The following is a 55,555-nucleotide window of genomic DNA, read 5'->3' on the forward strand; positions in this document are numbered from 1 at the left end:
TCTGTGTTTTAAGAGCGCAGGGAGATTCGCACGGCTTTGCCCGGTGTCGCACACACAGTTTGTGCGACAAAAAGACGCGGCCCCTCGTTGCCGAGGGGCCGCGTCTCGTGGTTCGGGCCTTACTCGCCGGGTGTGGACTTCGCGATCTGCATCAGGAACTCCACGTTCGTCCGGGTCTGCTTGAGCCGGTCGAGCAGCAGGTCGAGCGCCGCCCCCGAGTCGAGCGAGTGCAGCACCTTGCGCAGCTTGTGGATGATCGCCAGCTCTTCCTTGCCGAGCAGGATCTCTTCCTTGCGCGTGCCGGACGGGTCGATGTCGATGGCCGGGAAGACCCGCTTGTCGGCGATCTTGCGGTCGAGCTTGAGCTCGGCGTTACCCGTGCCCTTGAACTCCTCGAAGATCACCGTGTCCATCATCGAGCCGGTCTCGACCAGCGCGGTGGCGAGAATGGTGAGCGAGCCACCGTTCTCGATGTTGCGCGCCGCGCCCAGGAACCGCTTCGGCGGGTAGAGCGCCGTCGAATCGATACCACCCGACATGATGCGGCCGGAGGCCGGCGCGGCCAGGTTGTACGACCGGCCGAGCCGGGTCACCGAGTCGAGCAGGACGACCACGTCGTGGCCGAGCTCGACCAGTCGCTTGGCCCGCTCGATGGCGAGTTCGGCGACCGTGGTGTGGTCCTGCGGCGGGCGGTCGAACGTGGCCGCGACGACCTCGCCCTTGACCGAGCGCTGCATGTCGGTGACCTCTTCGGGCCGCTCGTCGACCAGCACGACCATCAGGTGGCACTCGGGGTTGTTCTCGGTGATCGCGTTGGCGATCGCCTGCAGAACCATCGTCTTACCGGCCTTGGGCGGCGAGACGATGAGCGCCCGCTGGCCCTTGCCGATCGGCATGACCAGGTCGATGACGCGCGTGGTCAGGATGTGCGGCTCGGTCTCGAGACGCAGCCTTTCCTGCGGGTAGAGCGGGGTCAGCTTGTAGAACTCGGGGCGGCGCCGGGCCTCCTCGGGCTCCATGCCGTTGATGGTGTCGAGCCGCACCAGCGGGTTGTACTTGTCACGCCGCTGGTCGCCGCCGCCACCCTCGCGGGGCGCGGCCCGCACGGCGCCGGTGACCGCGTCGCCGCGGCGCAGCCCGTGCTTCTTGACCTGCGACATCGACACGTACACGTCGTTCGGGCCGGACAGGTAGCCGGTCGTGCGGACGAACGCGTAGTTGTCGAGGACGTCCAGGATGCCGGCCACGGGGACGAGCACGTCGTCCTCGCTGACGTGCGGCTCACGGCCGCCGCCGTCGCGCTGGCCGCCGCCGCCCTCGTTGCCGTCGCGGTCGCGACCGCGGCGACGGTCGCGGAACCGGCTGCGGCGGCTGCGACGACCGCCCTCGCCGTCGTCACCGTCGTCGTCGTCGCGGTTCTGGTCGTTGCGGTCGTTGCGACCCTGGTCGTTCCGGCTGTCGTTGCGCGGCCGGTCGTCCCGCTGGCGATCGTTGCGCTGGCGGTCGTTGCGGTCGCGGTTGCGCTCGCCCCGGTCCGGACGCTCGGTGCGCTCGGGCCGCTGGTCGGTCCGCTCGGCCGTCTCGGCCTCGACGGCGGGAGCGGCCTGCTCGCGCGGCTCACGGGCCTCCCGCGGCTCACGGTCGCGGTCGCGGCCCCGGCTGCGGCGGCTGCCGGCCTCGGCGGCCGGAGCCTGCTCGGCCGGCGCGACGGCGGCCGGCGCGGCCTCGATCGGACCGGTCGGCGCGTCGGCCGGAGCGGCCTGGACGACCGGCGGCTCGGCCTTGGCCGAAGCGACCACGGGGGCCGTGGCGACAACCGGCGCGGGCGCGGCGGCCTCGGCGGGAGCCGCCGCCTGCTTGGCGGCCTGGCTGCTGCGCGGACGCGGCGCGCTCTCGGCGGGGGCTCCGCCGCCCTGACGCTCGGTGATCGCGGTGATCAGTTCGCCCTTGCGCATCCGGGCGGTGCCGGAGATGCCGAGGGACGCGGCGAGGCTTTGCAACTCGGGCAGCAGCATCGCGGACAGCCCGGTGCCGCCCCGGCGGCGCTTCGTGGCGGTCGCGGTGGGACCGGCGCCGGCGTCAGCGACGTCAGAAACACCCGACGTCACGTCGGTGGTGTCGCTCAATGGATTCCTTCCGTCGGAAAAAGCCCGAGATACCCGGTTCTGCAGCCTGATGGCCGGGTGTCGCGGTACCCGCCTCGCATGAGCAATGCGGGAGTTTGCAAGCACGGCAGCTCGACGGTGTCCCTGCTCGTCAAAGGTTTGACGAGTAGGTCTCGGCGAGTGCAGCGACCTTCTCGGTTGCTGCTCGGCGTGTGCCTTTGAGGAGGTGAGACGGCCAGAAGGCCATAAGAGTCTCGGGGGTGCGCGCCGAACCGCAGAGATCGCTTAGCGGCTGTGTGCTTGGTCTTGAGCGTAGTCAACTCGTGCGACCTGCGGCAACAGGGCCCCGCTAGGCGAGTTCCACCATACTCCCTTTGACAAGAGCACCGGCGCCATCCACGCCCAACGACTCGGCGCGCCATGCTGTTCCCGGGTGGAAATCGGCCGGGACCTCGGTCAACGCGAGCACCGAGGGGCCCGCCCCACTGACCACAGCGGCCACACCGACCGAGCGCAGGGACGCCACGAGCGACGCCGTGCCCGGCATGGCCTCGGCCCGGTAGCCCTGGTGCAGGCGATCCTCGGTGGCCGGCAGGAGCAGGCTGGGATCGCTGGTCAGAGCATGGGTGAGCAGGGCGGCGCGACCCGAGTTGAAGGACGCGTCGACGTGCGGGACGGCCGACGGCAGGGCCGCGCGGGCCGACGCCGTGTAGCCGCGCTCGGCCGGAATGAAGACTGTCGGATGCACGCCCCTGGCCGCCGCGAGTTTCACGGCCCGCGCCCCCGGACCTTCCGTCCAGGCGATGGTGAAGCCGCCGAGCAGACAGGGCGCGACGTTGTCGGGGTGGCCCTCGAGCCGGGCCGCGATGCGCAGCGCGTCCTCGTGGCCGAGGTCGTTGGCGACCAGGCCGCGGGCCAGTTGCACGCCGCCGACGATCGCGGCCGAGGACGACCCGAGCCCGCGCGCCTGCGGGATGCGGTTGACGCACTCGACGGCCAGGCCGGGTGGGCGCTCGCCGATCTCGTCGAAGGTGGCCAGCATGGCCCGCAGCACCAGGTGCGACTCGTCGCCGGGGAGCTCGCCCGCGCCCTCACCGGTCACCGTGACCGTGAAGCCGCCCGGGGTGACCCGGGCCGTGAGGTCGTCGTAGAGCGTCAGCGCGAGACCCAGGGCGTCGAACCCGGGACCGAGGTTGGCGCTGGTGGCCGGCGTGCGCACGGACACCGGCTCGGTGGCGAAGATCGGGGCCATCGCCACAGACTAGAGCTTGATCACGAAGGCTGGACCGTCGCGTCGGAGGCCAGCCGGCGGGTCGCGACGCGCCAGACGATCGCGTAGGTAAGCGTCACCAGGCCGCAGCCGGCCAGAATGACCCACTCGTCGACGACGTCGACCACCGCCGTCGCGCCCAGCTGGCTGATCGCGATGGCCAGAGTGGCCAGCATGAGGTCGGTCGAGAAGACCCGCCCGCGCAGCCGGTCGGGCACCTCGCCCTGCAGCGCGTAGTTCGAGAGCACCCAGTTGGCCCCGCCGGCCAGGTGGGCCACGAAGACCAGCACCAGCACCAGCGGGAACCAGGGGGCCACGGCGACACCGAGGTAGCCGACGCCGTACAGGGCCATCGAGAGGGCCAGACCCGGGAACAGCCACGACTTGCGGCGGATCACCGGTCCCAGGACGAACGGGCCGGCCAGCGCGCCCGCGCCGCGCACCGCGAAGAGCAGCCCGGCCCCGAGCACGCCGGCGCCGTGCAGGCCGGCGATGAGCGGGAAGACGGTGAGCACGCCGTTGCCCAGCCCGGCCGCCATCTTCACGGTCACCAGGGCGCGGATACGCGGGTTGGCCCGCAGATAGCCGAACGACTCGCGCAGCGCGTGCCCGGTGCGGGGCGGCGGCGTTCCGGCCTCGCGTCCGGTCTGCAGCGGGCGGCGGATGGTGGCGGTCAGCGCGGCCCCGAGCAGCAGCAGGGCGGCGGTGACGCCGAAACAGACGTACGGGCCGAAGGCCGCGCCGACCACACCGCCGAGCGAGGCGCCGACGATCGTCATCGTGCCCCAGGCCGAACCCGAGACGGTGTTGGCCGCGGCCAGGTCCGGCGGGTCGACGACGTTGGGCAACGCGGCCGAGGCGGCCGGCGAGTAGAAGGCCTTGGCCACCGCCATCGCGCCGATGGCGACCAGGGCCAGAGGCGCGGTCGCGGCCGACTGGACGGTGAACAGCAGCAGCACCGCGACGAAGGCGGCGAGGTTGGCCGTGATCAGAATTTTGCGCCGGTCGAACCGGTCGGCCACCGTGCCGGTGTAAGGCAGCAGCAGCGCGTTGATGCCGGTGTCGGCGGCCAGCACCAGCCCGCCCCAGACGCCGCTGCCGGTGAGCTCGGGCAGCAGCACGAGCAGGGGAATCATCACAAACCAGTCGGCCCCGAAGACGACCAGCTCGGCCGCGAAGAGCCGGCGGAAGTCGCGGTTGCCGGTAACGACCGAGAACGCTGTTGCCACGTACACGCACGTTACTGCCCGGTCCCGGGCGACCGGTGGCGGCCGGTCGCCCGGGAGGTCCGGGCCCTACTCCTGGGCCGGCTTCGGACCCTTGGGCATCTTCAACACCTCGAACTGGTCGGTGTAGCCGCGCAGGGCGCCGCTGGGCTGCGGCTCCGGCTCGTCCGCGGCATCGGGCTCCACCGGCTCGGGCGCGGGCGCGCCACCCTTCTTGGCCAGGCGCTTCCGGCGGCGCTTCTCCTTGCTGTTCTCGACCATGGTGTAGAGCGTCGGCACCAGCACCAGGGTGAGCAGCGTCGAGCTGACCAGACCGCCGATGACCACAATGGCCAGTGGCTGCGAGATGAACCCGCCCTCGCCGGTCAGACCCAGTGCCATCGGGATCAGCGCGAAGATGGTCGCGATGGCGGTCATCAGGATCGGCCGCAGACGGTGCCGGCCGCCCTCGATCACCGCCTCCTGCACACCCATGCCGGCCGCACGGTAGTGGTTGATGAGGTCCATGAGCACGATGGCATTTGTCACCACGATGCCTACGAGCATCAACACACCGATCAGGGCCGGCACGCCCAGCGGGGTCCCGGTGATCAGCAGCAGGCCGATCGCGCCGGTCGCCGCGAACGGGATCGAGACCAGCAGGATGACCGGCTGGATGAGGCTGCGGAACGTCGCCACCATGATGATGAAGACGATCGCGATGGCCGCGAGCACGGCCAGCCCCAGCTGCTGGAACGCCTCGGCCTGGTCGGCGCTGGCACCGCCGATGGTGGCCGTGGCGCCGGCCGGCAGGGTCAGCCCGTCGAGCTTCTTCTGCAGGTCGCGGGTCGCCGCACCGAGGTCGGAACCGGAGTTCGTGCCGGTCACGGTGGCCGTACGTTCGCCGTCGACCCGGGTGACCTCCTCGGGCCCGTTGACCTCCTTGACCTCGGCCACCGTGCTCAGCGGCACGGGACCGCGGGCGGTGGTGAGGGGCAGTGCCCGCAGCGCGGCCGGGTCGGCCGGAGCCGAGCCGAACGAGATCACGACGTCCTGGCTGGAGCCGTCGACCGTGATCCGGCCGGCCGGAGCCGAGCGGAACGCACCCGCGACATTCTGCGCGATGGCCGCCTCGGTCAGGCCGGCCCGGGCGGCGGCCTCGCGCTTCACGACCACGTCGAGACGCGGGACGCTGGCCGCCAGCGAGCTGGTCACCTCGAGCAGGCCCTGATCGGTCATCGCCTTCTGCACCTGCTCCGAGGTGGTGCGGAGCGAATCGGCGTCGGCCGACTTGACCTGAACCGAAAGCTCGCTGCCGCCACCGAGACCGGAGGCGTCGGCGCCGATGCTGACCTCGCCGATGCCGTTCATGGCGGCGAACTTGTCCCGCAGCTCATCGGTGATCTTGCCCGCGTCGGCGTCCTCGTCGAGGCCCACGTTGAAGCTGGCGGTGCTGGCGCCCCCGCCGCCGACGAACGGGTTGAAGTCCCCGCCGCTGCCCAGCGACACCTGGTAGGTCTTGACCCCGGCCGTGTCGGCCAGCACTCCCTCGACCTGCTTGGCCGCGGTGTTGGTGGCCTCCAGGTTGGTGCCGACCGGCAGCTCCTGGGTGATGGACAGCGAGTCCTGACCCGAGTCGTCGAGGAAGTTCGTCTCGAGCCGGGTCGAGAGGCCGAGCGTGCCGATCAGCACGACCAGGCCGATGGCCAGCGTGGTCCAGCGCCGCTTGGTCGCGAACCGGATCACCGGCAGGTAGGCCCGCTGGAGCGGGTTGCGGCGCTCCTTCTCCTCGGCGGCCTGCCGGATCGCCTCGGTGTCGGCGTCGGCCGGCGGCGGCTTGAGGAACCAGTACGCCAGCACGGGCACCACCGTCAGGGCCACGAACAGCGAGGCCAGCAGGGCCACGGTGACGGTGATGGCGAACGACGAGAAGATCTGGCCGACGAAGCCACCGACCAGGGCGATCGGCGCGAACACGGCCACGGTGGTCAGGGTCGAGGCGGTGACCGCGCCCGACACCTCCTTGACGGCCGAGATGATCGCGTGGACCTTCGGCTCGCCGTACTCCAGATGTCGCTTGATGTTCTCCAGCACGACGATCGAGTCGTCGACCACGCGGCCGACCGCGATCGTCAGCGCGCCCAGGGTGAGCAGGTTGAGCGTGTAGTCGCCGATCCACAGCGCGATCAGGGCGATCAGCACCGAGAGCGGGATCGACACGGCCGTGACCAGCGTCGAACGGATCGAGAGCAGGAAGACCAGGATCACGATCACGGCCATCACCAGGCCCAGCAGGCCCTCGGTGGTGAGGCTCTCGATCGAGCGCTCGACGAACGGGGCCTGGTCGACCACCACGGTCAGCTTGGCGCCGGACGCCTTCTCGAGGTCGGCCAGCTGTTCCCGTACGGCATGAGAGATGTCGACCGGGTTGCCGTCCGGCCGGGCCGTGACCGCGATGCCCAGGCTGTCGACGCCGTCGGTCCGCGTGTACGAGGTGGCCGCGGGCAGCTTGCTCTCGACCGTGGCGACGGAGCTGAGCTGCACCGGGCCGCGGGCGCCGCTGAGGTAGAGCGCCTTGAGCTGGTCGATCGAGCTGATCGAGCTGCCCACCTGAACGGTCAGCGACCGGCTGCCCTCGGTGACCGCGCCCGCCGGCACCGAGATGCCGTTCTGCTGCAGCACGGTGGTCAGCGCCTGCGGGTTGACCCCGGCCGCGGTGAGCTTGGCCAGGTCAGGCGTGATCACGACCTGGGCCGCGCGGGCGCCGGTGATCTGGGTGTCACGCACGCCGTCGATCGCATTGAGCTCGGGCACGACCGTGTCGTTGAGCTTGTCGAGCAGCGCGCTCTCGTCGCCCCCGCCCGACGCCGCGAGCACGATGGCCGGGATGTCGTCGGTGCCGCCGGCGAAGATCGTCGGCTCGACGTCGTCCGGCAGCTGCGGCTGCACCCGGTTGACGGCGGTCGTGAGCTGGTTGACCGCGGCGTCGATGTCGGTGCCGAAGACGAAGGCCACGGTCACCGTGGCGATGCCCTCGCGGGTGCTCGACGTGACGCTGTCGATGCCGTCGAGGCCCTTGGCCGCGTCCTCGAGCGGTTCGGTGATCTGGTCCTGGATGACCTCCGGACCGGCCCCGGGCAGGGTCGCGGTCACGAAGGCAGCCGGGAACTCGATCGACGGGAACAGCTGCTGCTTCAGAGATGGGATGGCGAACAGCCCGAAGCCCGTGATCACCACGGCGATCAGGGCTACGAGACTTCGGTTGGCCAGGCTCAGCCGGGTCAGGAAGGACATGGGCGCTCCCCCGGTAAAGTTTCGTCCAGCACTAATAGTTTGCCCGACGCGAACAAATGGTTTTCCGCCGGGGCGCTGGTACCGTCCGTCTTGAGACATCGGCCCATCTCCGGCTCGGGCGGCGGGTGGGGCGGTTGGACGGGGACGCAGGCCGGCCATCGGCGCGTAACGAAAGAGGGGCCCGCGGCGTTGGCCGACAAGCAACAGCTCATTGCCGACATTATGGGCGCGCAGCAGCGGCTGCAGGACGTGATCGCCGAGGACCGGGCCGACCCGCTCTTCTCCTCGCACCTCACGTTGTCGCAGCTCAGAATCCTCATGCTGCTTGCCCGCCACGGCTCGGTGCCGGGCAGCGAGCTGGCCGCCATGGTCGGGATCGGCGCGGCCGCGCTGACCGGCATGATCGACCGGCTCGTGGTGCAGGACCTGGTCGCCCGCGCGGAAGACCCGCACGACCGGCGCGTACGCCGGATCGCGCTGACGCGCGCGGGTCGGGAACTCATCGCGAGCATCTTCAATGCGGGCGAGGAGAAGATGCGTACGCTCCTCAGCCGTCTCTCAGCCGAGGAGCTCGAGGTCGTCGCTCAGGCGACGGCGCTCATTCTCAAAGCGGCCGACTCAGGCGAGGCCTAGCTCGCGCGCGGCGATCAGCACGTCGTTCTGGATCGTGGTCGGCGAGGGCGCGGTCGAGATCGCCCACTCCGGGTCCTTGAGGCCGTGCCCGGTGACGGTGCACACCACCGTCGCCCCGGCCGGGATCTTGCCCTCGGCCGCCTGCTGCAGCAGCCCGGCGACGCTGGCCGCGCTGCCCAGCTCGACGAACACGCCCACCTCGCGGGCCAGCAGCCGGTAGGCCGAGAGGATCTCGCGGTCGGTCACGGCGTTGATCAGGCCGTCCGACGAGTCCCGGGCGTCCAGCGCCTTGGTCCAGCTGGCCGGGTTGCCGATCCGGATGGCGGTGGCGATCGTCGACGGCTCCTCGACCACCTTGCCGGTCACGATCGGCGCGGCGCCCGATGCCTGGAAGCCGAACATGCGCGGCCGGCGCGTGCTGTTACCGGCCGCTTCGTCCTCCTGATAACCCATCCAGTACGCCGAGATGTTGCCGGCGTTGCCGACGGGCAGGCAGTGGATGTCGGGAGCGTCGCCCAGCGCCTCGACGATCTCGAAGGCGGCCGTCTTCTGGCCGTGCAGGCGGAAGATGTTGACCGAGTTGACCAGCGAGACGGGGAAGTCTTGTGACAGCTTCGAGGCGAGCGCCAGGCAGTCGTCGAAGTTGCCGTTGACCTGCAGCAACTTGGCCCCGTGGACGAGCGCCTGGGCCAGCTTGCCGAGCGCGATCTTGCCCTGGGGCACGAGCACGGCGCAGGTGACGCCGGCCCGGGCCGCGTACGCCGCGGCCGAGGCACTGGTGTTGCCGGTGGACGCGCAGATGATCGCCTTCGCGCCCTCCTCGACCGCCTTGGACACGGCCATGGTCATGCCGCGGTCCTTGAACGAGCCGGTCGGGTTGGCCCCCTCGACCTTGAGGTAGACGTCCGCCCCGGTGCGGGCGGACAGCGCCGGCGCCGGCACGAGCGGCGTGTTGCCCTCGTGCAGCGTGATCACCGGGGTCTTGTCGGTGACCGGAAGACGATCCCGATACGCCTCGATGAGTCCCCGATACATGGCAGCGCTCCTCTACGTTTTGCGAACCCGGACCAGCGTGCCCCAGTTCGCCGAATCTTGAGACCCGATGTCCATCAATTGGGACTTCAGGCGCCGCCCTCGACGCGCAGCACGCTGGCGATCGAGCGGACGATGTCCAGCCCCGACAAGTCTTCGACAGTGGCGGCCAGGTTCGCGTCCGGCGCGCCGTGGGTGACGATGACCAGCTTGGCGTCCTCGGCCCGGCCCGACTGACGTACGGTCGCGATCGACACCTCGTGCTGGGCGAAGACCCCGGCCACGGCGGCCAGCACGCCCGGGCGCTCGGCCACGTCGAGGCTGATGTGGTAGCGGGTCATGGCCGCGCCGATGGGCCGGACCGGCAGGTGGGCGTAGTTGCTCTCGCTCGGCGCCCGGGTGCCCGAGAGCCGGTTGCGGGCCGCCGCCACGATGTCGCCCAGCACCGCGCTCGCGGTCGGCCGGCCGCCCGCGCCCCGGCCGTAGAACATCAGCTGCCCGGCCGCGTCGGCCTCGACGAAGACAGCGTTGAAGGCGTCGCCCACGCTGGCCAGCGGGTGACTCCGCGGGATCATCGCCGGGTGCACGCGTACGCTGACCGATTCCTGCCCGGTCTCGTCCGGGCCCCGCTCGGCGATGCAGAGCAGCTTGATCGTGCAGCCCATCTCTTTCGCGCTGGCCATGTCGCCGGCCGTCACGCCGGTCATGCCCTCGCGGAACACGTCGGCCGCGGTGACCCGGCTGTGGAAGGCCAGCGAGGCGAGGATGGCCGCCTTGGCCGCGGCGTCGAAGCCCTCGACGTCGGCTGTCGGATCGGCCTCGGCGTACCCCAGCTCGGTCGCCTCGTCGAGAGCCTCGCTGAACCCGGCCCCGGTGGCGTCCATCGACGAGAGGATGAAGTTGGTCGTGCCGTTCACGATGCCGGTGACCCGGGTGACCCGGTCGCCGTGCAGCGACTCGCGCAGCGGGCGCAGCAGCGGGATCGCCCCGGCCACGGACGCCTCGTAGTAGAGGTCGGCGTTGCCCTCGGCCGCCGCGTCGTGCAGGGCCGCGCCGTCCTCGGCCAGCAGCGCCTTGTTGGCCGTGACCACGCTCTTGCCCGCGCGCAGCGCCTCGACCAGCCAGGTGCGGGCCGGCTCGATGCCACCCACGACCTCGATCACCACGTCGACGTCGTCCCGCTTGACCAGGCCGAGCGCGTCCGTGGTGAACAGGGCCGGGTCGATCGGCAGGTCGCCGCGCTCGCGGCCGAGGCGGCGGACCGCGATGCCGACGATCTCGAGCGGGGCGCCGATCCGGGCCGTCAGGTCCTGAGCCTGAGCGTTCAGGAGGTGTACGACTTCCGACCCGACGGTGCCGCACCCGAGGAGGGCGAGGCGGACGGGCTTTGCAGGCATGCTCATCCAACATCCAATGCGAGCAGGTCGTCCTCGGTCTCCCGCCGCACGATCACGCGCGAGGCGCCATCGCGCACCGCCACCACGGGTGGCCGAGGCACGTGGTTGTAGTTGCTGGCCATGCTCCGGCAATAGGCGCCGGTGCCGGGCACGGCGAGAAGATCTCCGGGCTGCACGTCGGCGGGCAGGAATTCATCCTTCACGACGATGTCCCCGGATTCACAATGCTTTCCCACCACGCGGGCCAGGATCGGCTCGGCGTCGCTGGCCCGGCCGGCCACCGTGGCCGAGTAGGAAGCGTCGTACAGGGCCGTACGGATGTTGTCGCTCATGCCGCCGTCGACGCTCACGTACGTGCGGATGCCGTCGACGTCCTTGACCGTGCCGACCTCGTACAACGTCAGCACCGAGGGCCCCACGATGGCCCGGCCGGGCTCGATCGAGAGCTTGGGCTTGCGCAGCGAGGCCAGCTCGCACTCCGACTCGACGATCTTGTTGATCCGCTTGGCCAGGTCGCCGGCGCTGCTCGGGTCGTCCTGCGTGGTGTACGCGATGCCGAAGCCCCCGCCCAGGTCGAGCTCCGGCAGCTCGACCCCGCGGGCGTCGCGGATCTGGGCCTGCAGCTCGAGCACCCGGCGGGCCGCGACCTCGAACCCGCTCGTGTCGAAGATCTGCGAGCCGATGTGCGAGTGCAGGCCCCGCAGGTCGAGCACACCCTCGTCGAGGATCCTGGTGGCGGCCTGGAACGCCGCGCCCCCGGCCAGCGAGAAGCCGAACTTCTGGTCCTCGTGAGCGGTCGCGATGAACTCGTGAGTGTGTGCTTCGACACCCACCGTGACCCGGACGAGAACCTGCGGCCGTTGCTGCTTCTCGACAGCGAGGGTGGTCAGCCGCTCGATCTCGTCGAACGAGTCGACGACGATGCGGCCCACCCCGGCGTCGAGGGCGCGGGTGAGCTCGGAGACCGACTTGTTGTTGCCGTGGAAGCCGATGCGCTCGGCCGGGAAACCGGCGGCCAGCGCCACCGCGAGCTCGCCGCCCGAGCAGACGTCGAGGAACAAGCCCTCCTCGTTCACGACCCGGACGACCGCCTTGCACAGGAACGACTTGCCCGCGTAGTAGACGTCGGCCTCGGCGAACGCGGAGTTGAAGTCGCGGCAGCGGGCGCGCAGGTCGTCCTCGTCGAGCAGGTAGGCCGGCGTACCGTGCTCGGCGGCCAGGTCGGCCACGCTCACGCCGCCGATCTCGAGGTGGCCGGCGTCGGTGCGGCTGACGGTGCGCGGCCAGAGCTGCGGCACGAGGGCGTTGACATCGATCGGCGTACGCAACCAGGCCGGCCCGCGTTGTCCGAGGTCGCCGTGCAGCGCCCCGGCCTCATGAGCTCGCATCCCTACATCCTTTCGGGCGCCGAGACGCCGAGCAGGCCCAACCCGTTCTCGATCACCGTACGGGTGGCGTCGTTGAGCCAGAGCCGCGCCCGCTGCTGGTCGGTGACGGGCTCGTCACCCTGCGGCAGCACGCGGCAGTTGTCGTAGAACTTGTGGTAGGCCGCTGCGAGGTCCTCCAGATAGCGGGCTACGTGGTGGGGCTCACGCAGCTCGGCCGACCGGGTCACCACCGCCGGGAACTCACCCAGGGCCTTGATCAGGTCGTTTTCCTTCTCGTGGCTGAGAAGTTCGGGGCGGAAGGCGCCGGGCTCGCCGCGGGTCAGACCGACGTCAGCCGCGTTCCGCGCGACGCTGGCCGTCCGCGCGGCCACGTACTGCACGTAGTAGACCTTGTTGTCTTTGGTCGCGCGGGTCCACTCGTCGATGTCGATGTCGATCGGCGAGTCGGACGAGTACCGGGCCAGCGCGTACCGGGTGGCGTCGACCCCCAGGGCATCGACGAAGTCCTCGAGCGTGACCACCGTGCCGGCCCGCTTGCTCATCCGCACCGGCTCGCCGTCGCGCACCAGGTTGACCAGCTGGCCGATCAGGATCTCGAGGTTGCGGGCCGGGTCGTCGCCGAAACAGGCCGACATCGCCTTCATGCGGCCGATGTAGCCGTGGTGGTCGGCGCCCAGCATGATCACGACCCGGTCGAAGCCGCGCTTGCGCTTGTCGAGGTAGTAGGCGCAGTCTGCCGCGAAGTAGGTCCAGTCGCCGTCCGACTTGCGAAGCACCCGGTCCTTGTCGTCGCCGAACTCGGTCGTCCGCAGCCAGGTGGCGCCCTCGGACTCGAAGATGTGCCCCTGCTCGCGCAGCCGGTCGAGGGCCTCTTGCAGCTCACCCCGGTCGTGCAGGTCTTTCTCGTTGAAGTACGTGTCGAACTCGACCCCGAACTCGGTCAGCGACTGCTTGATCTCGGCGAACATCAGCTCGACGCCGACCCGGCGGAACGTCTCGAGCGCCTCGGGCTCGCCCAGCTTCAGCACGTCGGGCGCCTCGGCCACCACGGCCGTGGCGATCTCGGCGATGTACGCGCCGCCGTAGCCGTCCTCGGGGGCGGGCTCGCCCTTCGCGCTGGCATAGAGCGACCGTGCGAACCGGTCGATCTGCGACCCGGCGTCGTTGAAGTAGTACTCCGTGCCGACCGTGGCCCCGGCCGCCCGCAACACGCGGGACAGCGCGTCGCCGACCGCGGCCCACCGGACGCCGCCGATGTGCACCGGGCCGGTCGGGTTGGCCGAGACGAACTCGAGGTTGATGTGATCGCCGGCCAGGGCGTCGGAATGCCCGTAGGCCGAACCGGCCAGCACGATGTCGCGGGCCAGCACGCCCGCCGCGGCCGCGTCGAGCCGGATGTTCAGGAAGCCCGGCCCGGCGATCTCGACCGACTTGATGCCCGGCTGGCGACCCAGCTCCTCGGCCAGGGCAGCGGCCAGCTCGCGCGGCGCCACGCCCGCCTTCTTGCCCAGCTGCAGCGCCAGCGTGGACGCGTAGTCACCGTGCTCGGGGCTGCGGGGTCGCTCGACCGTCGTCGTCGCGGGCAGCGCCGAGAGGTCGAGGCCGCGGGTCTCGAACACGGCACGAGCAGCTGAGAGAACGGTGGAAGCAAGGTTGGCGGGAGTCACTCGGCCATGTTATCGGGGGTAGACTTCGACGCTCGGCGGCCACCCGAGCCCCGCCAGCCTTCTTCCCAAAGAATCGACGAGGCACGATGAGTATGAGCACGCCGGGTCCCGAGCGGGTCCCGCAGTCCGTCAAGGTCGACAAGACCTCCGGTCAGGGTAAGCCCCCGGCCAAGGCCCCCGCGGGCAAAAAGCCGGCCGGGGCCCGAGGCCCCGCCGGCAAGGGTCCGGCGGGCAAGGGCGGCGGCAAGGGCCGCAAACCCATCGCCCCGGTCAAGGTCGCCGGCAGCCGCAACTGGGGCCCCATCGCGGTGGCGGGCGTGGTCGTGCTCATCGCCGTCGGCATCATCGGCTACGGCGTCTTCGCCGCCGTCCAGGGCTCCCGTGGCTGGGAGGACAAGGTCAGCGAGATCGCCGGCGTCACCAACTACCGCGAGCAGAAGAACGCCGCGATCGACGCCCGCGACCACAAAGAGGGCGCGCAGACCTACGTGACCAGCCCGCCCGTCGGCGGCGCCCACAACAGCGCATGGCAGAACTGCATGGGTGACGTGTACGACAAGCCGATCGCCAACGAGCACGCGGTGCACAGCCTCGAGCACGGCGCGGTCTGGGTGACGTACAAGGAAGGCCTGCCCGCCGACCAGGTCGAGAAGCTGAAGGAAAAGGTCCAGGGCAAGGAGTTCACGCTCATGTCGCCCTACGCCGGCCTCGACAAGAACGTCTCCGTCCAGGTCTGGGGCTACCAGCTCAAGGTCGACGACGTCAACGACAGCCGCATCGACCAGTTCATCCAGGACACGCGCGTGGTCGCCACGATGGAGCCCGGCGCCGGCTGCTCCAGCGGCATCACCACCACCGGCCCCGTTCAGGCCGCCGCGCCCGGTGGCGCCACGATGGGCAACTGATGACCGTCTCCACCGACTCGGGAGCGGCGGCCGACGTCGCCGCTCCCGGCGGGGGAGGCGCCGCCCACCGCTCCCAGCCCTGGCTGGCGGTGGCCGCCCTGATCCTCGGCCTGGCCCTCGGCGTGGCCGCCGGCCTGCTGATCCCCCGCCTCGGCCACCCCGGCAACAGCTCGGTCGAGGCCGGCTTCCTGCGCGACATGTCGACCCACCACGCCCAGGCCGTCGAAATGTCGATGATCGCCCACGCCGACTCGGCGAACCCGCGCATCGTCACCCTGGCCGGTGACATCGCCCTGACCCAGCACGGCCAGATCGGCTACATGCAGGCCTGGCTGCGCGACTGGGACCTGAGCCCCACCGGCACCGACGCCCCCATGGCCTGGATGCCCGACGCGTCCGGCTCGGTGGTCAACGGCCTGATGCCCGGCATGGCCACCCCCGAACAGCTCGACGCCCTGCGCAAGGCCACCGGAAACACCCTCGACGTGCAGTTCCTGACCCTGATGAGGGCCCACCACCTGGGCGGCATCCACATGGCCCAAGAGGCCATCGAACTCTCCGACGACAAGAACGTCGACTGGCTGGCCCAGACAATGGTCTCCGGCCAGCAGGGCGAACTGGCCCTGATCGACACGCTGCTGAAGGAACTCCAGCCCGCCTGACACCGGTTGGCGGGCGGTCCTGGGGGCCTGCTAGGCTCTGAAACCACTGAGCCCCCGTAGCTCAGGGGATAGAGCGTCGCCCTCCGGAGGCGAAAGCGCAGGTTCGAATCCTGCCGGGGGCACGAGCCGGAGCCCCATGTCCGCTGAAGAGCGCGGACCTGGGGCTCGTGCGTTTTTACCTGGGGCACGAGCCCCAGACCCCACGCCGGGGGTACCCCGGACCCCATCCGTGTTGGTTGCGCTTTTGCGCTTGGTTGCGCGGGCCGGTGGGTGCGCGTTTCGGTGGGTCTGGTCTCTGCTGGTTGCGCGTTTCGGTGGGTCTGGTCTCTGCTGGTTGCGCGTTTCGGTGGGGGTGCTCTCTGCTGGTTGCGCGTTTCGGTGGGGGTGCTCTCTGCTTGGTGGGGCTTTGCGCTGGTTGCGCGTCGCGGTGGTTGCGCCTCTCTGGTGGTTGGGCTCTTGGGTGGGTCGTGCCTCGGCCGTCTGTGCGGGTCAGTGCGGCTGCTGAGAGCATCGGTGAGCAGTTCGTGGCCTGGCGGAAGTTGCAAGGGCTGACTGCTTTGCAGGTGGCTGAGAGAGCCGGGATATCGCGAACCACTTTGCGCCGGGTCGAGACCGGTGACACCGGGGTGGGTGTGCAGGCTTTCCTGAGTGTGGCCCGGGCCCTGGGTGTGCTGGATGCCATCGTGACTGCGACGGATCCCTACGAGACAGACCTCGGTCGTGCCCGCGCCGACGAGGCGCTGCCGAAGCGAGTGCGTCAATGAGCCGACTTCGCACCTATGTGGAGGTCGCCGGACGGACCGTCGCCGCGGGCGGCTGACAGCGACCTTCTCCTACGATCGTGACTACATTGCGTTGGCCGGCGCATACGCCATCGACCCGTCCCTCCGGCTGACAACGGGCGCCTGGCCCCTGCCGCAGGGTCTTCCGGGCGCATTCAGCGACGCGGCCCCTGATCGCTGGGGCCGGAACCTGATCGCCGAACGCCTTCGGACCGAGGCCGGCGCCGAGGGCCGGACCGCGTCGACCCTGGATGACCGGGACTACCTGCTCGGCGTCAGCGATGAGACCCGGCAGGGCGCCCGTACGCCTCAGCTGATGCCCCGTGGTACGACCTACGCCGACACGGTGGGCACCACCACGAGGGCTTCCGTTGCCTGAGCACAACTCGCCGCAGGTTGGGGGTATGTGTGCAGGGCTTTCGCCAACACTGCCTCTCGGAGGTCTTTCCGGCGGCGTACGTGACTGGTCCAGCAGGGACGTACGCCGCCGTTGCTTGTGGCGGGTTCAGGATTCCGCGTAGCGCGTCGGGGGGAACGGATTGTCGGGGGTGAGGGGGGTGGTTTCGCCTTCGGACTCCTGGCGGGCGGTGACGCTTTCGATGTCCTGCTCGTCGTTGTCGGCGGCCGGGTCGAACGGGACGGGGGCGTCGGTGGCGGGTGGGATGTCGTTCGGGTTGTAGTCGGTCACGCCGGCTTCGGCTCGTTCTTCGGCGGTGCGGCGGGCCAGTTCTTCGTCGTCGAGGTGGGCGGGGGTGCCGCCGTGGAAGCGGCGGTCGCGGTGGCCCTCGGCGGCCTCGGTGTTCACGTGTTCGTCAGCCATTTTCGCTCCCCATCTCCTGCGGGCTTGTGCCTGCGGGTGTGCTACCCGGGCCTCGGTGGTGGTTAACCGAAGCGTGCTCCGGATCGCAGCGACACGCCAGAGTGCCGACTTGCCGTGCGGAGTGTTACGACTTAGGCATTCTGGGTAGTCGTGCCGCCCTCTGCGGCGGTGAAAGGGAGCCCCATGGCACTCACAGCAAAGCCGGAGCGGTTCGACGTGCGGACGCGGGACCGCGACGTCGCCGTGAAGGCGCTCAGCCGCATCGCCCGGCACCGGTCGCGGGTCTCGTTCGAGGATCCGGCCGCCGTTGACCTGCGCCTTCACGAGAGCCGGTACGGCGACATCGACACCGCGCTGATCCGGTTCGGCGGGGTGCGCTACCGGGCCGAGGCCGAGCCCATGCCGTTCCTGCTGGCCGGGTTCCTGGCCGAGGGCGGCGCCGGCCTCCAGCGGCGGGGTGAGGCCGCGCAGCTGGCGCGCATGCAGGGGATGCTCTTCCCGCCGGGGGTTCCGGTCACCGGCGAGTACGAGAACGCCGTGCTGGTGCTGCTGCGGCTGCCCGTCGCGGTGGCCGGGGAGATGGCCGAGGGCGCCACCGGGCTGCCGGCCGACAAGCTCGAGTTCACCGGGATGACCCCGATCTCCGAGGAGGCGCGCCGACTGTGGGTGCAGACCGCCGACTTCGTGTGGCGGCAGCTGAGCACGCCCGGCGCCGAGCCGCCGCCGCTGGTCACCGATCAGCTCGTACGCCTGGTCGCCTCCACTGTGCTCACCGTCTTCCCGAACACGGCCATGACCGGCGAGCCGCGCGGCGACAGCGGCGTGGTCGGCCCGGCCGTGCTGCGGCGGGCGACCAGCTTCATCGAGGAGCACCCGGCGAATCCGCTGACCGTGGCCGAGATCGCCGACGCGGCCGGGGTGGGCATCCGCGCCTTGCAGACCGCGTTCCGCCGCCATCTGGGGGTCACGCCGATGGCCTACCTGCGCCGCGTACGCCTGGATCACGTGCACCGGGAGCTGCGGGCCGGCGGCGTGACCGTGCAGGACTCGGCCCGCCGCTGGGGTTTCGCCAACCTGGGCCGCTTCGCCGCCGAGTACCGCGCCGAATACGGCGAGACCCCCAGCCAGACCCTGCGAGGCTGACCGCCGAAGAGCCACGACCGCGGGAAGGGGCCGCGACCGTCAAGGGTCAGAGGGGCAGCACCACCAGTGTCGGCGTCTCGCCCACGCAGGTCACCGCCATCCGGTATTTGGCCTTGGCCCCGGTGAACAGGATGCGCGCGGTGAACGCCGGCCCGGCCTCGATGGTCTGGGCCGTGAACCCCTCGCCCGGCTCCGCCCCGGTCAGCGTGGCCTTGCCCTGCTCGCACGTGGCCCACACGGCCCCACCGGGCGATTCGAGCCGCTTGCCCGCGGGCGGCGCCACCACCGGCGGCGACGACGACGACGGTTCACCCGACGCGCTCGGCGCCACCGGCTCGCTGGTCCTGGGCGGCCCCGACGCCGCCGCGGAGGGCGCGACCGACGGCACCGCGCCGCTGCCCACGATCACCCCGCGGCCGGGCGGCCCGGCGGCTGTGGGCGCAGGGCCGACCGTTCCGGCGGCGGCGCCGGCCGAGGGCCGAGCCGCCGCGCTGGTCGCGACCGGCGGCACGACCGGAGCCGGGACGCCCGCGTTGCGCTGTTGCCCCTTCGGGTCCGGCTGGGCGATGACGAGCCAGGTCACCAGCATGGCCGCGGCCACGGCGACGACACCCCCGCCGACCAGGAGCTGCTTGCGGTTCCGGAGGGAAGCGGAGCCGGTGGCCGCCTCGGGGCGACGGCGGGCGGGCCGGTCGAGCGCGGTGGCCGGCCAGACCGAGTTCGGCGGGTGGTCGAACCGCGACGATTCGCCCAGGTTGCCGCGGGTGGCCGGAGCGCCGGCCACGGCCGGCCGGTCGTTGGGCCGGGCCACCACGGTGGGCTGGGCCAGGTAGCGGGGGGCCTCGGCCGGTGGTGACGGCCGCGGCGCCGGAACCGAGGCGGCCTCGGCCGCGTCACCCAGGACGGCCGCCACCTCGGTCGCGGTCGGCCGCTCGGCGAGATCTTTCCGCAGACAGCGGTCGATCATCTCGGCGACTGCGGCCGGCACGCCCGGCAGCTGCGGCAGCGGGGCCGGGTCGACGTACACGTGGGCCTGGAGCATCTGGGTCGTGCTCTCGACACTCCACGGTGACTCGTGGGCGAGCAGCCGGTAGAGCAGCACCCCGAGCGCGTAGATGTCGGAGGCTGGTTCGACCGCGTCGCCGGTGAGGCGTTCGGGGGCCAGGTAGGCGGGGGTGCCGACCAGCCTGTCCTCGGGGGAGGCCGGGCCCACGGCGGCCGCGATGCCGAAGTCGACCACCTTGACCCCGGCCGGCGGGACCATGATGTTGGCCATCTTGATGTCGCGGTGGACCAGCCCGTCCTCGTGGGCCGCGGCCAGCGCGGCCGCCACCTCGCCGCAGATGCGGAAGATCGTGCGGGGCGGCAGCGGCCCGGACGACACCCGCTGCTGGAGCGTCGGGCCGTTGACGAGCTCCATCACCACGTACGGAAGATTCTCGGCCTCGCCGTAGTCGTAGACCTGGGCGATGTTGGGATGCGACAAGGTCGCCGCCGAGCGGGCCTCGTCGCGGATGCGGGCGCGCGACTGCGGATCGCCCGCGTACCGCCCGGCGAGCACCTTGACCGCGACCGGGCGGCCCAGCACCTCGTCGCGGGCACGCCACACCACGGCCATGCCACCCCTGCCGAGTTCGCTCAGCAATGTGTAGCGGCCGCCGAGAGCTTGCCGAACTTCCACCGTGGCAGTCTGCCCTTCCGGCCGCGAAATCGCACATCCGAACAAGGCTCGAATAGCGCTCGCTTTCGCATTACTCCTATGGTTTCCGGGCACCGCAAGAATTGATCAAGGAGCGGCATGGCGTACTCGATCCGGCAGCGAATCGCGGATGCCACGGTCGGCCGGATGACGCGGTCGAACCGGGCGGCGAACGACTATGTGGTGGCACCGGTCCGCACCCCGATGCGCGACGGGGTGGTGCTGTGGGCGACCACTTCGCGCCGGTCACCGCCCGGCCCCGGGGCACAGTTCTGCTGCGTACGCCGTACGGCCGCGGCTTTCCCACGTCCGTGCTGAACGGCCGGATGTTCGCCGCCCGGGGCTACCACGTGATCATCCAGAGCGTGCGCGGCACGTTCGGTTCGGGCGGCCGCTTCACCCCCATGGCCCAGGAGGCCGAGGACGGCCAGGACACGGTCGCCTGGCTGCGCGAACAGCCCTGGTTCGACGGCCGGCTGGCCACCCTGGGCGCCTCCTACCTGGGCTGGGCCCAGTGGGCGCTGATGCAGGACCCGCCGCCGGAATTGCGGGTTGCCGTGGTTTATGTCGGTCCCCACGATTTCCGCGAAGCCGTGTTCGGGACGGGCGCGTTCACCGTCGGCGACTTCCTCGGCTGGAGCGACATGATCGCCCGTCAGGAGGACGGCGGCCTGCTGCGCCGGGGCGCCAACGGGGTCTCCCCGCCGTCTTCCAGCTCCACGCCGACGGCGCCCTGACCCTCTCAGCCGGGACGGAGTCGCCGGCGGCCGGCACCGTGAGTTTCCGCTACGACCCGGCCGACCCGACGCCGACCGTGGGCGGTCGCACGCTCACCGGCTCGATGGGCGTCAAGGACAGCCGGGCCCTGGAGGCCCGCCCCGACGTGCTGACCTTCACGACCGACCCGCTGCCGACGTGATCGGCCCGCCCGGGCTCGAGCTGGCCGTCGCCGTCGAGCCGGCCCACGCCGATGTCTTCGTCCGGCTCTGTGACGTCGACGAGCGCGGCCATTCCCGCAACTTCGCCGACGGCATGCTCCGGCTCGACCCGGCCGTGCCCGCCGGCCAGGTGCAACGCCTGCCGCTCGCGCTCGACCCGTGCTTCCACCGCCTCCGGGCCGGGCACCGGCTGCGCCTGCAGGTCTCGGGCGGTTCGTTCCCGCGTTTCGCCCGCAACCTGGGCACGCCGGGCGCCCCGGCCGAGGCCCGCACGCTGTGGCCGCAGGACCACACCGTCCACTGTGCGGAATCGCGACTCACTCTTCCGGTCGCGGATGTTTCATCCACCACTCGGTGAATTGGCGGGCCTGGCCGGAATTGTCGAGCCGCAACATCCACAAATTGCTGTAGGTGTCATCGGGATAGGTCGTCGTCGCTTCGATGATCGCGAGATCCTCGGTGACGAGAACCGGGTGCCAGGCGAACGTCGTGGTGCCCGGATCGTCTTTGATCTTCAACCATTGTTCGACGATGGCCTCCCGGCCCAGCCACGGTTTCGCGTAGGGCTCGGAGAAATAGGCAGCATCCTCGGCGAACAGGCCGGCGATGTGCCGCGGATCGTTGGACTCCCACGCCTGGCGGTAGTTGCCGACCCAGGCCGTCACCGCGTCGAGACTGGTCATCAGACCTCCCGATAGGCCAGCTTACTGAACTCGGGCAGCGCGCCGTTCCACAGCAGATCGCTGACCTGACTCAGCACGATGAAGATCAGCCCCTCCCCGGGGTCGGTGAACCAGTCGGTGCCGTAGCCGCCGGACCAGCCGTACCGGCCGGGGCCGCCCACCTCGTCGTCGCGGACCGTGACCGCGAGCCCGTAGCCCCAGCCCTGACCGCCGAGGAAGAACCCGCCCCCGGCGATCTGCTCGTCGGTGAGGTGGTTCGTGGTCATCGCGGCCACCGACTTCTCGGACAGCAGCCGGGTGCCTCCGTGGACGCCGCCGTTCAGCAGCAGGCGGGCGAAGGCCAGGTAGTCGTCGGCCGTGGACAGCAGGCCGGCCGAGCCGTTGGGGAAGGCCGGCGGGCGGCTCCAGACCTCCAGCGGCTCGATCTCGGACCGGCTCAGCCGTCCGGTCGCGCCGTCGGTCTGGTAGTGCACCGGCAGCCCGGCGACCCGCTCGGCGGGCAACCAGAAGCCGGTGTCCCGCATACCGAGCGGGGCGAAGAGCCGCTCGTGCAGCAGGTCGCCGAGCGGCTGACCGGACGCCCGGGCCAGCAGCACGCCGAGCACCGTGGTGCCGGTGTTGTACATCCACTGCTCCCCCGGCTGGTGGATCAGCGGCAGCGACCCGAAGCGCCGGATCCACTCGTCCGGGTCCAGCCTGGTGCGCGGCTCGGGTTCGGCCAGCCGCAGGTCGAGCTCGCGCCAGGCCTGCACGACGGGATAGGGCGGGTCGACCTCGGCCTCGGCGTCGAGCACGTTGCCGAAGCCCAGCGTGAAGGTCAGCAGGTCCTCGACCGTGACCGGGCGCTCGGGCGGCACCGTGGCCTCGAGCGGGGCGTCCGGGCGGACCAGCACCGGCTGACCGGCCAGCTCGGGCAGGAACGCGGCCACCGGCTGTTCCAGATCGAGCACGTCGTCCTCGGCCAGCATCATCGTGACGGCGGCCAGCACCGGCTTGGTCATCGAGGTGATCCGGAACAGCGTGTCGCGGCGCATCGGCACGTCGCCGCCGAAGTCGGTGACGCCGGCCGTCTCGACCCGCACGTCGTCGCCCCGGGCGACCACGGCCACCAGACCGGGGAAGTCGCCGCGCTCGACCCGCGCGGCCATGGCTTGCTGGAGTTGACTCGGCATGGGTCCCACCCTGCCAGGTCGCTACTGTCCTGGCATGGATCACCACTGGCGGCATCTGCCGGTCTCGGCCCGGCCGATCGCTTCCGCGGCCACCGCGGCTGTGCTGGCGGCCCAAGCCCGCGACGACGAGGCGTTCACGGTCGCGGCGGGCGGCCTGGTCGCGCTCGACCCGGCCCCGACCGGGCTCATCCTCGGCACGGCCACCCGCCTGCTGCTCGAACAGGCCCACCCGGACGGTCTCGACAGCGACGCCGTGCGCGAGGTGCTGGCCCAGTGCGTCCGCGCGGCCGTCCCGTGGCACCCCGCGACCGACCCCATGGTGGTGCTCTATCTGCTGGCCGCCGCCCTCGGCGTGCTCGACGAGGAAACACCCGCCCCCAAGCCGGACGAACTGACCAGCCACGCCGCCTTGCTGCTGGCCCACCTGCTCGGCGCCCGGCCGCCGCGCGAGATCCTCACCGCCGCTCTGACCGAGATCGAGCATACCCAGCTGAACGACTGATCGTTGATCCCTGGCCTGAAGTTTCCGGCAAAAGGGAGGAAACGGTCATGACGACGGATCCGGGGTTGCTACTGCGCCCGATGCTGCACGTGGACGACCTGGCCGCCTCGGTCGCGTTCTACCGGCACCTGGGCGGTGAGGTCATCCACGGCGGCGAGGACTCGGACTGGGTGCTCATGCAGCTCGGCACCACCCAGATCGGCCTGCTCACGCGGCCTCCGGACGCCGAGCGCGGCGAGGCCACGGTCGAGCTGACGTTCGACGCGTCGATGCCCCTGGCCGAGCTTCAGTCGCACCTGCGCAAGTCCGGCGTCCCGGTCGACGAGATCGGCACCGATCGCGACTACGGCGAACAACTCCACGTGCGTACGCCCGAGGGTCTTCTACTGAAGATCAGCAAGCGCGAGCGGGCCTGACCCGGGCCTGCGGCACCATTGTCGGTATGGCCTCGGTCGCGATCTTCCATTCGGCGTACGGGTTGCGGCCGTCCGTGCACGCCGCGGCCGGCCGGATGCGGGCCGCCGGCCACACCGTCGTGACCCCCGACCTGTACGGCCTGCCCCCGGCCGATTCGCTCGATCAGGCGGCCGCGCTGGCCGACAAGGTGGGCTGGCCCGAGATCGTCGCCCGGGGCCGGGCCGCGCTGCGCGACATGCCGCCGCGCACCGTCCTGGCCGGCTTCTCCATGGGTACGGGCGTGGTCGACGCGCTGCTGGCCGAGCGCCCGCACACCGCGGGCCTGCTGCTGCTCGGGGGCGCCCCGGCCGGCGCCGCGATCCCGGCCGGCCTGCGCGCTCAACTGCACGTGGCCGACCCCGACCCGGAGTTCGTGCCCGCCCCCGCCGTCACCGGCTGGGCCGACGCCATGGACCAGGCGGGCGCGATCTTCGAGGTCTACCGCTACCCGGCCGTCGGCCACCTGTGGATGGACGAGGACCTGCCCGACCACGACGAGCTGGCCACCGACCTGCTGTGGTCGCGCTGCAGCGAGTTCCTGCGCCTCTCAGGAGGGGCGTAGGCCCACCGACGTGCGGGGCGAGGGCGGCTCGGCGCAGCCGAGCAGGCCGACCAGGCCGGAGACCCAGAGCTGGCGGTAGACCGTAGGGCTCGGGTGGCTCACCACGAGCTTGATGCCGCTGGCGGCGGCCGTGTGGAAGCAGGCCACCAGGATGCCGATGCCGATGCTGTCGATCAGCATCACCCGCTGCAGATCAAGGCAGATCTTGCCCGGCGTGGAGCTGGTCAGCACGTCGTTGACGGCGTCCCGCATCACGTGGGCGTTGTCGAGGTCGATCTCACCGCTGGGTGCGATCTCGACGGTGCCGTCGGCCAGCTGGCGCGTGGTGATCGGCAGATACACGGCTGCCCTCTTCCTGGCGTCGAGCGGGCCGACGCCGACTTCCGCGTGGAGGACGCTGCGCAGGCCGGAAATGACCTGGATGGGCGCCGGACGCCCCCACCCGGGCGCCGCTCTCCGACCGCGTTCCTACAACAATCCGCTGGTCTGCAAGTTACGCCACGTAGGCGCGGAACGCCAGAGTAGTTCATATGGCCTGAATGTGCTGGAACGGTCAGTGCGTGGCGGCAACGTTGACGTTCGACACCCCTGGGTCGAATACTCACCGTATGCGACGGGACTCACTTCGGCATGGTTGACATCTCCCCGAGGTCGTCCCCCGTGCACTCCGAAATGCCAGAAGTCGCCCACTTCAGCGGGGTCGATATCGATGAGGCACGCTCTGTGCTAAATCGTTTCTACTATCCGGTGGCGGTGGGGATGCCGGAGCACGGGGCTGACTTTCAGCTAGGGGTGAGAGTGATCCAACTCGGACCACTGACGGTCGGACAATTACGGTTCGCCAGCGCCGTGACGCTGCTCGTGGCCGAATTGGACGCCTACCACATCACCATGCCCACGCTCGGCCGCCTGCACGCCCGGCACGCCGGTCACGAGGTGGTGGCCGGCCCTCTGACGGGTGTCATCTTCGGCCCCGGCAGCCCGGTCTACACGTCCCGCGAGGCCAACTCGGCCGAAGTCGCCGTGAAGATCGAGCGCAAGGCTTTGGAAGAGGAATTGTCTGGACTGTTGGGACACCCGATCGAGGGACCCCTGAGCCTCCCCCCGGAGGTGGACTTGTCCACCGGGCCGGGCTACAGCTGGAGCCGGCTGATCCGGCTGCTGTGCGAGGAACTCTCCCGGGAGAGCAGCCTCTTCTTCGAGCCCCTGATGGTCGAGCAGCTGCGCAGCACCGTGCTCAGCGGCCTGCTGCTGAGCGTCCCCCACCGCTACCGCGACGAGTTGACCGGACCGGTCAGCGCCGGGCCGCCCCGGGCCCTCCGCCGGGTGGTGGACGCCATCCAGAGCGAGCCCGAGCGGCCGTTCACGGTGACCGAGCTGGCCCGGGTGGCCAACATGAGCGTCCGGTCCCTGCAGGAGGGCTTCCGCCGGCACGTGGGCACGGCCCCGATGACGTACCTGCAACAGGTACGCCTCGGCCGGGCGCAAGAGGCCCTGCGGCACGCCGACCCCGTGCGGGTGACGGTCGCGGCCGTGGCCCACCGCTGGGGCTTCGCCCACCTGGGCCGGTTTGCCTCGGCTTATCGGAGCCGGTTCGGCGAGTCGCCGTCGGAGACCCTGCGGTCGCCGCGCTGAGCAGCGGGGCTATTCGCCCGGATCGCTGCGGCGGGGCTGCGGGACCTCGTTGGCGGCCGGTCGGGCCGGGGCCAGGCCGAAGAGATGCCCGCGGGGCGGGACCCACTCGCGCCACGGACCCAGCCGCATCGGGACCGCCGCCAGCTCACCGTCGCCGGCCCCGCGCTGGGTGCGCAGATAGGCCAGCACGCGCGCGGCGGCCAGGCCGCCGTCCTCGGCCAGGCCCAGCAGCAGGCGGCGGGCGTCGTCGGCCGCCGGGCCGGCCGGGGCCAGGCCCGGCACGTCGTCGGCGGAGCGGCGCAGCAGCGCGGCCAGGCCGGCCAGGGCCTGGAGCACGTCGCACGCGTCCCGTTCGGCATCGGACAGGCTGGTCACGACCGCCCTCCCCGACTCTCGGTCATGCGTTTCCCCCTCACCACGCCGCTCGGCGGAGGCTCAGGCGCAGTCACCACCGGACACCGCGAACGGACGTCAGAGCGAAAATGTATTCGGCCCACTACTAAGCGTCCATCCGTAACGCGCAGGCCCTGTCCAGTTAGCGCTCAGTTTGACCGGCGGAGGGCATGATCGTCCCTTTCGGGCCTCCGCTTCGCGCGGCATACCCCACGGGACGCCCGCCACACCTGGGGTCAGAAGTCACATCCTTGGGGTAGATCAGAGGTAACAGCCGATGTGTGGGGAGGACACCATGAGCGACGAGATTCGTCAGCCTCTGGAGGAGACGCCCGAAGTCGCCGACGCCATCGAGGACGACGTCGCGGTCGACGCGTTCATCACGGGCGGCGGCACCGACCGGGACACCCCGGAGTTCCTGCAGCCGGGCGAGGAGCCGCACGTGCGGACCGGCGCCGACCAGCCCTGGGACCCCGAGGACCTGGCCGTCGCCGAGGGCCGCGATCCGACCCCGGCCAACATCGAACGGGCCCGCCAGGAACTCGAGCGCGACGGTGCGGCTGCCATCGAGCGCACCGTCCCGTAACCAACTACCCGTACCGGTGGTGGCCGGTCTCAGAGCTTGACGTCGGCCACCATCGGCAGGGTCGGCGTCGCCGAGCCCCGCGGCGGTTCGATCGTGAGACCGACGTCGGTCGCGCCGGGCAGGCCGTTGAGAACGACGACGTCGGCCGCCTGACCCTCGTGCAGCACGCCGGCCGAGACCGGGGCGCCGCCGGGACGAATGGTCCACAGTTGAAAGACCCGGCCGGTCGGCACGGCGTCGGCGGCCAGCATGACCACACCCGCGTTGTGCAGTTGCGAGGTGGCCACGGTGACCCGGCCGCCGGTCGACACGTCCTGCTTCTTCAGCACCACGTCGGGCGCGGACAGGATCGCCCGCACCCGGGCCTCATCGGACCGCGCGGCCGCGGCGACCCGCTGCTCCTCGCGTACGCGCTGATCCTGCACCACATAAACGGCCGAGCCGGCCCCCACCGCCGCGACCACCGCGGCCGCCGCGGCCGTGAAGCGCCGCCAGCGGGCCGCCGGGCGGGCCGGAGGCGCGGCATCGACCTTCGGCGGCAGCTGGCGGGTGCGCCCGATCTCGGACAGGACGTTCTCGCGGAGCCAGGGCGGCGGCACCGACCACGTGTTGTCGGCCAGGCGGGTGGCCGTCTCGCTCAGCTCGTGCACCTCGGTCCGGCACGAGTCGCACTCGCGCAGGTGGCGCTCGAACGACGCGCGTTCGATGTCGTCCACCGCGTCCAGCACGTACGCGCCGACCAGGGTGTGGATCTCCGTGGTCATGCCGAGACCCCCGTTCCCATGCAGTCGCGCAGACGGATCAGGCCGTCGCGCATCCTCGTCTTCACCGTCGGCAGGGGTGTGCCGAGCAGCTCGGCCACCCGCGGATACGAATGGCCCTGGTAATAGGCCAACGTCACCGCTTGCCGCTGCAGTTCGGTCAGGTCGTCGAGACAGCGGCGCACCTGCTGGCGTTCGAGCCGGCCGTTGACCTCGTCGGCCACCTCGTCGTACGGCGTATCGACCGAGGCCACCCCGGCCCGGATGGTCCGTTCGCTGGCCGCCTGCTCGGACCGGACCCGGTCGACGGCCCGCCGGTGGGCGATCGTGAAGATCCAGGAGGTGGCCGAGCCCCGCGCCGGGTCGAACCGGGCGGCCATCCGCCACACCTCGACCAGCGCCTCCTGGGTCACCTCCTCGGCCTGGGCCGGATCGCGCAGCACCCGCCGGATCAGCCCGTAGACGCGGGGCGCGACCAGGTCGTAGAGCTTGCCGAAGGCCTTCTCGTCGCCGCGCGCCACCTCCCGCAGCAGGTCACCCGCGTCCGGCGGGGGTGGGCCCACGCCGGGAACCGCCGCCAGATGCTCCGGGCGACGGCCGACACCGCGCTCCGCCATGGGATCCGCCTTTCGCCGTTCCAGCCATTCAATCTCCCATTCGGCACACCGGTACACGCGGACGGGTCACCCGGGAGAAAATTTCCTACAACCTCGATCGGCAAGTCCCCGTCTATTGGTGGACGACAGGACGGGAGCGGGGATGAACGACGAAACGGACGCGGGGTACCTCGAGTACGTGTCCGGCCGGATACCGGCGCTACGGCGTCTCGCCTATCTGCTGGGCGGCGACGAACACCAGGCCGACGACCTGGTGCAAGAGACCATCACCAAGCTGTACGCGAAATGGCCGCGCATCGCGAAGGTCGAGAACGTCGACGCGTACGTGCACACCATGCTCGTCCGCGCCTTCCTCGACGAGAAGCGCCGCGGCTGGTGGCGGGTGAGCCTGCGCGGCGCGCCACCCGAGAGACCGGCCCCGGCCCCGCCGTCGTCCGACGAGAAGACGGTGCTGCGGGCCGCCCTCAAGCGGATCCCGGCCCGTCAGCAGGCGGTGCTGGTGCTGCGCTTCCTGTGCGACCGCTCGGTGGCCGACGTCGCGCAACTGCTCGGCTGCTCGGAAGGCACCGTCAAGAGCCAGACCTCGCATGGGCTCAATGCCCTGCGCCGGATCCTGGGCGACCGCGTCGGAGGTGCGCTGTGAACGACGAAGAGTACGGACACCGTCTGCTGCAGCCGCTGCGGCAGGAACCGGCCGGACCGCCCGCGATCGACGTGGCCCGGGCCATGCGCGAGGGCCACCGGAGGCGCAGTCGCCGCTGGTGGGCCGCCAGCTCGGCCGTGGCCCTGCTCGCGACCGGCCTCACCGGCGGGCTGCTGGTGGCCGACCGGGACGAGCCCCGGCCCGACCGGATCCTGCCCGCGGGGTGCACGGTGGCCGCTCTGCCCACCGGTTCACACAAGGGAGCCCACGCGAGCGGAATCGACGCGACTGGCGCCTGGATCGTCGGATCCACCGATTTTGTGGGCGAGCCCGGCCCGAGTTCCATCCTGGTGTGGCACAACGGCGCGCTGGTGACCGATGTGAAGGCGCCGAACCGCAGGAAGGGCACCGGCGGGATGAGGATGGCCGACATCAACGCCTCCGGCGTCGCGGTCGGAACCAACAATGACGGCTGGTCCGAACCGTATGTCGTCGAGGGAGGCCGGTTCCGGAAGCTGGCCGGCGGCGCGGGTGATGCCAACGCGATCAACGACGCCGGGGTGATCGTCGGCACAGTGGGCCCGTCCGAACGGCCGCCGGTGCGGTGGGCCTCATCCGACGCCGAGCCGGAGCCACTCCCGTTGCCGGATGACTACCGGGGTAGCTTCTCGACCGCCATCGACATCGCCGCGGACGGCACGATCGTCGGCACGATCAATTTGAGGCCGTACCTGTGGTGGCCCGACGGGACCCATGGGTACCTCGAGCCCTTACCGATCCCGGGCCGCCGGAAATACGAGTTCGAGCCGTCGGCGATCAGGAACGGCTGGGTCTACGGGAAGGTCTGGTCATCTGAGAGCCGTAGGGAGTCGGACCCGCCGTTGCCCGGCGATTCCACCGCCTTCCGCTATGAGCTGCGGACCCGTACCTGGCAGGTGGCGGGCGCCGTTCTGAAGTCCAGCCCACCCGGGACCACCGAGACGACGACCTATGCCAACGGCACGGTCCTGAGCCTTCCGTCCTACCAGTTCCCGGCCCCGGTTGGCCCCGTCCAATCGATGGTCCGGAGCATCAGCGACGACGCCCGGACCGTGACGGGCACGACGGCGGACACCGGGCGGGAAGGCGTCATGCCGCAGGCGATGCCGGTCATCTGGCGCTGCTGACCGCCACCGTACGGCCCGAGGTGACCGCTTCCTGCGCGGCGACCAGGACGGCGGTCACCTCGGCGCCGAAACGCACGTCGAGGTCGATCGGCGAGCCGTCGGCGGCCGCGGCGATCAGCTGGTCGATCGCCCGGCCCAGGGCCTCGGTCGGCGACCACGGCGCGTCGGGCACCGGGCGCACACCGGCCACGCCGGCGAATTGGGCGTCCTCGCGCTCGGAAGCGGGCGGCGCATCCAGCGAGAGGGTGAGGTTGCTGATCGTGCCGCTCGCATGGCGCAGCAGCAGGTGGGTCATGTCGGGCGGGCCGGTCATCCCGGCCACCTCGGTCACCGGGCCGAGCACGGGCAGCACCAGGGCCAGCGCGTGCGGGCCGACGTCCCACAGGCCGCCGCTCTCCTTGCGCCAGGCCGAGGCGCCGAACGGGTTGTCGTCGGTGAAGATCGAGCCCAGGTGGTCGACCCGGGCCTCGGTCCAGCCCCCGGTGGCCGCCGCGTCGGCCACGAAGTCCGCGATCTGCGGGAACAGGCGGCGGGTGAAGAAGACAACAGAGGCGAGATTTCGTACGGTGACCTCGGCCACGATCTCGGCCGCCTGCTCGTTGGTGAAGGCCACCGGCTTGTCGAGCAGCAGGTGCTTGCCCTGCTGGGCGGCCTTCAGCGCGAGCGGCGCCTGCACGTCGGGCGGCAACGCGATGGCCACGGCGTCCACGGCGGCGAGCAGTTCGTCCTGGTCCGCGTACGCCTGAACGCCGTATTCACCGGCGAGTTCGGCGGCCTTGTCGGGATTGCGGCCCCAGACCCCCACGAACTCGGCGTCGGGGTGTGCGGCCAAAGCCGGGGCGTGGGCGAGGTGGGCCCAGGGCCCAGTACCGAAAAGTCCGAAGCGCATGGGTGTCGCCTGCCTCTCTAGGTGTTCGACCGGAAGCTACCAGGGCGAGATCCATCAGTACGCTGTGCCGGGTGAACGGTCCTCTGTCGGTGGTGACGATCGTCGCCGCCCTGGTGCTGGCGGCCTGGTATCTGTTGCGCTCCGCGCTCGACCGCGCGCCGAGCCGCTACGACCTGCTGGCCGCGGCCGCGCTCAGCGCGCTCGTCGCCGTGCTCATGCTGATCGCGCTGGTCGCCCTCTTCGGCGACTCCCGGCCCAGCGACACGGTCACCTTCATCGGCTATCTGATCACCACCATCGCCTTCACCCCGGTCGCCGCCTATCTGGCCCGGCTCGAGCCGACCCGGTGGGGCAGCCTCATCCTCGGCGTCGCCTGCCTGGTGATTCCGGTTCTCGTGCTGCGCCTGCAGCAGATTGCGTCGGTGACCGGTGCCTGAAGCCTCCACTCGCCCCCGCGACGCCGCCCTCGGCTCCGGCCTCGGCCGGGTGCTGCTCCTGGTGTACGGGGTGTTCGCGCTCTCGGCCAGTGCCCGCGCTCTCGTGCAGATCACCACCAAGTTCGGCGAGGCCCCGCTGGCGTACCTGCTCTCGGCCTTCGCCGGCCTGGTCTACATCTCGGCCACGGTGGGCCTGGCCATCGGCGGCGTCCGGGGCCGCTTGATCGCTTTGGTCAGCTGCTCGATCGAGCTGCTCGGCGTGCTCGTGGTGGGCGTCCTGACCGTGGCCGACGCCGGCGACTTCCCCGACGACACGGTGTGGTCGCACTTCGGCAGCGGCTACGGCTACGTCCCGCTGGTGCTGCCGTTCATCGGCCTGTGGTGGATCTGGCGCCACCGCCCTCGGCCGGCTTAAGCGCCCAGGAACTTCAGCAGCTTGGGCCAGGCGTCCAGCCGGCCCAGGGCGTCGGCCTGCGTGCCCCCACCGGCCTGGGCGTCCGGGCGGCTCGGGTGGTTGGGCACCGGGTTGCCGATGAAGTGGCCGGCGTCGGGCTCGCGTACCTCGGTCGTCGGGCGGTCGCCGCGGCGGGTTGCGATGGCGCCGGCCGCGGTGCAGCTCGGCCACAGCCGATCGGCCTCACCGCAGAGCAGGAGGACCGGGCCGCGGATCCGCTCGACCGGGATGATCGCGGCCGGGGTCTCCGCCGGGGTGACGAAGCCGTACTCGGACGGTTTGATGTGCGGCAGCGGCCGGCCACCGAAGCTCCAGGCGGCCTGGTTCTCGTCCGGGAGGCCGGGGTAGAGCACGGCGCTGGGCGAGGCCGCGACCACGCCGTGCACGAGGTCGGGATAGTGGACGCCGAGCAGCAGGGCCGCCTCGGATCCGCGGGAGGCCCCAATGACGTACAGGCGCTTCGGGTCGACGCCGGGCTGACCGGCCAGCCAGCGCAGGGCGCCGGCGAAGTACTCGAGCGGGACGCTGCGAAGGGCCTTCGGTCCTTCCGGTACGTCGAAGTAGCCGATGCCCAGGGCCGGGATGCCCTTGGCGGCCAGCGCGCGGGCGTTACGCACCCCGGCCGACGCGCCGCCCTCGGAGCCGCCGAACGTGAGCACGGCCGGACCGGGTGAGTGATCGCCGCCGGGTGCGAAGTAAGTGCCGGTGAAGCCTTCGTCGACGCTCTTCTCGACCACCCCCGGTGCGTCCTCCGTCCGTGTCACCGAGCTCTCGGCCACCGTCCGGCCATCGGCGGTCGCGGTCAGCCGGACCGGTTCGCCGCCGGCCGGGGCCTCAAAGGCGGACGGCTCCGGGCTGATCATCGACCAGAGCAGACCGGTGTCGTGCACGCCGGTGTAGTCGCCGGAGAGCGGCGCCTGAGCGGCCGGATCGACCCGGCCGTCCTGGTCGGCGCGGAAGACCGCGGTGGCCGCCCACGCCTGGCCGTTCTGGTCGGTGGTGGTGGCGCGAACCGTGACATCACCGCCCGGTGGCAGACCCGTGAGGGTCACACCGAGCGGCGCGTCGAAGAGCGCAGCGGGCGCGGCGACGTGGAACTCGGCGTCGGCACCGGGGTCGCCGGAGCACCCGGTCAAGGCCAGCGCACACCCGAGCACCACCACGATCAGCCTACGCACTGTTCGAGGCTAATCGATGCCGGCCGACCGCGCGCACCAGTACGCCCTAGGGCCGGGCGCCCAGGAACTTCAGGAGCTGGGGCCAGGCGCCGAGCCGGCCCAGCGCATCGGCCTGCGCACTGCCGCCGACCTCGGCCCAGTTGATGTCCTTGGCGGCTGGATGGTTGGGCACCGGGTCGCCGACCAGATGACCGGCGTCGGGTTGGCGTACCTCGGTGGTCGGGCGGTCACCGCGGCGGACCGCGATGGCGCCGGCCGCGGCACAAGCGCCCCAGAACCGGTCGGCGTCGCCGCAGAGCAGCAGGACCGGGTCGGCAATACGCTCGACCGGGATGATCGCGGCCGGGGTCTTCGGTGGCGTGATGAAGCCGTACTCAGCCGGTGTGATGTGCGGCAGCGGCTTTCCGCGGAGGGTCCAGGCGGTCCGCGTCTCGTCCGGGAAGCCGGGATTGAGCACGGCGCTGGGCGACGCTGCGACGACACCGTGCACCAGCTCGGGGAAGTGGACACCGAGCATCAGCGCCGCCTCGGATCCGCGGGAGGCTCCAATGACGTACAGGCGTTTCGGGTCGACGCCGGGCTGACCGGCCAGCCAGCGCAGGGCCCCGGCGAAATACTCCAGCGGGATGCGCTCGAGATTCTCCGGACGGCCCGGCTCGCCGAAGTACCCGATCCCGAGAGCCGGGATGCCCTTGGCGGCCAGCGCCCGGGCCGTGCGGACGCCGGCCCACGACCCGCCCTCGGAACCGCCGAAGGCGAGCACCGCCGGCCGCGGCGACTCGGCGCCGTCGACCGAGAAGTAGCTGCCGGTAAAACCTTCGTCGACGCCGTGCTCGATGACGCCAGGACCGTGGTGCACCCGCTCGATCGACGCCTCCGCCACCGGCTGCCCGTCCACGGTCGCGGTGAGCCGGACCGGTTGGTTGCCGGTCGGCTCCATGAAGGCGGTCGGATTCTCGCTGCTCATGGACCACAACAGGCCGGTGCTGTGGGCGCCGGTGTAGTCGCCGGACACCGGCGCCTGGGCGGCCGGGTCGACCCGGCCCTCCTTGTCCGCCCGGAAGACGCCGGTGGAAGACCACGCCTCGCCGTCCTGGTCGGTGGTGGTGGCGCGGATCGTGACGTCGTCGCCCGGCGGCAGACCGGTCAGGGTCACGCCGAGCGGCGCGTCGAAGAGCGCCTCGGGCACGGCGACACGGAACTCGGCGTCCGCTGCGGAATCACCGGTGCAGCCGGTCAGGGCCAGCGCACACCCGAGCACCACCACGATCAACTTTCGCACGAGCGGAGGCTAATCGATGCGCCGCGATCTAGCTGTCCGCCTCGATGGTGTGCGGGACGAAGAAGCTCATATCGTTGGTGACCAGGCCTTTGGTGCCCAGGCCCTCGCGGATGCCCATGCCGGCCGGCTCGCCGTCGATCAGCCAGGAGCCGATCACCGGGTGGACCGTGCCCTCGAGGCCCTCGAACGACGGCAGCTCGCACAGCTCCTGCACGACGAAGCGCCCGTCGGACCCGTACTCGGACGGGTTCTCGACGATCGTCTCGCCGTCGCGCACAAGCGTGACCGAACCGCCCTCGCGGCCCCAGATCGGCTTCTTGGCATAGCTCTTGAGCTGCGACGCCTTGGACGACTCGGCGAAGTAGGCCGGGAGCAGATATTTGCTGCGCTCGGGGTTGTCGCCGAACAGCATCCACATCACCGGCAGCAGGGCCTTGTTGCCGAGCAGGGCGGCCTTGTAGGGCGGCTCGATCCAGACCGTGCCGCGCTTGGTGGGGTCGGCCATGTTGCGGAAGAAGGCCTTGCCGCCCTCCTCGGTCCAGAACCATTCCCACGGGTAGAGCATGAAGATGATGTCGATCGGCTCGGACTTGTGCTCCTGGCCGGGGCCGGGCACGAAGACCACGCGGTCGCCGGCGACGTCCCAGCCGATCTGGCTCATCGCGATCAGCTCGACCGGGTAGCCCGCCTCCTCGGCCGTCGCCATCAGGTACGCGACGTTCATGCGGTCCTCGCCCGAGGTCTCCGACGTCTCGTACGCAAAAAAGATCTTGGGCTTCTCGGGCAGCCAGGTGCGGGCCTCGCGGAGCTTGTTGATGTTGCGTCGCCACGCGCCGGGGTCGCCGGGCTCACCGGGGGCGGCGGGCCAGCCGACGAGGCGGTCGTGGATCGAGTTCCACTGGCGCCACTCGTGCCGGGTGAGGTTGGTCTGGTCGGCCCAGTGCCACTGGATGACCGCGCTCTCGACCAGCGACGTGGGCGTCTGCGCGTTGAACTCGAGCAGCTTGGGCGTGCTGCCGGCGCCGTTGTACCAGAGGTCGAACCGGCCGTAGACGCTCGGCGAGTAGTCCGGCGTCTCCATCGGCAGCCGCATGTCGGGGTCTTTGTCGTAGTGCGTCCACGTCTCGGCGTCGCCGTCGAACCACGTGCGGATGATCTGCTCGTGGGCGAACTCGGGGATGCCGATCTTGGCGAGGTAGCACGTCGACGGGTTGCAGACCGACGCGAAGTAGCCGTCCTTGCGGCCCTGCACCGTGTGGCGCGGGCACTGCCGGACCATCCAGTCGCCGGCCTCGAGAGACATCTCGAACAGGGCCGTGGTGGCCGCCTCGAGCTCCTCGATCTCGGCCTGGGTGAAGTCGTAGTACGGGCCTTCCTGCCAGTACGAGACCATCGTGCCGTCGGGCAGCTCGGTGTCGTTGTAGGTCAGGCCGAGGCTGAAGTTGGTGAGCTTCCAGCCGTCGCGGATCGGGCCATGGGGAACTCGGCGCACGCTCAGCCGCCCGAGCTCTTGCTGGAACTGCGGGCGCTGCCGCCCTTGCCGACCACGCTGGTCTTCACGGTGCCATTCCCGATCTTGCCGGAGGCCGGGAGCCCGAACGACTGCCGGGCCGCGCGGTCGTTGTACGCGAATTTGTTGCCCCCGGACGGCAGCGTGCTGCCGACCGGGTAACCCGAGCGGTAAGCCGAGGAGTACCAGATGAAGAAGGGCAGGGCGCTGCCACCCGAGCGGTTGTCGTCGTCGTCGCAGTAATCCTCGTCGACCACGACCCCGTTGGCGTCGGCGCAGTAGAAGCCGGCGTCCTGATAGTCGTCGTCGTTGTCGCACGCCGCCGCGCCGCCCGCCGCCAGGAGCAAGAACGTGCTGGTGAGCGACACGCTGCGGGAGCTCATGCGTCGGTTCATCATCATCTCTTTGTAGCGCCTCTCAGCAACTTCTGCCTATGCGCGAGGCCCTCCGGCTACATAGATGACCTGCCCGGACACGAAACCGGCACCCTCGCTGACGAGGAAGGATACGGTGTTCGCCACGTCCTCGGGGCGACCCGCCCGACCGACGGGAATCTGAGCCACCGCAGCCTTCTCGAACTGGGCGAAATCCACCCCGACCCGGGCCGCCGTGGCCGCCGTCATGTCGGTGACGATGAAACCCGGGGCCACCGCGTTGGCCGTGATGCCGTACCGGCCCAGCTCGATGGCCAGCGTCTTGGTGAACCCCTGCAGGCCGGCCTTGGCCGCGGCGTAGTTGGCCTGACCGCGGTTGCCGAGCGCCGAAGTGCTCGACAAGCTGACGATACGGCCCCAACCGGCATCGACCATGTGTTTCTGCACAGCCCGGCTGAACAGGAACGCGCCGCGCAGGTGGACCGCCATCACGGTCTCCCAGTCGTCGTCGGTCATCTTGAACAGCAGGTTGTCGCGCAGCACGCCGGCGTTGTTGACCAACACGGTCGGCGCGCCCAGCTCGGCCGTGACCCGGTCGACCGCGGTGTTGACCTGGATCGGGTCGGAGACGTCGGCCCCGACCGCCAGGGCCGTCCCACCCGCGTCGTGGATGGCGGTCACCGTGTTGGCACAGGCGCCCTCGTCGAGGTCGACGACGGCCACGGACATGCCGTCGGCGGCGAGCTGGCGGGCGGTGGCCTCACCGATGCCGCGGGCGGCCCCGGTGACGATGGCGACGCGGGTGGGAGCGGACTGGGACACTATCGGCCTCCGTTGATAAATCTGCACTGAGAGTGCACTTTAACCCGCGATCACGGCGTACGGCGTAGGCGAATCCACCGGTATCCGTGACCGGCCACCTCGACCTTGTCCCATTTGCCCAGCTCCGGGTACTCCTGGTCGGCCAGGACGTCGTTGGGCTGTTCCGCCTCGCCGGCCAGGGAGCTGAGATCGAGGGTCGCCGCCTCGGTGCCCAGGTTGTGCACGAAGACCATCGTGCCGGTCTCGCCGTCCGCACGGTGGACCAACACACTGGTCGGGCCCGGAATATCGACATGCGTGCAGCTGCCCGTGCCGACCTCGGGCGCTTCCCGGAGCGTACGGATCATCCGCTCGAACCAGGACAGCAGCGATTGCGGGTTGTGGCGCTGGAGCGTGACGTTGACCTTCTCCCAGCCGTAGTCGCCGCCGGTGATGGCCGGGCGCACCAGGTCGCCGGTCCGGGCCGACGAGAAGCCGCCGTTGGGCAGCGACGACCACTGCATGGGCGTACGGATCGCGTAGCGGCCGTCCTCGCCGAGGTCCTCGCCCATGCCGATCTCTTCGCCGTAGCGCAGCACCGGTGTGCCCCGCAGCGAGAACTGCAGGGCGTAGGCCAGCTCGAGGTGCCGCCGGTCGTTGCCCAGCATCGGGGCCAGCCGCCGCCGGATGCCCCGGTCGTAGAGCTGCATGTCCTGGTCGGGCCCGAACTTGGCGAAGACCTCGGAGCGCTGCTCGGCGGTGAGCCGGGACAGGTCGATCTCGTCGTGGTTGCGCAGGAAGGTGGCCCACTGGCCGCCCTCGGGCAGCTTGGGGGTGTCCTTGAGACCGTCGATGATCGGCTCGGCGTCCTCGCGGGCCAGGGCCAGGATGAGCCGGCCGTTGAGCATGAAGTCGAACAGCATGTGGATGCGGTTGTTCGAGCCACCCTGGTCGCCGAAGAACTTCACCAGCTCGTCGGGCTCGACGTTGGCCTCGGCCAGCAGCACGGCGTCGGCCTTGCGCCACTGCACGTGCTGGCGCAGTTCGGTCAGGAAGTCGAGATCCTTGGGCGAGTTGGGATTACCCGGCTCGGTCTGCTCGATGATGAACGGCACGGCGTCCATGCGGAAGCCGGAGACGCCCAGCTGCAGCCAGAACGAGCAGATCTTCTTGATCTCTTCGCGGACCGCCGGGTTGTTGATGTTGAGGTCGGGCTGGAACTTGTAGAACCGGTGGTAGAACCACTGCTTGGCCGTGCGGTCGTAGCTCCAGGTCTCGTCCTGCTCGCCCGGGAAGACCATGCCCTGCTTGCGGTCGGCGGGCTCGGTCTCGGACCAGACATACCAGTCGCGGTACGGCGAATCGGGCGACGACCGGGCCGACTGGAACCACGGGTGCTGGTCGGAGGTGTGGTTGACGACCAGGTCGATGATCACCTTGATGCCCAGGTTGCCCGCCTGGTGCAGCAACTCGGCGACGTCGCCCAGGTTCCCGAAACGCGGGTCGACGTTGTAGAAGTCGGTGACGTCGTAGCCGTCGTCCCGGTCGGGCGTCGGGTGGATCGGGTTGAGCCACAGACAGTTGACGCCCAGCCGGGCCAGATAGTCGAGCCGCCCGATCAACCCCTTGATGTCACCGCACCCGTCGCCGTTCGAGTCGGCGAACGTGTCGATGTCGGCACAGTAGACAACGGCTTTCCGATACCACCGGTCAGTCATGCCCCTCTACTTCACCCTGACCCCGGCCCCCGAAACCGCCTAGCCGCGCAACCCGCCTCTCAGGTCGCGCGGCTAGGCGGTCAGGCGCCCGCGGTCAGGCGCCCGCGGTCACCCGGCCGCGCCGGTCGAGCAGGGACGCGCCGACGAAGACGGCGACCGGCACCAGCACGAGCAGCGCCCACTGGAACGGGTTGATCATGCGCGTCGACTCGGGGTGGCCCATGTTGTAGACGATGAACTGGCCGAAACCGAACTCGACCACCGGCACCGTCGCGATCACCGGCGCGGCCCAGCACAGCAGCCGGGCCCGCAGCCGAGGCTCCTGCCGGAAGATCGCCACTGCGGCCAGCACCACCGCGACCAGAACGAGCATCCACTGCAGGTCGTAGGAGCCGTTCCGGCTGGGCGGAGCGAACACACCCTGCAGGGCCAGGAGCGCGCCGGCAGCCACGACCCACTGCCAGTGCCGCGGCCGTGCAACGCCGCGATCGGCGATGAGCCCGGCCACCAGCACCAGAGCCGCGGCAACGATGAGCCAATAGGCGTAGAGCAGAGTGGCCGGGGTTTCCACATAGGAGCGCAGGGGCGCCAGGATCTCACCGGTCAGGCCGGCTGCAGCCCCGGCAGCGCCGAGCACACGCCACCCCATGAAGGCCGCGGCCAGGGCGACACCCCAGGCGGCCAGCCTGGTCCAGCTCAGCACGTCGACCGGCGGACCGAAGAACTCGGGGTGGCGGGCCAAGGCATACAGACCCCCGACGACGCGGCGCAGCGCGACAGCGAACAGCAGCATCGTGCCGAAGATCCACACCACCCGGGCCGCCCGGCTCTCGCCTGTCCACAGGCCGCGCAGGTGAGCGGCGACCGCGCCGCGCATGACGTCGACCACCTGGGCCGGGCCCGGGCGCTTGTCGGCCATCAGGACGCCGAGCATCTCGTCGCCGTACTCCCGGCGGAAGTCGCGTGGGTAGAACGCGAGCAGGCGGCGGTAGCGGATCTCGGTCACGCGGGTGCTCCCCCGAAGTCGGCGCGGCGGGCGCGCAGGCGCCCCTCAGCGATGGTGGCCTGCTCGCGCAGGCGGACGGTCTCGGCGGCGAGACTCTGCTCGCCGGCCCCCGTGAGCCGGTAGTAGCGCCGCAGCCGGGACTGGACGACCTCTTCGCGGTCGACCTCGATGAGGCCCTCGCCGCGCAGCCGGTCGAGCGCCGCGTAGAGCGTGCCCGCCCGCAGGCGCACCCGCCCGCTGGTCATGCCCTCGACGTCTTCGATCACGGCGTAGCCGTGCCGAGGCTCACCGGCCAGGGCCGTGAGAATCAGGAAGGTTGGCTCGTTCACGCCAGGAAGAGTATACCGACGGTCGGCATATAACCAGAGGCGCGAACATGAGGACCCATGAGCTGCGGCTTCAGGTTGGTTTCAGGCGCGCCGGGTAGAGAGGAACACGTGGCTGAAGCAGGTTTGGAGCAGGCAGGTGGACTGACCGGGTGGGTGGCGTCGGTCATCGAGTCCCTCGGCGAGGTGGGCGTGGGCCTGCTCGTCGCCCTCGAGAACCTGGTGCCCCCCATCCCCAGCGAGATCGTCCTGTCGCTGGCCGGCTATCTGGCCAGCGAAGGCCGGGTCAACCTGATCCTGGTGTTCATCGCGGCCACCGCGGGCTCGGTGCTCGGTGCGCTCGCCCTCTACTGGCTCGGCTACGCGCTCGGTGAGGACCGGCTGCGCCGCTGGCTCGACCGCATCCCGCTGGTCGACGCGGACGACCTGAACCAGGCCGACCGCTGGTTCGAGCGGCACGCGCGGGCGGCCGTGCTGTTCGGCCGGTGCGCCCCGGTGGTCCGCAGCCTGGTCTCGATCCCGGCCGGCGCCAACCACATGCCGCTGGTCCAGTTCACGATCTTCACCACGATCGGCAGCGGCGTCTGGAACGCGATCTTCGTCGGTGGCGGGTACGCCCTCGGCTCACGCTGGCAGGACCTCGAGAAGTACAGCCACTGGTTCGACTACGCGATCTGGGCCTTCTTCATCGTCACCATCGCGAGCTGGGTCATCAAGAAGGTGCGCAAACGGCGACGCGCGGCCGCTGGACGTTAGCGGCCGCGCGTCCTTACCGAATACGTCAGAAGCCGGCGCTGATCTTCGTGAAGGCCCAGTCGGCCTGCGCGATGCCGGAGCAGTCCGAGACCACGCCGCCACCGGCGCAGCCGCGGTCACGGTTGACCGCCCAGAAGGTGAAGCGGGACAGGTTCTTGCTCTTGGCGTAGTCGCGGATCCGCGTCCACGTCTCGACGCTGGTCAGCTCCTGCTGGTCCGAGAGCCCGTTCATGCCCGAGATGCCGATGCGCGAGTAGGCCTGGGCGTCGGTGTAGCCGAAGGTGGTTTTGAGCAGGTTCTTCAACCCCTCGGTGGCGCCGACCGTCGAGCCGTACATGTCAGCGCCGCCGCCGAAGTCGAACGGCATCTGCGTGAAGATGTCGATGTTCGCGTTGAGCGCCTTGGCCTGCTGCACCAGCCGCGTGCCATAGAAGTTCGGGCCGGTGGGCGAGGTGCCGAAGGTCAGAATCGTCTTCACGGACGGGTTCTTCTGCTTGACGATCTTCAGCGCGTTCAGCACCCGGTCCTGGACGACGGTGTTCTCGAACTCGTCGGTGTTCTCGATGTCGATGTCGATCGACTTGAGCTGGAAGGCGTCGATGATCTTCTGGTACGCGCCGGCCAGCGCCTCGGGCGTCGAGCAGTTCGGGCCGAGCTTGTTGCCGCTCCACCCGCCGACCGACGGCACGATGTCCATGCCGGCCGCCCGGGCCTGGGCGATGTAGCTGGCGTGGACGCCGCCGGTCAGCCCGCTCTCGCCGTCCCAGGCCGGGTTGCAGCCGTTGTTGGCGAGCACGAACGCGATGGTGAACGCCTTGACACCGGTCGACGCGATCGCCGACGGGGCCGGCGGGTTGCCCCAGCCGGGGTAGACGTACGGCGCCGAGGCCATCTTGGTGCCGGTGGCCGGCGGCGGCGTGGTGGGCGGGTTCGTCGGCGGGGTGGTGGGCGGCGTCGTCGGGGGCGTGGTGCCACCGCAGGCGCCGTCGTTCTTCCACACGTCCCACTGTCCACTGTGGGTGGCCGGGGATTCGTTCTGGGACCACCACTTGGCGCTGTAGTTGGTGCCGTTCTGCGAGGCGGTGTTGCCGCCGGTGTAGACCTGCGAGGCGTTCCAGGCCGGGGCGCACGCGGCGGCGGCGCTCGAGGTGGCCATCGGCAGCACCGCCGCCGCCGTGGAGGCGACAGCGACGGTGCCGAGGATGAGCAACTTCCTGCTCAACTTCACGGGGATTTCCTTACCGGGGATGGGGGTTCAGGGGAGGGTGGCGAGGTGCGGCTTGACCGTGTTGGCGAAGCCGTTGCCGTTGGTGACGTCCCAGTTGATCGACCACGTCATGGCGCCCCGGATGCCCGGGTAGGTGGCCGGCGGCCGGAACGAGCCGCAGTTGGTGGCCTTGGCCAGGCAGTCGAGTGCGTTGTTGACGACGGTCGGGGCGACGTAGCCGCCACCGGCGGCGCGGGTGCTGGCGGGCAGGCCGAGCGCGACCTGGTCGGGGCGCAGACCACCCTGGGTCTGGATGCAGGCCAGCGCGGTCAGGAAGTTCACGTTGCCCTGCGAGTACGCGTTCATCTGGTCGCAGCCGAGCATCGCGCCCGAGTTGTAGAACTGGGTGAACACCACGGTGAGGATGTCCTTGATGCTCAGCGCCAGCGCGAAGTAGGACGACTGCGGGTTCTGCATGTCGATGGTCTGGGGGGCCATCGTGATCAGCAGGCTCGCGCCGACCTTGGCCCGCAGGCTGCGCAGGGCCTGCGCCATGTAGGTCGCGTTGAGGCCGTTCTCGAGGTCGATGTCGACCCCGTCGAAGCCGTACGTGGTGATCAGCCGGTGTACCGAGTCGGCGAACGCGGTGGCGGCCGAGGCGCTGTTGACGGCGACCGTGCCCTTCTCACCGCCGACCGAGATGACGACCTTCTTGCCGCGCTGGTGCAGGGTGGCGATGTCGGCCCGGAACTGGGCGTCGGTGTAGCCGCCGACCGCCGCGGCCAGGCCCGGGTCGAGGTTGAAGGTGACCGCGCCCGGGGTCGAGGTGGCGTCGGCGAAGGCGACCGCGATGAGGTCGTAGTTGTTCGGGACGGCGGCCAGCTTGAGCGGAGCGGCGCCGTTGTCGAAGTTCTGCCAGTAGCCGGTCAGGAAGTGCTTGGGCAGCTGCCCGTTCGACGGCGGCGTGGTCGGCGGAGTCGTCGGGGGCGTCGTCGGTGGGGTGGTCGGCGGCGTGGTGGGAGGCGTCGTCGGCGGGGTGGTGGGCGGGGTCGTGCCGCAGGCGCCGTCGTTGCGCCAGACGTCCCACTGTCCACTGTGGGTGGCCGGGGACTCGTTCTGCGTCCACCACTTGGCGCTGTAGTTGGTGCCGTTCTGCGAGGCGGTGCCGCCGCCGGTGTAGACCTGCGTGGCGCTCCACGCCGGCGCGCAGGCTGCCGCGGCTGACGCCGAGCCGGTGAAGTAGGTCGCCGCGCCACCCGCGACGAGCGCCGTGACGGTCGCCAGGATTACCGATCTGGATCGCCTCATGGCCATCCCCTCCACCCGAACCCAATGAGATGTATCAATCATTAGGACTGTTAACAGTAAAAGTCCAGAGGGCCGGACCTTAAACATCCTTAAAGGTCCGGCCCCGCGTACGCGGGTGAAGCTATCGACGGAACTGGATCCAGTTCACATTGACGAAGTCGGCCGGCTGGCCGCTGGTGAAGGTCAGGTAGACGGTGTGGGTGCCGGTCACGTTCGCGACGTTGGCCGGTATCGACTGCCAGGTCTGCCAGCCGCCCGTGCCGGCCAGCGCGAAGCTGCCGATCGGCGCGTTGCTGCGGCTGTCCAGGCGCACCTCGACGAGGCCGCTGACGGCGTTGCCGGCCCCCGAGGCGACCCGGCCCACGAAGTCGCGCACTCCGCCCGTACCGAAATTGACGTTGTTGAACTGCAGCCAGTCACCGTTGGCGATGTAGCCGACGTCCTGCCCGCCCTCGGAACAGGTCTCGACCGTGACGCCGGCCGACGAGTTGAACGACTCGGCCTCGATCCGCGAGAACGCGTCCCGGGTGCCGCTGGGCGGCGGGGTCGTGGTCGGCGGCGGGGTGGTGCTGCCGCCGGAGCTCTGCCAGACGGCCACGTAGTCGACGAGCATCGGCACGCCGGGCTGGGTGGCCGAGGTGGGACCGCCCCCGAACGCGGCCGGGAAGCCGCCGCCGATGGCCACGTTGAGGATCACGAACATGCCGTGGTGGGTGGCGTTGTTCCAGGTCGTCGCGTCGACGGCGTTGGACGTGAGCGTGAAGTAGTTGTTGCCGTCCAGGTACCACCGCATCTGCTCGGGCGAGGTGCTGCGGTCGTATTCCACCGCGTACGTGTGGAAGCCGGTCTTGCAGCCGCTGCAGGCGCGCTCGCCGCTGGTCAGGCCGGTGGTCTCGTTGCACGGGCCGCCCGGGTTGGTGCCGCAGTGCAGGGCGGCGAAGACCGAGTCGCGGCCGTTGATGTTCTCGAGGATGTCCCACTCGCCGATGCTCGGCCAGTTCGTCGCGCCGACCGGGCGGGCGGCCGCACCGAGAGCCCAGAACGCCGGCCAGTATCCGGCGGCCGCGGCCCCGCTCACGTTGGGCTGCTGGATGCGCGCCTCGATGCGGACCTTGCCGCCGGTGGGCGCGGCGAAGTCGGTGCGCTGGGTCTCGACCCGGCCCGACGTCCAGTTGCCGGCCGAGTCGCGCAACGGCTTGATGACCAGGTTGCCGCGGCCGTCCTGATAGACGTTGTTCGTCGAGTCGGTCATGTACTCGATCTCGCCGGTGCCCCAGTTCGACGCGCCGCCGGGATAGCCGTGCCCGATGTCGTAGAGCCAGTTCGACCGGTTGAGCCCGGTGCCGGCCGAACCCGTGAAGTCGTCGCTGAAGACCAGCGACATGCCGGAGGGTGGGGTGGGCACCGAGGCGTTAGCGTTAACCGCAAAGACCGCAGTAGCACTGAGAGCCAGCATCGCCGCAGCTGAAGCCAGCAATACCCGGATTCTCGACCTGGTCATGAGTGCGCCTTCCGTCAGGGTTGTGAGAGCGCTCTCACGGATTTCACGCTTGTCACGAAGTCGCTGTCAATATGGACGGACATCGATTGCCCTAAAGGGCCACAGTTTCCCTGGGGCAAGCGTCGGGTAAGACCCGCGCATGGATCACGCGGACTCGATCGTCATCGACCCGGAACTGGCCGAGAGAGCGGAGTCGCAAGACCTGCACACGCTGGGCGTCGAAGAGGAATATCTGCTGGTCGACGCCGTCGAGCCGCGGGCCGTGGAGGCCGTCGAGGAGGTCTTCGACCGTCTTCCGGAGGACATCCGCGACTCCGTGCAGCACGAGTTCATGCGCAGCCAGATCGAGGTCGCCAGCCCGCCCCAGCTCGAACTGGGCACCCTGGCCAAGGCTCTGCGCGACCTGCGGGCCGGGGTGGCCGGCGCGGCTGAGGCGGCGGGCGCGCGGCTGCTGGCCATCGGCACCGGCCCGACCGTCAACGGACGGGTCCGGGTCGTCGACAATCCGCGCTACCACCGCATGCAGGAGCGCTTCGGCGACCTCTCCCCCGGCGCCGGCATGTGCGGCACCCACGTGCACGTCAGCATCCCCGACGACGAGACCGGCGTCCAGGTGCTCAACCACCTTCGCCCGTGGCTGCCGATCTTCCAGGCCGCCACGGTCAACTCGCCGCTGTTCGAGGGGCGCGAGACCGGGTACGCGAGCTGGCGCTTCATGCTCTGGGAGCGCTGGCCCACGGTCGGACCGGCGCCCTACCTGCGCTCGTTCCAGGACTACGAGACGATGATCGGCGACCTCGAGGCGAGCGGCGCGATGCTCGACGAGGGAATGCTCTACTGGTACGCCCGGCTGTCCGCGCGCTACCCCACGGTCGAGATCCGGATGGGCGACGTCATGCCCACCGCCGACGACGCGGTGCTGCTGGCCGCGCTGGCCCGGGCCCTGGTGGCCACGCTCGTGCAAGAGGTGCACGCGGGCACTCCCGCCCCCGACGTGCCGCACCCGCTGCTGATGGCCGCGCACTGGCGGGCCGCGCACGACGGTCTCGAGGGCCTCAACATCGACATGGCGACCCGGGAGCCGCGACCGGCCTGGAAGCTGATGCGCCAGCTTTTCGACTACGTGCGCCCCGAGCTCGAACGCCATGGCGACCTCGAGACGGCGACCACGCTGCTGGGGCGGCTGCGCGCGCACGGCACCGGCGCCGCGCGGCAGCGGGCGATCCTGGCCCAGGGCGGCTCGGTGGCCGACGTCGTCGACCGTTTCGCCCGGCTCACCCGGGGCGACGCCCCGGAGAAGTAGCCTGGTAACGCTCGTCTCATCAGCGGGAACGCGCCGGAAAAGTAGGCTGGTCTTGTGAAGCTCGTCGTCATCGGCGGGGACGCCGCCGGCATGTCGGCCGCATCGCAGGCACGCAAGCGCCTGGGCGAGAGCGACCTGTCCATCGTCGTGTTCGAGCGCGGGCGCTACACCTCGTACTCGGCCTGCGGAATTCCGTACTGGATCGGCGGCGCCGTCGACGACCGCGACAAACTCGTCGCCCGCACGCCCGAGGAACATCGCAAGGCCGGGATCGACGTGCGACTGCGGCACGAGGTCGTCGGCATCGACCTCGACCGGCGGGAGGTGCGCGCGCACGACCTCGACGGCGGCGGCGAAGTGCGGGAACCCTTCGATCATTTGGTGTACGCGGCCGGGGCGACCCCGTTCATGCCGGAGTGGGCCCGGGTGCGCGACGAGGGCGTCTTCGGCGTGCAGACCCTCGGCGACGGCGAGGCCATCCACGCGTGGCTCGACCGGAAACCCGAGCCGCGCACGGCCGTGGTCATCGGCGGCGGCTACATCGGGGTCGAGATGGCCGAGGCGATGGTGCTGCGCGGGCTGACCGTGACCCTGCTCGAGAAGTCGCCGCAGCCGATGGGCAAGACCGTCGACCCCGAGATGGGCGCGCTCGTCCAGAAGTCGATGCGAGGGCTGGGCATCGAGGTGATCACGGACGCCCACGTCGAGGGGCTCGAGACGGCCGGCGGCCGGGTGCGGGCGGTGGTCACGCCGGGCGGCGCGCTGCCGGCCGACGTCGTGGTGCTGGGTCTGGGCGTACGCCCGAACACGGCGCTGGCCCGCGAGGCCGGGCTCCCGGTGGGTTCGACCGGGGGCGTACGCACGGATCTGCGCATGCGGGTCGAGGAGCTCGAGGGTGTGTGGGCAGCCGGCGACTGCGTCGAGACCCGGCACCTGATCACCGGCCGTCCCGTGCATGTGCCGCTCGGCACCCACGCCAACAAGCAGGGCCGGGTGGCCGGCATCAACATCGGCGGCGGCTACGCGACGTTCCCCGGGGTGATCGGCACCGCGGTCACCAAGGTCTGCGACCTCGAGGTGGCCCGCACCGGCCTGACCTCCAAAGAGGCACGGGCCGCGGGCTACTCGTTCGTCACGGCCACGGTCGACTCGACCAGCCGGGCCGGCTACTACCCCGGGGCCGAGCTGATGACGGTCAAGGTGATCGCCGAGCGCCGCACCGGGCTGCTGCTGGGCGCGCAGATCGTCGGCCGGTCCGAGGCGGCCAAGCGGATCGACGCGCTCGCGGTGGCCGTCTGGAACCGGATGACGGTCGAGGAGATGACGGCGCTCGACCTCAGCTACGCGCCGCCGTTCGCCCCCGTGTGGGACCCGGTGCTGATCGCTGCCCGAAAGGCCACCGAGGCGGTACACGCCAGCCTTTGACCGGATTTGTGGTTCGAGCGTCACGGAGCGCTGCCAGCGGTTATCGCTCTGCGTAGCACGATCGCCACCGATATGGTCTCGCGCATGATCATGGGGCACGGTAGGCATGCAGCATGTCGCCGCAAACGCCCCGTATTCCGACGCAGGGTCCCGCTTCGGCGGCGGCCTCTTCCGGACGGCATCGGCGACCCGAATCCCTGGCCGACGTCGGTGCCCGAAGTGGACCGCGCGTGGCCGTCACGACGCTCGTCGACGCGCCCATCTCGTCGCGGTCCGCCCGGCACTCGCGCCCGGTCCGCGCGGGCCGGCACGCCGCCGCCCGCCCACCCGCGGGTCGCCCGCCGAGCACCGGCAGCCACCGCGCCCCCGGCACCCTGCCCATCGAGAACTGGCTGCTCATGGGCCGCACCCGCCAGGGCGCGCTGCTCGCCTCGCTGGTCGCGATCGGCGTGCTGCTGCTGGCCGTGCCGCCCGACCAGCGCCGTGACAGCTTCGACGCGGTCAACGCGGCCGCCCAGGCCGTGGCCGGCGTGCAGACCGAGAAGAAGACCCCGCGCCCGGTCGCCCCGCCGCCGGCCCCGGCTGAGGAGTCGGACGACCAGAAAGACACCGAGCCGGCCCAGAAGGAAGAAGAAGCGCCGGAAAAGGCCGAGGCCACCCCGAGCGCGCCGGTGAACTCGCCGTCCGCGCCCGCCCCCGACGCGACCGAAGCCGCGGGCAAGAAGAAGAAAGAGGCACCCGACGCCGGGCCCGGCCAGTCGCTGCGCACCACCGGCAGCCAGGTCGTCGCGCTCACCTTCGACGACGGCCCCGACCCCGTGCAGACCCCCCGGATCCTCGCCCTGCTCGACAAGTACCAGGTCAAGGCCACGTTCTGCCTGGTCGGCGTGCAGGTCCAGCGGCACCCCGGCATCGTCCGCGAAATCGCCGCGGCCGGGCACACGCTCTGCAACCACACGTGGGACCACAGCCTGACCATCGGTAAGGACAAGCCGGCCGAGATCAAGGCCGACCTGGACCGGACCAACGCCGCCATCCAGGCCGCCGTGCCCGGCGCGCCGATCCCGTTCTTCCGGGCCCCCGGCGGCAACTTCACCGACCGTCTGGTCGACGTGGCCGGCACCGGCGGCATGACGTCGATCTACTGGGAGGTCGACCCGCGCGACTGGGACCACCCCGAGAAGGAAACCGAGGCCCAGCACATCACGCGGGTCGTCAACAGCGTCCGCGAGCAGGTGAAGCCGGGCGCGATCGTGCTCTCGCACGACTTCAACCAGCCGGCCACCATTGCGGCCTACGAGAAGCTGCTGCCGTACCTGTCGGAGAAGTTCGAACTGGGCATCCCCGCGGTCGAGCCGCCGCCGGTGGCTACCCCGCCCGCTGACAGCTAGGACACCAGTAGAGGTTGCGCCCGGCCAACGGCCCCCGCGCCACCTCGGTGCCGCAGACCAGACAGGGCTGGCCCGGCCGGCGATAGACGTAGACCTCACCACCGTGCCGGTCGACGCGCGGCGCCCGCTTCATGGCCTCCGGCGTGTGCCGGGTGTGCACAGTGTCAATGCGGCCGCGGGCCACGCCCTCTTTCATGAGCGCGCGCAGATCGGTCCAGATCTCGTCCCAGGTCTCGGCGCTGATCGCCCGCCCCGGCGTGGTCGGCGCCAGACCGGCCCGGAACAGCACCTCGTTGGCGTAGATCAGCCCGCACCCGGCCACGATCGACTGATCCATCAGCAGGGCGAAAACGGCCTTGGTGCTGGCCCGCAGCCGCTCCCCCGCGCGCGTCGCATCAGCGTCGTCGCGCAGCGGATCGGCGCCCAGGCGGTCACGCAGGAGCTGGGCCTGGGCGGGATCGAACACCTCACAGGCGGTGGGGCCACGCAACTCGAGCCAGTGCGCGGCACCGACGAGGCGCATGCGAACTTGGCCCACAGGCGGCTCGGGCACCGGGGCCGGGCCGTCGGCGAACTTGCCGTAGAGGCCGAGGTGCACGTGCACGCTGAGGTCGCCCTCGTAGTGATGCAGAAGATGCTTCCCGTACGCCTCGGTATCGACGAGCCGCCGCCCGTCCACCCGCTCGGCGCCGCCGGCAAACCGCCCCTGCGGACTGCTGACCCGCACAACCTGCCCCGCGAAAAGCCCGCGGTGAAGCCCCGCAAGCCGATGAATGGTGTGTCCCTCTGGCACGGCGGCAACGGTACCCAGTTACACCGATTTAGCGCCATCCGACCGGGTGACCGGCCGCTGCTGAACCGTGCCGGGCCGGGCGTGGAACGATGAAGTCATGGTCAACGGTCCGGTCGCGTTCGTTCTCGGTGGGGGCGGCGTGCTCGGCGCCGTCGAGGTGGGCATGTTGCGGGCCCTGTTTCGTGCGGGGTTCCGGCCGGATGTGGTGGTCGGCACCTCGATCGGGGCGGTGAACGGGGCGCTCGTGGCGTCGGATCCGAACGAGGCGGTCACCGATCGGCTTGTGCGGCTGTGGACCTCGCCCGAGGCTGCCACCGTCTACGGCGACTCGATCGGGCGGCAGTTGCGCCGCTTCGCCGCCCGTACCCACCTGCACTCGCCGCTGCCGTTGCGCCGTCTCCTCGAGAGCGAGCTGGGTGAGGCGTCGACGTTCGCCGACCTGAAGGTTCCGTTCCACTGCTGCGCGGCCAGCATCGAGCGGGCGGCCGAGCACTGGTTCGACAGCGGTCCGCTGGTGGAGGCCGTGCTGGCCTCGTCGGCCGTGCCCGGGTTGCTGCCGCCGATGGAGATCGCGGGCGAGCACTTCGTGGACGGTGGGATCGTCAACTCGATCCCGATCGGCGAGGCCGTGCGCATCGGCGCGAAAATGATCTTCGTGCTGCAGGTGGGCCGGGTGGAGCGTCCGCTCGCCGTGCCCCGCCGGCCGTGGGAGGTGGCCCAGGTGGCCTTCGAGATCGCCCGGCGACATCGGTTCGCCCGTGAACTTGCGGCCCTGCCCGACGATGTACGGGTGCATGTCCTACCGACCGGCGGCGGCGAGGGCCGCGACGACAGCCCCTGGGCCTACCGCGACATGGCCGCGGTGGGCCGTCGCATCAGCCGCGCCTACACCGCGTCCCGCCGCTATCTGGCCGCCAACGTGCCGCCCCAGCCCGGGCCGGACGTGCCTTGATGCCGCTGCCGCCGATCTGGGTCCGCCGGCTGGTCATCGCGCCGGCCGTGGTGGTGCTGGCCGCCGCGCTGCTCTTCACGCTCCCGATCTGGCTGGTGCTCGCCCTGCTGGCCTCGCCGATGGTCCCCGGCCATCTGCGGGTGCCCCGGCTCGTACTGTTGCTGGTTCTCTATCTGCTCTGGGACGCGGCCGCGTTGGTGGTGCTGGCCGTGCTGTGGGTCGCTTCAGGGTTCGGCCGCAACATTCGCAGCCCCGGTTTCCAGCGCGCGCACTACGTGGTGACCGGTCGCTTCCTGGGCCTGCTGTTCTGGATCGCCAAGTGGGCGCTGCACCTGACCGTCGACGTGGTCGGCACCGACCCCGACACGGCGCTGCCGGGCCGGCCCGAGATCGTGGTGAGCCGGCATGCCGGGCCGGGCGACTCGTTCATCCTGATCCACGCGCTGACCAACTGGTTCCAGCGGGAGCCGCGGATCGTCCTCAAGGCCACCCTGCAGTGGGACCCGGCCGTCGACGTGCTGCTCAACCGCCTGCCCAACCGGTTCATCACGCCCGGCCGCACCGGCACCTCGACGCTCGAGCAGCAGATCGGCGAGACGGCCACCGGCCTCGACGACAACGACGCGTTCGTGATCTTCCCCGAGGGCGGTAACTTCACGCCGCGCCGCCGCACCAGCGCGATCGCCCGGCTGCGGGCGCGCGGGCTGGCCGACGCGGCGCAGCGGGCCGAGAACCTGCGACACGTGCTGCCGCCCAAGCCGGGCGGGCTGTTCGCGGCCATCGACGCGGCGCCCGACGCCGGGGTCATCTTCGTGGCCCACACCGGCCTCGACCGGATGATGACCGTGGCCGACGTCTGGCAGGAGCTGCCGATGGACAAGCGCCTGGTGATGAAGTTCTGGAGCGTGCCGCCCGAGGAGATCCCGGCCGGCGAGGAGGAGCGGGTCGCCTGGCTCTACGACTGGTGGGCCCGGATCGACTCGTGGATCGAGGACCACCACCCGGCGTTCCGCCCCCTCAGCACCGACTGGACAGCGCGCCGGTCCTCGGCGGACGTTTAGCCGTACGCCGAAAAGGCGCAAGCAAAGACCCCGGCCGCCACGCAGCCGGGGTCTTGAGGAAAGTCAGCTGCCGAGCGAGTTGTAGAGGCTGTCCGGAGCCTCGGTCACCTCGGACGCGGCCGGCTTGGTCACGCTGACCGGGGCGCCGTAGTCGCCGTAGACGACCTTCAGCGGCTGCGCGGCCTGCCCGTTGACGGCCGGGATCTCGATGGTCAGCTCGGACAGCCGGCCCTGGTCGTCGGTGGTCGCGGTGAACGGCACCGTCTGGGCCTGCGCGCCCGACTCGTCGATGGTGACCTGGGAGACGCCGGCCAGGCCCACGGCCTTGGTCAGATCGAGGGTCCCGGCGTACGCATTGGCCCCGGTGGACCGTACGTCAGTGGCCGAACTCAGCAGTTTCGAGGTGTTCACCGGGTCGAGCTGACCGGGGCGCAGGCCGACGTTCGCCCCCTCGGGCAGCCGCGCGACGTCGACGTGGGTCCACGTGCCGGCCTTGGTGAACCCGGGCACCTGCAGGTAGAGGTCCTGGCCGGCCAGCAGGGTCTTGATGCTGAGCTCGGCGTTGGGGCCGGTCGCCTTGAGGTCGGCCTCGCCGACCCCCTGGGCCGGGTCGACCGCGCCGGTCAGCTTGAAGCCGGAACCCGAGGTGGCGGTCATCGTGAAGCTGGTCGTGCCGAGCTGCGAGGTCGCCTGGGTCAGGGCCTCGACGGCGGCCGGGTCGGCCGCACCGACGGAAGCCGACGCCGTAGCCGTGCCCGGGGCCGAGGGCGGAGCCGACGCTGAACCGGACGGGGTGGTGGAGTCGCAGCCGGCCAGCGCCAGCGCGGCCGTCGCCATCGTCGCGATTCCCAGCCCCGCGAGCCGTGGTGTCCGCATGTCCGTCCCTTCAGCCCGGCCGGCGCCCGGGTGGGGCCGGCTCTGTGACCCAGGTCAATTCCCGATGACCGGGAACGGCAAACGGACACGACGGACAACCGGGCCGTCACGAAGGGGTGTGATGGTCGCCTCCGCGCCCGACACGGCATGATTGCCGTTGCACAGATACCCGCAGACCATCCGGAGGACCCGTGAGATTCGAGGTCAGCAAGGTCCTCGACGCCATCGAGGCGCGCCTCAGCACCGACCCGGCGCTGGCCCGGGCCGTGGTCGACCTGTCGGAGGTCGTCCGTTACGCCGACCTCGACGGTGGTCGCCCGGCCAGCTCGGTGCGCCTCGGCCTGGTTGTCGACGCCCTCGGCAAGCGTGTCTCGGAAGAGAACGTGCCCGTCTTCGTCGTGGCCCCGCGCGGCCTGCTCTCCGATACCGACCTCACGTCGAACGAGCGCATGGTCATCCGCCGCTGGGCCGACGACGGCAAGGTCGAGGTCGTGCCCCAGATCGACGACCGTGTCTTCGAGGTGGCCGAGATGCTGGGTCTGCCCGTGCTCACCCGCACGCGCGGCAACAGCGAGCGGCACCCGTGGGTCAACGAGCCCGGCCGCCTGCTGGCCGCGGTGGCCGGTGAGGGCGGCGCTCCGGTGCTGATGGCCCGCGTCGGCCGGGGCGAGCCGCCGCAGCAGGCCGACCGGTCCCCACTGGGCGAGCGCCTGCTGGCCCGGGTGTGGAGCTGCCCCGAGCCCAACTGCACGAGCTTCGGCTCGGGCGGTGACCCGGACAGCCCGTTCGCCGACATGCGCACCTACACCAGCCCGGTCTCGCAGCCGCCGCCGTCGTTGCGCAGCGGCGTGCCGACCTGTCCCCGCCACGGCGCTCAACTGCGCGATGCGGGCCCGCGGGCGGCGGTCGAGGTTCTTTCCGTACGCATCGACGGCGTGATCCGCCGCCGGTTCGTGGTCTCGACCGACGAGCCGGTGGTGGTCGGCCGCGCCCCCGAGGGCGGCCAGGGCGTCATGCTCGGCCAGTGGCTGACCGACGACGCCCGCAAGTGGATCAGCCGCGGGCACGTGCAGTTCACGCTGCGTACCGACGGCAACCTGACCGTGCAGGACATCAGCACCAACGGCAGCGGCGTGCGCCCCGGCGGCACGGTCAACGACGACGAGCGGGTCGCCCTGCACCGGCAGGAGAGCCGCACCCTGGCCGCCGAGGACGTGGTCGAGTTGTACGGCGGCGTCCAGGTGGGCCGCTCGAAGATGTGGGCCACCGGCGGCGTCGTCCAACCCGAATCGGTGATGGCCGAGGCGCCGACGATGGCCCTCCGAAAGTTCGAACGCTAGGAAGCGAGGATCGCCTCGAGCTGGTCGACCGCGTGGTCGATCTCCTCGCGGGTGACCACCAGCGGCGGGGCCAGGCGGATCGTCGAGCCGTGCGTGTCTTTCGCGAGCACGCCGCGCTCGGCGAGCCGCTCGCAGGCCTGACGTCCGGTCAGCAGGGCCGGGTCGATGTCGACGCCGGCCCACAGGCCACGGCCCCGGACCGCGACGACACCCCGGCCGATCAGCGCGTTCAGGCGGTTGTGCAGGTGCTCGCCGAGCTCGGCCGAGCGCCGCTGGAACTCGCCGGTGGCCAGCAGGCGCACCACCTCGCCGCCGACCGCGCAGGCCAGCGGGTTGCCGCCGAAGGTCGAGCCGTGCTCGCCCGGCTTCAGCACGCCCAGCACGTCCCGGTTCGCGGCCACGGCCGAGACGGGGACGATGCCGCCGCCGAGCGCCTTGCCGAGAACGTACATGTCGGGCACGACGCCCTCGTGCTCGATGGCGAACGTGCGACCGGTGCGGCCCAGACCGGACTGGATCTCGTCGGCCACCATCAGCACGTTGTTGTCGTCGCAGAGCGCGCGGACCGCGGCGAGGTAGCCGACCGGCGGCACGAGCACGCCGGCCTCGCCCTGGATCGGTTCCATCAGCACGGCGACCGTGTTCGGGGTGACGGCTGCCCGCAGCGCGGCCTCGTCACCGTACGGAACGATGGTGAAACCCGGCGTGTACGGTCCGAAGTCGGCCTTGGCGTCGGAGTCGGTCGAGAAGCTGACGATCGTGGTCGTACGCCCGTGGAAGTTGCCGTCGGCCACGATGATCTCGGCCTGGCCGTCCGGCACGCCCTTGACCTGGTAGCCCCACTTGCGGGCGACCTTGATCGCGGTCTCCACGGCCTCGGCGCCGGTGTTCATGGGCAGCACGAGGTCTTTGCCGCACAGCTCGGCCAGGGATCGGCAGAACTCGGCGAACTGGTCGTGCACGAAGGCCCGGCTGGTCAGCGTGATCCGGTCGAGCTGGGCGTGGGCGGCGGCGATCAGGCCGGGGTGCCGGTGGCCGAAGTTGAGCGCCGAGTAGCCGGCCAGGAAGTCGAGGTAGCGGCGGCCGTCGACGTCGGTGACCCAGGCGCCCTCACCCTCGGTGATCACGACGGGCAACGGGTGGTAGTTGTGCGCGGTGTAGCGCTCGGCCTCTTCGAGACGGGCGGGCGTTTGCATGTCCACGGTTGTCATGAGCGCACCTCCAACGTGCAGCACTTGGGTCCGCCGCCGGCCTTACGCAACTCGGAGACGTCGACCCCGACGGTCTGGTAACCCGCATTCTTCAATTCCGCGGCGAGATGCGCGGCCTGAACCGGCAGGACCACCGTACGGCCGTCGCTGACCGCGTTGAGGCCGAGCACCGCCGCGTCCTCGGCGTCGGCGATCACGGCATGCGGGAAGAGCAGCTTCAGTACGGCCTGGGAGCCGGGCGAGAAGGCCGCGGGCAGGTACGCGATGTTGGTGTCGTCGAGCACGCAGAGCGCGGTGTCCAGGTGATAGAGCGACGGGTCGACGAGCTGGAGCGTGATCA

Annotated in this window: 57 protein-coding genes and 1 tRNA gene (1 of these 58 cut by a window edge); 26 read left to right on the forward strand and 32 right to left on the reverse strand. The window is 70.7% G+C overall.

What is annotated here, in order from left to right:
• Window positions 1-119: 119 nt before the first annotated feature.
• From rho to M1L60_RS16180, 4 genes are all read right to left on the reverse strand, one after another.
• Window positions 120-2,126, reverse strand: a complete 2,007-nt coding sequence (rho, locus tag M1L60_RS16165) for a transcription termination factor Rho (protein ID WP_253238239.1) — start codon at window positions 2,124-2,126, stop codon at window positions 120-122.
• A gap of 328 nt (window positions 2,127-2,454) precedes the next feature.
• A complete protein-coding gene (thrB, locus tag M1L60_RS16170; RefSeq protein ID WP_253238240.1) occupies window positions 2,455-3,357 on the reverse strand; it encodes a homoserine kinase in 903 nt (300 codons plus the stop codon).
• Window positions 3,358-3,377: 20 nt separating this feature from the next.
• A complete protein-coding gene (locus M1L60_RS16175) occupies window positions 3,378-4,604 on the reverse strand; it encodes an MFS transporter (RefSeq protein WP_253238241.1) in 1,227 nt (408 codons plus the stop codon).
• A gap of 66 nt (window positions 4,605-4,670) precedes the next feature.
• Window positions 4,671-7,874 carry an efflux RND transporter permease subunit gene (locus M1L60_RS16180; RefSeq protein WP_253238242.1) on the reverse strand — a complete coding sequence of 1,068 codons (3,204 nt, stop codon included), beginning with the start codon at window positions 7,872-7,874 and terminating at the stop codon, window positions 4,671-4,673.
• A 189-nt stretch (window positions 7,875-8,063) separates the two neighbouring features.
• On the opposite strand from M1L60_RS16180, the gene M1L60_RS16185 reads away from it, so the two are divergent.
• Window positions 8,064-8,507, forward strand: coding sequence for a MarR family winged helix-turn-helix transcriptional regulator (locus M1L60_RS16185; protein WP_253238243.1), 444 nt, complete (start codon window positions 8,064-8,066; stop codon window positions 8,505-8,507).
• On the opposite strand, the gene thrC is transcribed toward M1L60_RS16185, so the two are convergent.
• From thrC to argS, 4 genes are all read right to left on the reverse strand, one after another.
• Window positions 8,493-9,542, reverse strand: coding sequence for a threonine synthase (gene thrC / locus M1L60_RS16190; RefSeq protein WP_253238244.1), 1,050 nt, complete (start codon window positions 9,540-9,542; stop codon window positions 8,493-8,495). The two genes, M1L60_RS16185 and thrC, sit on opposite strands and share 15 nt — an antisense overlap.
• An 86-nt stretch (window positions 9,543-9,628) precedes the next feature.
• Window positions 9,629-10,942, reverse strand: a complete 1,314-nt coding sequence (locus M1L60_RS16195) for a homoserine dehydrogenase (RefSeq protein ID WP_253238245.1) — start codon at window positions 10,940-10,942, stop codon at window positions 9,629-9,631.
• Window positions 10,939-12,324, reverse strand: a complete 1,386-nt coding sequence (lysA, locus tag M1L60_RS16200) for a diaminopimelate decarboxylase (RefSeq protein WP_253238246.1) — start codon at window positions 12,322-12,324, stop codon at window positions 10,939-10,941. Before lysA ends, M1L60_RS16195 begins: the two co-directional genes overlap by 4 nt.
• A gap of 2 nt (window positions 12,325-12,326) precedes the next feature.
• Complete coding sequence (gene argS, locus M1L60_RS16205) at window positions 12,327-13,991, reverse strand: arginine--tRNA ligase (RefSeq protein ID WP_253238247.1); 1,665 nt, start codon at window positions 13,989-13,991, stop codon at window positions 12,327-12,329.
• Between the two features lie 86 nt (window positions 13,992-14,077).
• Between argS and M1L60_RS16210 the strand changes: the two genes are divergently transcribed.
• The 5 genes from M1L60_RS16210 to M1L60_RS16225 all read left to right on the forward strand — a co-directional run bounded on the left by M1L60_RS16210 (window position 14,078) and on the right by M1L60_RS16225 (window position 16,719).
• The gene (locus M1L60_RS16210; protein ID WP_253238248.1) at window positions 14,078-14,896 is read left to right on the forward strand and encodes a thioredoxin-like domain-containing protein; all 819 of its coding nucleotides are present in this window, start codon (window positions 14,078-14,080) and stop codon (window positions 14,894-14,896) included.
• Complete coding sequence (locus M1L60_RS16215; protein ID WP_253238249.1) at window positions 14,896-15,558, forward strand: DUF305 domain-containing protein; 663 nt, start codon at window positions 14,896-14,898, stop codon at window positions 15,556-15,558. Before M1L60_RS16210 ends, M1L60_RS16215 begins: the two co-directional genes overlap by 1 nt.
• A gap of 50 nt (window positions 15,559-15,608) precedes the next feature.
• A tRNA-Arg gene (locus M1L60_RS16220) sits at window positions 15,609-15,680 on the forward strand.
• A gap of 402 nt (window positions 15,681-16,082) precedes the next feature.
• On the forward strand, window positions 16,083-16,322 hold the full coding sequence (locus M1L60_RS47835) for a helix-turn-helix domain-containing protein (RefSeq protein ID WP_308208495.1): 240 nt from the start codon (window positions 16,083-16,085) through the stop codon (window positions 16,320-16,322).
• Window positions 16,279-16,719 carry a HipA N-terminal domain-containing protein gene (locus M1L60_RS16225; RefSeq protein ID WP_308208496.1) on the forward strand — a complete coding sequence of 147 codons (441 nt, stop codon included), beginning with the start codon at window positions 16,279-16,281 and terminating at the stop codon, window positions 16,717-16,719. The genes M1L60_RS47835 and M1L60_RS16225 overlap by 44 nt, the downstream gene beginning before the upstream one ends.
• A gap of 126 nt (window positions 16,720-16,845) precedes the next feature.
• On the opposite strand, the gene M1L60_RS16230 is transcribed toward M1L60_RS16225, so the two are convergent.
• Complete coding sequence (locus M1L60_RS16230) at window positions 16,846-17,160, reverse strand: hypothetical protein (protein WP_253238251.1); 315 nt, start codon at window positions 17,158-17,160, stop codon at window positions 16,846-16,848.
• A gap of 183 nt (window positions 17,161-17,343) precedes the next feature.
• Here M1L60_RS16230 and M1L60_RS16235 point away from each other — a divergent pair, with 183 nt between their 5' ends.
• Complete coding sequence (locus tag M1L60_RS16235) at window positions 17,344-18,303, forward strand: AraC family transcriptional regulator (RefSeq protein WP_253238252.1); 960 nt, start codon at window positions 17,344-17,346, stop codon at window positions 18,301-18,303.
• Between the two features lie 46 nt (window positions 18,304-18,349).
• On the opposite strand, the gene M1L60_RS16240 is transcribed toward M1L60_RS16235, so the two are convergent.
• Window positions 18,350-19,984 (reverse strand): serine/threonine-protein kinase, encoded by a 1,635-nt coding sequence (locus M1L60_RS16240; protein ID WP_253238253.1) that lies wholly within the window; start codon window positions 19,982-19,984, stop codon window positions 18,350-18,352.
• Window positions 19,985-20,226: 242 nt separating this feature from the next.
• Here M1L60_RS16240 and M1L60_RS16245 point away from each other — a divergent pair, with 242 nt between their 5' ends.
• Genes M1L60_RS16245 through M1L60_RS16255 form a run of 3 tightly spaced genes read left to right on the forward strand, consistent with a single transcriptional unit; the run spans window position 20,227 to window position 21,298 of the window.
• A complete protein-coding gene (locus M1L60_RS16245; RefSeq protein WP_253238254.1) occupies window positions 20,227-20,739 on the forward strand; it encodes a CocE/NonD family hydrolase in 513 nt (170 codons plus the stop codon).
• A gap of 38 nt (window positions 20,740-20,777) precedes the next feature.
• Window positions 20,778-20,921, forward strand: coding sequence for a hypothetical protein (locus tag M1L60_RS16250; RefSeq protein WP_253238255.1), 144 nt, complete (start codon window positions 20,778-20,780; stop codon window positions 20,919-20,921).
• Complete coding sequence (locus M1L60_RS16255) at window positions 20,918-21,298, forward strand: CocE/NonD family hydrolase C-terminal non-catalytic domain-containing protein (RefSeq protein WP_253238256.1); 381 nt, start codon at window positions 20,918-20,920, stop codon at window positions 21,296-21,298. Before M1L60_RS16250 ends, M1L60_RS16255 begins: the two co-directional genes overlap by 4 nt.
• Here M1L60_RS16255 and M1L60_RS16260 read toward each other — a convergent pair.
• Both M1L60_RS16260 and M1L60_RS16265 read right to left on the reverse strand, forming a co-directional pair.
• Entirely contained in the window at window positions 21,258-21,623 is a 366-nt protein-coding gene (locus M1L60_RS16260) for a nuclear transport factor 2 family protein (protein WP_253238257.1), read from the reverse strand. The genes M1L60_RS16255 and M1L60_RS16260 overlap by 41 nt on opposite strands.
• Window positions 21,623-22,795 carry a serine hydrolase domain-containing protein gene (locus tag M1L60_RS16265; protein WP_253238258.1) on the reverse strand — a complete coding sequence of 391 codons (1,173 nt, stop codon included), beginning with the start codon at window positions 22,793-22,795 and terminating at the stop codon, window positions 21,623-21,625. The genes M1L60_RS16260 and M1L60_RS16265 overlap by 1 nt, the downstream gene beginning before the upstream one ends.
• A 34-nt stretch (window positions 22,796-22,829) precedes the next feature.
• Here M1L60_RS16265 and M1L60_RS16270 point away from each other — a divergent pair, with 34 nt between their 5' ends.
• Genes M1L60_RS16270 through M1L60_RS16280 form a run of 3 tightly spaced genes read left to right on the forward strand, consistent with a single transcriptional unit; the run spans window position 22,830 to window position 24,315 of the window.
• Window positions 22,830-23,297: a hypothetical protein gene (locus tag M1L60_RS16270; protein ID WP_253238259.1), complete on the forward strand. Its 468-nt coding sequence runs from the start codon at window positions 22,830-22,832 to the stop codon at window positions 23,295-23,297.
• Window positions 23,298-23,344: 47 nt separating this feature from the next.
• Window positions 23,345-23,713: a VOC family protein gene (locus M1L60_RS16275; protein ID WP_253238260.1), complete on the forward strand. Its 369-nt coding sequence runs from the start codon at window positions 23,345-23,347 to the stop codon at window positions 23,711-23,713.
• A 26-nt stretch (window positions 23,714-23,739) separates the two neighbouring features.
• Window positions 23,740-24,315 (forward strand): dienelactone hydrolase family protein, encoded by a 576-nt coding sequence (locus M1L60_RS16280; protein WP_253238261.1) that lies wholly within the window; start codon window positions 23,740-23,742, stop codon window positions 24,313-24,315.
• Here the strand turns inward: M1L60_RS16280 and M1L60_RS16285 are convergent.
• A complete protein-coding gene (locus tag M1L60_RS16285) occupies window positions 24,301-24,657 on the reverse strand; it encodes an STAS domain-containing protein (RefSeq protein WP_127497678.1) in 357 nt (118 codons plus the stop codon). The genes M1L60_RS16280 and M1L60_RS16285 overlap by 15 nt on opposite strands.
• 330 nt (window positions 24,658-24,987) lie before the next feature.
• Here M1L60_RS16285 and M1L60_RS16290 point away from each other — a divergent pair, with 330 nt between their 5' ends.
• Window positions 24,988-25,950: an AraC family transcriptional regulator gene (locus M1L60_RS16290; RefSeq protein ID WP_256516561.1), complete on the forward strand. Its 963-nt coding sequence runs from the start codon at window positions 24,988-24,990 to the stop codon at window positions 25,948-25,950.
• 9 nt (window positions 25,951-25,959) lie between these two features.
• Here M1L60_RS16290 and M1L60_RS16295 read toward each other — a convergent pair whose 3' ends face one another.
• Complete coding sequence (locus M1L60_RS16295; protein WP_253238262.1) at window positions 25,960-26,325, reverse strand: hypothetical protein; 366 nt, start codon at window positions 26,323-26,325, stop codon at window positions 25,960-25,962.
• A 313-nt stretch (window positions 26,326-26,638) separates the two neighbouring features.
• On the opposite strand from M1L60_RS16295, the gene M1L60_RS16300 reads away from it, so the two are divergent.
• Complete coding sequence (locus M1L60_RS16300) at window positions 26,639-26,929, forward strand: hypothetical protein (RefSeq protein WP_253238263.1); 291 nt, start codon at window positions 26,639-26,641, stop codon at window positions 26,927-26,929.
• A gap of 29 nt (window positions 26,930-26,958) precedes the next feature.
• Here M1L60_RS16300 and M1L60_RS16305 read toward each other — a convergent pair whose 3' ends face one another.
• Window positions 26,959-27,693, reverse strand: a complete 735-nt coding sequence (locus M1L60_RS16305; RefSeq protein ID WP_253238264.1) for an anti-sigma factor — start codon at window positions 27,691-27,693, stop codon at window positions 26,959-26,961.
• Window positions 27,690-28,307 (reverse strand): ECF RNA polymerase sigma factor SigK, encoded by a 618-nt coding sequence (sigK, locus tag M1L60_RS16310; RefSeq protein WP_253238265.1) that lies wholly within the window; start codon window positions 28,305-28,307, stop codon window positions 27,690-27,692. The genes M1L60_RS16305 and sigK overlap by 4 nt, the downstream gene beginning before the upstream one ends.
• 142 nt (window positions 28,308-28,449) lie before the next feature.
• On the opposite strand from sigK, the gene M1L60_RS16315 reads away from it, so the two are divergent.
• Together M1L60_RS16315 and M1L60_RS16320 are read left to right on the forward strand one after the other, a co-directional pair.
• Window positions 28,450-28,950, forward strand: coding sequence for a SigE family RNA polymerase sigma factor (locus tag M1L60_RS16315; protein ID WP_253238266.1), 501 nt, complete (start codon window positions 28,450-28,452; stop codon window positions 28,948-28,950).
• Window positions 28,947-30,116, forward strand: coding sequence for a hypothetical protein (locus M1L60_RS16320; RefSeq protein WP_253238267.1), 1,170 nt, complete (start codon window positions 28,947-28,949; stop codon window positions 30,114-30,116). The genes M1L60_RS16315 and M1L60_RS16320 overlap by 4 nt, the downstream gene beginning before the upstream one ends.
• Here the strand turns inward: M1L60_RS16320 and M1L60_RS16325 are convergent.
• On the reverse strand, window positions 30,100-31,005 hold the full coding sequence (locus tag M1L60_RS16325) for a Gfo/Idh/MocA family protein (protein WP_253238268.1): 906 nt from the start codon (window positions 31,003-31,005) through the stop codon (window positions 30,100-30,102). The two genes, M1L60_RS16320 and M1L60_RS16325, sit on opposite strands and share 17 nt — an antisense overlap.
• 71 nt (window positions 31,006-31,076) lie before the next feature.
• Between M1L60_RS16325 and M1L60_RS16330 the strand changes: the two genes are divergently transcribed.
• On the forward strand, window positions 31,077-31,442 hold the full coding sequence (locus M1L60_RS16330; protein ID WP_253238269.1) for a hypothetical protein: 366 nt from the start codon (window positions 31,077-31,079) through the stop codon (window positions 31,440-31,442).
• Complete coding sequence (locus tag M1L60_RS16335; RefSeq protein ID WP_253238270.1) at window positions 31,435-31,857, forward strand: hypothetical protein; 423 nt, start codon at window positions 31,435-31,437, stop codon at window positions 31,855-31,857. The genes M1L60_RS16330 and M1L60_RS16335 overlap by 8 nt, the downstream gene beginning before the upstream one ends.
• Here M1L60_RS16335 and M1L60_RS16340 read toward each other — a convergent pair.
• The 8 genes from M1L60_RS16340 to M1L60_RS16375 all read right to left on the reverse strand — a co-directional run bounded on the left by M1L60_RS16340 (window position 31,854) and on the right by M1L60_RS16375 (window position 40,094).
• Window positions 31,854-33,074, reverse strand: a complete 1,221-nt coding sequence (locus tag M1L60_RS16340; protein WP_253238271.1) for an acyl-CoA thioesterase/bile acid-CoA:amino acid N-acyltransferase family protein — start codon at window positions 33,072-33,074, stop codon at window positions 31,854-31,856. The two genes, M1L60_RS16335 and M1L60_RS16340, sit on opposite strands and share 4 nt — an antisense overlap.
• 46 nt (window positions 33,075-33,120) lie before the next feature.
• Window positions 33,121-34,356: an acyl-CoA thioesterase/bile acid-CoA:amino acid N-acyltransferase family protein gene (locus M1L60_RS16345; protein ID WP_253238272.1), complete on the reverse strand. Its 1,236-nt coding sequence runs from the start codon at window positions 34,354-34,356 to the stop codon at window positions 33,121-33,123.
• A gap of 28 nt (window positions 34,357-34,384) precedes the next feature.
• Window positions 34,385-35,848, reverse strand: a complete 1,464-nt coding sequence (locus M1L60_RS16350) for a glutathionylspermidine synthase family protein (RefSeq protein ID WP_253238273.1) — start codon at window positions 35,846-35,848, stop codon at window positions 34,385-34,387.
• A gap of 2 nt (window positions 35,849-35,850) precedes the next feature.
• Window positions 35,851-36,249: a hypothetical protein gene (locus tag M1L60_RS16355; protein ID WP_253238274.1), complete on the reverse strand. Its 399-nt coding sequence runs from the start codon at window positions 36,247-36,249 to the stop codon at window positions 35,851-35,853.
• A 48-nt stretch (window positions 36,250-36,297) separates the two neighbouring features.
• Window positions 36,298-37,062, reverse strand: coding sequence for a 3-oxoacyl-ACP reductase FabG (gene fabG / locus M1L60_RS16360; RefSeq protein ID WP_253238275.1), 765 nt, complete (start codon window positions 37,060-37,062; stop codon window positions 36,298-36,300).
• A gap of 50 nt (window positions 37,063-37,112) precedes the next feature.
• Window positions 37,113-38,759 carry an alpha-amylase family protein gene (locus M1L60_RS16365; protein ID WP_253238276.1) on the reverse strand — a complete coding sequence of 549 codons (1,647 nt, stop codon included), beginning with the start codon at window positions 38,757-38,759 and terminating at the stop codon, window positions 37,113-37,115.
• A 94-nt stretch (window positions 38,760-38,853) separates the two neighbouring features.
• Window positions 38,854-39,765: a hypothetical protein gene (locus M1L60_RS16370; protein ID WP_253238277.1), complete on the reverse strand. Its 912-nt coding sequence runs from the start codon at window positions 39,763-39,765 to the stop codon at window positions 38,854-38,856.
• Window positions 39,762-40,094: a PadR family transcriptional regulator gene (locus M1L60_RS16375; protein ID WP_253238278.1), complete on the reverse strand. Its 333-nt coding sequence runs from the start codon at window positions 40,092-40,094 to the stop codon at window positions 39,762-39,764. The genes M1L60_RS16370 and M1L60_RS16375 overlap by 4 nt, the downstream gene beginning before the upstream one ends.
• A 108-nt stretch (window positions 40,095-40,202) precedes the next feature.
• Between M1L60_RS16375 and M1L60_RS16380 the strand changes: the two genes are divergently transcribed.
• Window positions 40,203-40,847, forward strand: coding sequence for a DedA family protein (locus M1L60_RS16380; protein WP_253238279.1), 645 nt, complete (start codon window positions 40,203-40,205; stop codon window positions 40,845-40,847).
• Window positions 40,848-40,872: 25 nt separating this feature from the next.
• Here M1L60_RS16380 and M1L60_RS16385 read toward each other — a convergent pair whose 3' ends face one another.
• The 3 genes from M1L60_RS16385 to M1L60_RS16395 all read right to left on the reverse strand — a co-directional run bounded on the left by M1L60_RS16385 (window position 40,873) and on the right by M1L60_RS16395 (window position 44,863).
• On the reverse strand, window positions 40,873-42,075 hold the full coding sequence (locus M1L60_RS16385) for a glycosyl hydrolase family 18 protein (RefSeq protein ID WP_253238280.1): 1,203 nt from the start codon (window positions 42,073-42,075) through the stop codon (window positions 40,873-40,875).
• Window positions 42,076-42,102: 27 nt separating this feature from the next.
• Window positions 42,103-43,362, reverse strand: coding sequence for a chitinase (locus M1L60_RS16390; RefSeq protein ID WP_253238281.1), 1,260 nt, complete (start codon window positions 43,360-43,362; stop codon window positions 42,103-42,105).
• 121 nt (window positions 43,363-43,483) lie between these two features.
• Window positions 43,484-44,863, reverse strand: a complete 1,380-nt coding sequence (locus M1L60_RS16395) for a carbohydrate-binding protein (protein ID WP_438862116.1) — start codon at window positions 44,861-44,863, stop codon at window positions 43,484-43,486.
• Between the two features lie 139 nt (window positions 44,864-45,002).
• Here M1L60_RS16395 and M1L60_RS16400 point away from each other — a divergent pair, with 139 nt between their 5' ends.
• The 3 genes from M1L60_RS16400 to M1L60_RS16410 all read left to right on the forward strand — a co-directional run bounded on the left by M1L60_RS16400 (window position 45,003) and on the right by M1L60_RS16410 (window position 48,982).
• The gene (locus tag M1L60_RS16400; protein WP_253238283.1) at window positions 45,003-46,166 is read left to right on the forward strand and encodes a carboxylate-amine ligase; all 1,164 of its coding nucleotides are present in this window, start codon (window positions 45,003-45,005) and stop codon (window positions 46,164-46,166) included.
• A 54-nt stretch (window positions 46,167-46,220) separates the two neighbouring features.
• Window positions 46,221-47,591: an FAD-dependent oxidoreductase gene (locus M1L60_RS16405; RefSeq protein ID WP_308208497.1), complete on the forward strand. Its 1,371-nt coding sequence runs from the start codon at window positions 46,221-46,223 to the stop codon at window positions 47,589-47,591.
• A 230-nt stretch (window positions 47,592-47,821) separates the two neighbouring features.
• Window positions 47,822-48,982: a polysaccharide deacetylase family protein gene (locus tag M1L60_RS16410; RefSeq protein ID WP_253238284.1), complete on the forward strand. Its 1,161-nt coding sequence runs from the start codon at window positions 47,822-47,824 to the stop codon at window positions 48,980-48,982.
• Here M1L60_RS16410 and M1L60_RS16415 read toward each other — a convergent pair.
• Window positions 48,960-49,775 (reverse strand): Fpg/Nei family DNA glycosylase, encoded by an 816-nt coding sequence (locus M1L60_RS16415; RefSeq protein WP_253238285.1) that lies wholly within the window; start codon window positions 49,773-49,775, stop codon window positions 48,960-48,962. The genes M1L60_RS16410 and M1L60_RS16415 overlap by 23 nt on opposite strands.
• A gap of 97 nt (window positions 49,776-49,872) precedes the next feature.
• Here M1L60_RS16415 and M1L60_RS16420 point away from each other — a divergent pair, with 97 nt between their 5' ends.
• Window positions 49,873-50,727, forward strand: coding sequence for a patatin-like phospholipase family protein (locus tag M1L60_RS16420; protein WP_253238286.1), 855 nt, complete (start codon window positions 49,873-49,875; stop codon window positions 50,725-50,727).
• A complete protein-coding gene (locus M1L60_RS16425; protein WP_253238287.1) occupies window positions 50,727-51,788 on the forward strand; it encodes a 1-acyl-sn-glycerol-3-phosphate acyltransferase in 1,062 nt (353 codons plus the stop codon). Before M1L60_RS16420 ends, M1L60_RS16425 begins: the two co-directional genes overlap by 1 nt.
• Window positions 51,789-51,851: 63 nt before the next feature.
• On the opposite strand, the gene M1L60_RS16430 is transcribed toward M1L60_RS16425, so the two are convergent.
• Window positions 51,852-52,664, reverse strand: coding sequence for a hypothetical protein (locus M1L60_RS16430; RefSeq protein ID WP_253238288.1), 813 nt, complete (start codon window positions 52,662-52,664; stop codon window positions 51,852-51,854).
• 191 nt (window positions 52,665-52,855) lie between these two features.
• On the opposite strand from M1L60_RS16430, the gene M1L60_RS16435 reads away from it, so the two are divergent.
• The gene (locus M1L60_RS16435) at window positions 52,856-54,004 is read left to right on the forward strand and encodes an FHA domain-containing protein (RefSeq protein WP_253238289.1); all 1,149 of its coding nucleotides are present in this window, start codon (window positions 52,856-52,858) and stop codon (window positions 54,002-54,004) included.
• Here the strand turns inward: M1L60_RS16435 and rocD are convergent.
• Together rocD and ddaH are read right to left on the reverse strand one after the other, a co-directional pair.
• On the reverse strand, window positions 54,001-55,215 hold the full coding sequence (gene rocD, locus M1L60_RS16440) for an ornithine--oxo-acid transaminase (protein WP_253238290.1): 1,215 nt from the start codon (window positions 55,213-55,215) through the stop codon (window positions 54,001-54,003). The genes M1L60_RS16435 and rocD overlap by 4 nt on opposite strands.
• Window positions 55,212-55,555: the 3' portion of a dimethylargininase gene (gene ddaH, locus M1L60_RS16445; RefSeq protein WP_253238291.1), read on the reverse strand. It continues 463 nt past the right edge of the window; only the last 344 of its 807 coding nucleotides appear in the window; the start codon falls outside the window, past its right edge; it ends in the stop codon at window positions 55,212-55,214. Before ddaH ends, rocD begins: the two co-directional genes overlap by 4 nt.

This window comes from Paractinoplanes aksuensis (assembly GCF_024137025.1).
Classification (GTDB): Bacteria; Actinomycetota; Actinomycetes; order Mycobacteriales; family Micromonosporaceae; genus Actinoplanes; species Actinoplanes aksuensis.

Bases quoted from the DNA above. Each gene is read 5' to 3' on its own strand.
- M1L60_RS16430 (WP_253238288.1), bottom strand. From the start codon at position 52,664: ATGCGGACACCACGGCTCGCGGGGCTGGGAATCGCGACGATGGCGACG.
- thrB (WP_253238240.1), bottom strand. From the start codon at position 3,357: ATGGCCCCGATCTTCGCCACCGAGCCGGTGTCCGTGCGCACGCCGGCC.
- M1L60_RS16420 (WP_253238286.1), top strand. From the start codon at position 49,873: ATGGTCAACGGTCCGGTCGCGTTCGTTCTCGGTGGGGGCGGCGTGCTC.
- M1L60_RS16180 (WP_253238242.1), bottom strand. From the start codon at position 7,874: ATGTCCTTCCTGACCCGGCTGAGCCTGGCCAACCGAAGTCTCGTAGCC.
- M1L60_RS16425 (WP_253238287.1), top strand. From the start codon at position 50,727: ATGCCGCTGCCGCCGATCTGGGTCCGCCGGCTGGTCATCGCGCCGGCC.
- M1L60_RS16390 (WP_253238281.1), bottom strand. From the start codon at position 43,362: ATGAGGCGATCCAGATCGGTAATCCTGGCGACCGTCACGGCGCTCGTC.
- sigK (WP_253238265.1), bottom strand. From the start codon at position 28,307: ATGGCGGAGCGCGGTGTCGGCCGTCGCCCGGAGCATCTGGCGGCGGTT.
- lysA (WP_253238246.1), bottom strand. From the start codon at position 12,324: ATGCGAGCTCATGAGGCCGGGGCGCTGCACGGCGACCTCGGACAACGC.
- M1L60_RS16355 (WP_253238274.1), bottom strand. From the start codon at position 36,249: ATGAGCTCCCGCAGCGTGTCGCTCACCAGCACGTTCTTGCTCCTGGCG.
- M1L60_RS16210 (WP_253238248.1), top strand. From the start codon at position 14,078: ATGAGTATGAGCACGCCGGGTCCCGAGCGGGTCCCGCAGTCCGTCAAG.
- M1L60_RS16315 (WP_253238266.1), top strand. From the start codon at position 28,450: ATGAACGACGAAACGGACGCGGGGTACCTCGAGTACGTGTCCGGCCGG.
- rocD (WP_253238290.1), bottom strand. From the start codon at position 55,215: ATGACAACCGTGGACATGCAAACGCCCGCCCGTCTCGAAGAGGCCGAG.
- M1L60_RS16325 (WP_253238268.1), bottom strand. From the start codon at position 31,005: ATGCGCTTCGGACTTTTCGGTACTGGGCCCTGGGCCCACCTCGCCCAC.
- M1L60_RS16265 (WP_253238258.1), bottom strand. From the start codon at position 22,795: ATGCCGAGTCAACTCCAGCAAGCCATGGCCGCGCGGGTCGAGCGCGGC.
- M1L60_RS16290 (WP_256516561.1), top strand. From the start codon at position 24,988: ATGCCAGAAGTCGCCCACTTCAGCGGGGTCGATATCGATGAGGCACGC.
- M1L60_RS16300 (WP_253238263.1), top strand. From the start codon at position 26,639: ATGAGCGACGAGATTCGTCAGCCTCTGGAGGAGACGCCCGAAGTCGCC.
- M1L60_RS16395 (WP_438862116.1), bottom strand. From the start codon at position 44,863: ATGACCAGGTCGAGAATCCGGGTATTGCTGGCTTCAGCTGCGGCGATG.
- M1L60_RS16260 (WP_253238257.1), bottom strand. From the start codon at position 21,623: ATGACCAGTCTCGACGCGGTGACGGCCTGGGTCGGCAACTACCGCCAG.
- M1L60_RS16400 (WP_253238283.1), top strand. From the start codon at position 45,003: ATGGATCACGCGGACTCGATCGTCATCGACCCGGAACTGGCCGAGAGA.
- M1L60_RS16270 (WP_253238259.1), top strand. From the start codon at position 22,830: ATGGATCACCACTGGCGGCATCTGCCGGTCTCGGCCCGGCCGATCGCT.
- M1L60_RS16280 (WP_253238261.1), top strand. From the start codon at position 23,740: ATGGCCTCGGTCGCGATCTTCCATTCGGCGTACGGGTTGCGGCCGTCC.
- thrC (WP_253238244.1), bottom strand. From the start codon at position 9,542: ATGTATCGGGGACTCATCGAGGCGTATCGGGATCGTCTTCCGGTCACC.
- M1L60_RS16195 (WP_253238245.1), bottom strand. From the start codon at position 10,942: ATGAGCATGCCTGCAAAGCCCGTCCGCCTCGCCCTCCTCGGGTGCGGC.
- M1L60_RS16305 (WP_253238264.1), bottom strand. From the start codon at position 27,693: ATGACCACGGAGATCCACACCCTGGTCGGCGCGTACGTGCTGGACGCG.
- M1L60_RS16365 (WP_253238276.1), bottom strand. From the start codon at position 38,759: ATGACTGACCGGTGGTATCGGAAAGCCGTTGTCTACTGTGCCGACATC.
- M1L60_RS16275 (WP_253238260.1), top strand. From the start codon at position 23,345: ATGACGACGGATCCGGGGTTGCTACTGCGCCCGATGCTGCACGTGGAC.
- M1L60_RS16235 (WP_253238252.1), top strand. From the start codon at position 17,344: ATGGCACTCACAGCAAAGCCGGAGCGGTTCGACGTGCGGACGCGGGAC.
- M1L60_RS16215 (WP_253238249.1), top strand. From the start codon at position 14,896: ATGACCGTCTCCACCGACTCGGGAGCGGCGGCCGACGTCGCCGCTCCC.
- M1L60_RS16230 (WP_253238251.1), bottom strand. From the start codon at position 17,160: ATGGCTGACGAACACGTGAACACCGAGGCCGCCGAGGGCCACCGCGAC.